Origin of the sequence: Thiocapsa imhoffii, from assembly GCF_016583985.1 — a bacterium.
Lineage (GTDB): Bacteria > Pseudomonadota > Gammaproteobacteria > Chromatiales > Chromatiaceae > Thiocapsa > Thiocapsa imhoffii.
On sequence record NZ_NRSD01000020.1, the window covers coordinates 1 to 57671 of the forward strand.

At 61.8% G+C, this 57671-nt stretch carries 44 protein-coding genes and 2 pseudogenes (1 of these 46 running past the window's edge); 26 read left to right on the forward strand and 20 right to left on the reverse strand.

Going from position 1 to position 57671, the window contains the following annotated elements:
- Window positions 1-780, reverse strand: a 780-nt coding sequence (locus CKO25_RS15875) for an ISAs1 family transposase (protein ID WP_242467661.1), incomplete at its 3' end; no start/stop codon positions are given.
- Between the two features lie 183 nt (window positions 781-963).
- On the opposite strand from CKO25_RS15875, the gene CKO25_RS21825 reads away from it, so the two are divergent.
- From CKO25_RS21825 to CKO25_RS15890, 4 genes are all read left to right on the forward strand, one after another.
- Window positions 964-1056: a helix-turn-helix domain-containing protein gene (locus CKO25_RS21825; protein WP_338115149.1), complete on the forward strand. Its 93-nt coding sequence runs from the start codon at window positions 964-966 to the stop codon at window positions 1054-1056.
- 314 nt (window positions 1057-1370) lie between these two features.
- Window positions 1371-1637: a type II toxin-antitoxin system RelB/DinJ family antitoxin gene (locus CKO25_RS15880; protein WP_200388933.1), complete on the forward strand. Its 267-nt coding sequence runs from the start codon at window positions 1371-1373 to the stop codon at window positions 1635-1637.
- A complete protein-coding gene (locus CKO25_RS15885) occupies window positions 1624-1905 on the forward strand; it encodes a type II toxin-antitoxin system YafQ family toxin (RefSeq protein ID WP_093038193.1) in 282 nt (93 codons plus the stop codon). The genes CKO25_RS15880 and CKO25_RS15885 overlap by 14 nt, the downstream gene beginning before the upstream one ends.
- Window positions 1906-2471: 566 nt before the next feature.
- Window positions 2472-3428 carry an IS1595 family transposase gene (locus CKO25_RS15890; protein WP_200388934.1) on the forward strand — a complete coding sequence of 319 codons (957 nt, stop codon included), beginning with the start codon at window positions 2472-2474 and terminating at the stop codon, window positions 3426-3428.
- A 436-nt stretch (window positions 3429-3864) separates the two neighbouring features.
- Here CKO25_RS15890 and CKO25_RS15895 read toward each other — a convergent pair whose 3' ends face one another.
- A complete protein-coding gene (locus CKO25_RS15895; protein WP_200388935.1) occupies window positions 3865-4905 on the reverse strand; it encodes a PLP-dependent cysteine synthase family protein in 1041 nt (346 codons plus the stop codon).
- A gap of 7 nt (window positions 4906-4912) precedes the next feature.
- On the reverse strand, window positions 4913-5596 hold the full coding sequence (locus CKO25_RS15900) for a hypothetical protein (protein WP_200388936.1): 684 nt from the start codon (window positions 5594-5596) through the stop codon (window positions 4913-4915).
- A 9-nt stretch (window positions 5597-5605) separates the two neighbouring features.
- Between CKO25_RS15900 and CKO25_RS15905 the strand changes: the two genes are divergently transcribed.
- Window positions 5606-6853: an ISAzo13 family transposase gene (locus tag CKO25_RS15905; RefSeq protein WP_200388974.1), complete on the forward strand. Its 1248-nt coding sequence runs from the start codon at window positions 5606-5608 to the stop codon at window positions 6851-6853.
- On the opposite strand, the gene CKO25_RS15910 is transcribed toward CKO25_RS15905, so the two are convergent.
- Together CKO25_RS15910 and CKO25_RS15915 are read right to left on the reverse strand one after the other, a co-directional pair.
- Complete coding sequence (locus CKO25_RS15910; protein ID WP_200388937.1) at window positions 6850-7218, reverse strand: hypothetical protein; 369 nt, start codon at window positions 7216-7218, stop codon at window positions 6850-6852. The genes CKO25_RS15905 and CKO25_RS15910 overlap by 4 nt on opposite strands.
- The gene (locus tag CKO25_RS15915; protein ID WP_200388938.1) at window positions 7190-8089 is read right to left on the reverse strand and encodes a DMT family transporter; all 900 of its coding nucleotides are present in this window, start codon (window positions 8087-8089) and stop codon (window positions 7190-7192) included. The genes CKO25_RS15910 and CKO25_RS15915 overlap by 29 nt, the downstream gene beginning before the upstream one ends.
- A 145-nt stretch (window positions 8090-8234) precedes the next feature.
- On the opposite strand from CKO25_RS15915, the gene CKO25_RS15920 reads away from it, so the two are divergent.
- Window positions 8235-9161 (forward strand): LysR family transcriptional regulator, encoded by a 927-nt coding sequence (locus CKO25_RS15920; RefSeq protein ID WP_200388939.1) that lies wholly within the window; start codon window positions 8235-8237, stop codon window positions 9159-9161.
- Between the two features lie 742 nt (window positions 9162-9903).
- Here the strand turns inward: CKO25_RS15920 and CKO25_RS15925 are convergent.
- Window positions 9904-11715, reverse strand: coding sequence for a hypothetical protein (locus CKO25_RS15925; protein ID WP_200388940.1), 1812 nt, complete (start codon window positions 11713-11715; stop codon window positions 9904-9906).
- A gap of 230 nt (window positions 11716-11945) precedes the next feature.
- On the opposite strand from CKO25_RS15925, the pseudogene CKO25_RS15930 reads away from it, so the two are divergent.
- Both CKO25_RS15930 and CKO25_RS15935 read left to right on the forward strand, forming a co-directional pair.
- Window positions 11946-12077: pseudogene (locus tag CKO25_RS15930) on the forward strand (IS200/IS605 family transposase); the annotation flags it as partial.
- A gap of 17 nt (window positions 12078-12094) precedes the next feature.
- Complete coding sequence (locus CKO25_RS15935) at window positions 12095-12457, forward strand: transposase (RefSeq protein WP_200388975.1); 363 nt, start codon at window positions 12095-12097, stop codon at window positions 12455-12457.
- A 70-nt stretch (window positions 12458-12527) separates the two neighbouring features.
- Here the strand turns inward: CKO25_RS15935 and CKO25_RS15940 are convergent, their stop codons facing one another.
- The 5 genes from CKO25_RS15940 to CKO25_RS15955 form a co-directional block, all read right to left on the reverse strand.
- On the reverse strand, window positions 12528-13238 hold the full coding sequence (locus CKO25_RS15940; RefSeq protein ID WP_200388941.1) for an autoinducer binding domain-containing protein: 711 nt from the start codon (window positions 13236-13238) through the stop codon (window positions 12528-12530).
- A gap of 492 nt (window positions 13239-13730) precedes the next feature.
- Window positions 13731-13868 (reverse strand): hypothetical protein, encoded by a 138-nt coding sequence (locus CKO25_RS21990; RefSeq protein ID WP_200388942.1) that lies wholly within the window; start codon window positions 13866-13868, stop codon window positions 13731-13733.
- Window positions 13843-14004 carry a hypothetical protein gene (locus tag CKO25_RS21280; RefSeq protein WP_242467670.1) on the reverse strand — a complete coding sequence of 54 codons (162 nt, stop codon included), beginning with the start codon at window positions 14002-14004 and terminating at the stop codon, window positions 13843-13845. Before CKO25_RS21280 ends, CKO25_RS21990 begins: the two co-directional genes overlap by 26 nt.
- Window positions 14005-14285: 281 nt before the next feature.
- On the reverse strand, window positions 14286-14546 hold the full coding sequence (locus CKO25_RS21290) for a hypothetical protein (RefSeq protein WP_242467662.1): 261 nt from the start codon (window positions 14544-14546) through the stop codon (window positions 14286-14288).
- A gap of 164 nt (window positions 14547-14710) precedes the next feature.
- The gene (locus CKO25_RS15955) at window positions 14711-15457 is read right to left on the reverse strand and encodes a helix-turn-helix domain-containing protein (RefSeq protein ID WP_200388943.1); all 747 of its coding nucleotides are present in this window, start codon (window positions 15455-15457) and stop codon (window positions 14711-14713) included.
- A gap of 279 nt (window positions 15458-15736) precedes the next feature.
- Here CKO25_RS15955 and CKO25_RS15960 point away from each other — a divergent pair, with 279 nt between their 5' ends.
- From CKO25_RS15960 to CKO25_RS15980, 5 genes are all read left to right on the forward strand, one after another.
- On the forward strand, window positions 15737-16396 hold the full coding sequence (locus CKO25_RS15960) for a TnsA endonuclease N-terminal domain-containing protein (RefSeq protein ID WP_200388944.1): 660 nt from the start codon (window positions 15737-15739) through the stop codon (window positions 16394-16396).
- Between the two features lie 25 nt (window positions 16397-16421).
- Entirely contained in the window at window positions 16422-18446 is a 2025-nt protein-coding gene (locus CKO25_RS15965) for a TnsB C-terminal domain-containing protein (RefSeq protein ID WP_200388945.1), read from the forward strand.
- Window positions 18443-19549, forward strand: coding sequence for a TniB family NTP-binding protein (locus CKO25_RS15970; RefSeq protein ID WP_200388946.1), 1107 nt, complete (start codon window positions 18443-18445; stop codon window positions 19547-19549). Before CKO25_RS15965 ends, CKO25_RS15970 begins: the two co-directional genes overlap by 4 nt.
- 4 nt (window positions 19550-19553) lie before the next feature.
- On the forward strand, window positions 19554-21593 hold the full coding sequence (locus tag CKO25_RS15975; protein WP_200388947.1) for a TniQ family protein: 2040 nt from the start codon (window positions 19554-19556) through the stop codon (window positions 21591-21593).
- A 522-nt stretch (window positions 21594-22115) separates the two neighbouring features.
- Window positions 22116-22382 (forward strand): hypothetical protein, encoded by a 267-nt coding sequence (locus CKO25_RS15980; protein ID WP_200388948.1) that lies wholly within the window; start codon window positions 22116-22118, stop codon window positions 22380-22382.
- A 175-nt stretch (window positions 22383-22557) separates the two neighbouring features.
- On the opposite strand, the gene CKO25_RS15985 is transcribed toward CKO25_RS15980, so the two are convergent.
- Entirely contained in the window at window positions 22558-25725 is a 3168-nt protein-coding gene (locus tag CKO25_RS15985) for a chemotaxis protein CheB (protein WP_242467663.1), read from the reverse strand.
- A 312-nt stretch (window positions 25726-26037) separates the two neighbouring features.
- Here CKO25_RS15985 and CKO25_RS15990 point away from each other — a divergent pair, with 312 nt between their 5' ends.
- The 9 genes from CKO25_RS15990 (at window position 26038) to CKO25_RS16030 (ending at window position 35281) form a co-directional block, all read left to right on the forward strand.
- Window positions 26038-27912, forward strand: coding sequence for an EAL domain-containing protein (locus CKO25_RS15990; RefSeq protein WP_200388949.1), 1875 nt, complete (start codon window positions 26038-26040; stop codon window positions 27910-27912).
- A 132-nt stretch (window positions 27913-28044) separates the two neighbouring features.
- Window positions 28045-30282: a PAS domain S-box protein gene (locus tag CKO25_RS15995; protein ID WP_200388950.1), complete on the forward strand. Its 2238-nt coding sequence runs from the start codon at window positions 28045-28047 to the stop codon at window positions 30280-30282.
- The gene (locus tag CKO25_RS16000) at window positions 30279-30893 is read left to right on the forward strand and encodes a response regulator transcription factor (RefSeq protein ID WP_200388951.1); all 615 of its coding nucleotides are present in this window, start codon (window positions 30279-30281) and stop codon (window positions 30891-30893) included. Before CKO25_RS15995 ends, CKO25_RS16000 begins: the two co-directional genes overlap by 4 nt.
- A 459-nt stretch (window positions 30894-31352) precedes the next feature.
- Window positions 31353-31580, forward strand: a complete 228-nt coding sequence (locus tag CKO25_RS16005) for a CsbD family protein (RefSeq protein ID WP_200388952.1) — start codon at window positions 31353-31355, stop codon at window positions 31578-31580.
- 73 nt (window positions 31581-31653) lie between these two features.
- Window positions 31654-31812, forward strand: coding sequence for a DUF3309 family protein (locus CKO25_RS16010; protein WP_200388953.1), 159 nt, complete (start codon window positions 31654-31656; stop codon window positions 31810-31812).
- Between the two features lie 198 nt (window positions 31813-32010).
- Entirely contained in the window at window positions 32011-32505 is a 495-nt protein-coding gene (locus tag CKO25_RS16015) for a BON domain-containing protein (RefSeq protein ID WP_242467664.1), read from the forward strand.
- A 94-nt stretch (window positions 32506-32599) separates the two neighbouring features.
- Window positions 32600-33673, forward strand: a complete 1074-nt coding sequence (locus CKO25_RS16020) for a DUF2333 family protein (RefSeq protein WP_200388954.1) — start codon at window positions 32600-32602, stop codon at window positions 33671-33673.
- Between the two features lie 544 nt (window positions 33674-34217).
- A complete protein-coding gene (locus tag CKO25_RS16025) occupies window positions 34218-34325 on the forward strand; it encodes an entericidin A/B family lipoprotein (protein ID WP_242467668.1) in 108 nt (35 codons plus the stop codon).
- 233 nt (window positions 34326-34558) lie between these two features.
- On the forward strand, window positions 34559-35281 hold the full coding sequence (locus CKO25_RS16030) for a proteasome-type protease (RefSeq protein ID WP_200388956.1): 723 nt from the start codon (window positions 34559-34561) through the stop codon (window positions 35279-35281).
- Between the two features lie 141 nt (window positions 35282-35422).
- Here CKO25_RS16030 and CKO25_RS16035 read toward each other — a convergent pair.
- From CKO25_RS16035 to CKO25_RS16050, 4 genes and pseudogenes are all read right to left on the reverse strand, one after another.
- Window positions 35423-35794 (reverse strand): annotated as a pseudogene (locus CKO25_RS16035) (Crp/Fnr family transcriptional regulator); the annotation flags it as partial.
- 21 nt (window positions 35795-35815) lie between these two features.
- The gene (locus CKO25_RS21830; protein ID WP_200388957.1) at window positions 35816-44491 is read right to left on the reverse strand and encodes a GH36-type glycosyl hydrolase domain-containing protein; all 8676 of its coding nucleotides are present in this window, start codon (window positions 44489-44491) and stop codon (window positions 35816-35818) included.
- 53 nt (window positions 44492-44544) lie between these two features.
- Window positions 44545-44904, reverse strand: coding sequence for a peptidase associated/transthyretin-like domain-containing protein (locus tag CKO25_RS16045; protein WP_200388958.1), 360 nt, complete (start codon window positions 44902-44904; stop codon window positions 44545-44547).
- Window positions 44905-45215: 311 nt separating this feature from the next.
- Complete coding sequence (locus tag CKO25_RS16050; protein WP_200388959.1) at window positions 45216-45404, reverse strand: Thivi_2564 family membrane protein; 189 nt, start codon at window positions 45402-45404, stop codon at window positions 45216-45218.
- Between the two features lie 569 nt (window positions 45405-45973).
- Here CKO25_RS16050 and CKO25_RS16055 point away from each other — a divergent pair.
- On the forward strand, window positions 45974-47449 hold the full coding sequence (locus CKO25_RS16055) for an oligosaccharide flippase family protein (RefSeq protein WP_200388978.1): 1476 nt from the start codon (window positions 45974-45976) through the stop codon (window positions 47447-47449).
- 55 nt (window positions 47450-47504) lie between these two features.
- Here CKO25_RS16055 and CKO25_RS16060 read toward each other — a convergent pair whose 3' ends face one another.
- The gene (locus CKO25_RS16060) at window positions 47505-48143 is read right to left on the reverse strand and encodes a TetR family transcriptional regulator (protein ID WP_200388960.1); all 639 of its coding nucleotides are present in this window, start codon (window positions 48141-48143) and stop codon (window positions 47505-47507) included.
- 44 nt (window positions 48144-48187) lie between these two features.
- On the opposite strand from CKO25_RS16060, the gene CKO25_RS16065 reads away from it, so the two are divergent.
- The 3 genes from CKO25_RS16065 (at window position 48188) to CKO25_RS16075 (ending at window position 55390) form a co-directional block, all read left to right on the forward strand.
- Window positions 48188-49414: an efflux RND transporter periplasmic adaptor subunit gene (locus CKO25_RS16065; RefSeq protein WP_242467665.1), complete on the forward strand. Its 1227-nt coding sequence runs from the start codon at window positions 48188-48190 to the stop codon at window positions 49412-49414.
- On the forward strand, window positions 49414-52542 hold the full coding sequence (locus CKO25_RS16070) for an efflux RND transporter permease subunit (RefSeq protein ID WP_200388961.1): 3129 nt from the start codon (window positions 49414-49416) through the stop codon (window positions 52540-52542). Before CKO25_RS16065 ends, CKO25_RS16070 begins: the two co-directional genes overlap by 1 nt.
- A 307-nt stretch (window positions 52543-52849) precedes the next feature.
- On the forward strand, window positions 52850-55390 hold the full coding sequence (locus CKO25_RS16075) for a S8 family peptidase (protein ID WP_200388962.1): 2541 nt from the start codon (window positions 52850-52852) through the stop codon (window positions 55388-55390).
- Between the two features lie 51 nt (window positions 55391-55441).
- On the opposite strand, the gene CKO25_RS16080 is transcribed toward CKO25_RS16075, so the two are convergent.
- The 3 genes from CKO25_RS16080 to CKO25_RS16090 all read right to left on the reverse strand — a co-directional run.
- Window positions 55442-57016: an ATP-binding protein gene (locus tag CKO25_RS16080; RefSeq protein WP_200388963.1), complete on the reverse strand. Its 1575-nt coding sequence runs from the start codon at window positions 57014-57016 to the stop codon at window positions 55442-55444.
- A 257-nt stretch (window positions 57017-57273) separates the two neighbouring features.
- Window positions 57274-57561 (reverse strand): type II toxin-antitoxin system RelE/ParE family toxin, encoded by a 288-nt coding sequence (locus tag CKO25_RS16085; protein ID WP_200388964.1) that lies wholly within the window; start codon window positions 57559-57561, stop codon window positions 57274-57276.
- A gap of 7 nt (window positions 57562-57568) precedes the next feature.
- Window positions 57569-57671, reverse strand: partial view of a type II toxin-antitoxin system ParD family antitoxin gene (locus CKO25_RS16090; protein WP_200388965.1) — the final stretch only. 158 nt of this gene lie beyond the right edge of the window; the window shows 103 of its 261 coding nt (coding positions 159-261); the start codon falls outside the window, past its right edge; the stop codon is at window positions 57569-57571.

Here is a 57671-nt window from a genome sequence, read left to right on the forward strand (position 1 = left end):
CCACAGGGCGCTGCGCGGGACGCCCGAGAGGTCGCCGAGGGTGCGGTAGCGGCGGGTCTCACGCCGCCCATGCCCCTGCTCGGTCGTCTCCAGGACCTCGGAGGCGACATCGGTGTACTCCCGCGCAGCGGCTTGGATGAACGCCTCCTCGACCTCGGTGGCCAAGGTGCTCTGGTTGCCCTTGAGCGCCAGGACATAGCGTCCACCCTGCGCCACGATCTGCTCGGCGATCGCGGTCCGACAGCCCATGGCATCGATGGTGACAATGCATCCGTTCAGTTGCAGCAGGTCCAGGACCTGCGGGATGGCGGTGATCTCGTTGGACTTCGCCTCGGTGGCCACCTGCCCGAGCACCACCCGATTGGCCGTCGCCCAAGCGCTCACCAGGTGCAGCGCCGCCAGCCCCTTGCCGCGATCGTGCGAGCGGCGCAGCGTCTCGCCGTCGATGGCGATGACCTCGCCCGGGATGACCGCGCGGATCGCCTCGACCCAGTCGCGAAAACAGGCCTCGAACGCCTCGGGCTGCAGCAGGCTGAAGACACGCCCGAAGGTATCGTGCGACGGGATGCCATTGGGCAGCTCCAAAAATTGCTTCAGCCACGCCTGCTTGGAACGTCCAAACTCCTCGATCTGGACCCAGCCATCGGCCCCGCAGAGGGTGGCGGCGATCGCAATCACGATCATGTCGAGCAGGTTGTGATGCCGCTTGAGCGCGCAGCGCGGGTCTTCAAGCGTCGAAAAATGCCTTATCAGGGAGCGGTCCAGGGTCATTTCGGGCATCGGCGGCAGCACACCATCAGCAAACACGGGTGCCGAATGTTAACGACCCTATCGATATAGTCCAGCAGTAATCGCTAATATTTTGATGCGATTGCCCTGCCCGGCGGCCCTGGCGCAGGCACGCGGCATGACCGAGATCGCCAAGGCGATCGGGATCGCGCGCGAGGCGCTCTCTACAAGGCATTGCGCTCCGACGCCCAGCCGCGGTTTGACACGATCGACCGCGCCTGTCATTCGCTGGGTGTCAAATTGGTGGCTCAACCAATCAAGGCGTGAATTCGGCAGGTCTACAACTGGCTGATCCGGTCTGTCACCGCATCGTTTCCGACAGGCGCTGGCTTGCCGTTCGGATGATCAAGGGTGATGTCAAAAAACCGGATAGTCCGATTGATCCCTGAGGCTTAGCGAACCTTTCTCTGGAAGGTGATACGTGCTTGGATGGGGGTCTGTCTTGGGGGTGCATAGGGGTCCACTGCACGAAACGCCTGGAAAGGCTGGAATGACTCAGAAGTCCCATGCACGGTGCGGCTTGCCGTGTAGTCTCATTGTGACTACAATATGGCTATCTGAACCTTTCCCGGAGAATCACCATGAGCACCGCCGATACCTACGTTCGCGCTCGCATCGACACCAACACCAAGGAACGCGCCGCTGAGGCACTCGAAGCAATGGGGTTGACCATTTCGGACGCCATTCGCTTGCTGATGTTGCGCGTAGCCGATGAGCGCCGGTTGCCCTTCGACGTGAAGGTGCCCAGCGCCACCACGCGCAAGGCCATTGCCGAGCTGGAATCGGGCAAGGGGAAGAAGTTTGCCAGCGTGGACGATCTGATGGCGGATTTGCATGCGGACGATTGATCGATCCTCCGCGTTCAAGCGCGACTACAAGCGGAAAGCCAAAGGGCGTCATCGCGCCACGCTTGATGACGATCTCAAGCCGGTCCTGGTCGCGCTGGCGACGGATCAGCCATTGGAGGCGCGTTTCCGCGACCACGATCTTTCCGGAGATTGGGCGGGCTACCGGGAATGTCACATCAAGCCCGACCTGCTGCTGATCTACCGCAAATCCGACTCCGACACTCTCCGATTGGCGCGGCTCGGCTCGCACAGCGAGCTTTTCGGCTGATCGCACGCTTGTGCACCACATGCACGGTTTAGGAGGGAAAAGTAGTGGGAGGGGATCTCGCTCGGGATCGCCGGCTATGGCTCATCCGTCAAGACTGGGCCGATACGTCGCTGAGGTAGTCCAGCGAAGCTGAGTTCTTCGATTCGCTTCGCGCGCTTTTTGCTTCGTGGTCGGCTGCGATCGCCGCCGCAGCGTGACGAGCGCTGTTGTGGCGCAGAAACACCGGGGAGCGCTCGCAGCGATAAACACGTTCCGGGGCTTAGGATTGTGTGTTTTCTTCGACCCGGAGTAACGCTGGGAGGCACGGGGATGCATTCCGGCAGCGCTCGCAAAAGGCTCAATCATAGACGCACGTGGATTTTCACCGCGACATCCGGATCGGCCAGCGGCTATTTCCAGATTCGATCGCCAGGGACTGGCGTCACGCACGGTGATGAAAGCAGGACCATGCTCGTCACCCGGTGCCAAGATGCGACCTGATTAGAAAGAATCTTCCGCCAGGCTCACGGAATAAGCCACCGGTCGGCGCAGACTGCTCGCAGGTCCACCACCCGACGGAGCCTGCCATGGCCATGAATCGGATCCAGTTCCAACAAGGGATGTCGTTGTTCGAGCACTTCCAGCACTTCGGCACCGAGACGCAGTGCGCGGCGGCGTTGGAGCGCACGCGCTGGCCGGACGGGTTTCGCTGCCCGAGCTGCGGCGGAGCCGCGCACTGCGTGCTGCGCGGCAGCACCCGCAAGACTTTCCAGTGCAACGCCTGCCATCACCAGACCTCGCTGATCGCCGGGACACTATTCGAAGGCACCAAACTGGGACTGACTGTGTGGTTCCTGGCGATCTATCTGATCGGCGAAGCCAAGACCGGTCTCTCGGCCTTGGCGCTGAAGCGCGACCTCGGGGTCAGTTACCCCACCGCCTGGCTGATCCACCACAAGCTGATGCAGGCAATGGTCGAGCGCGAGGCCGCCACCGTGCTGTGTGGAACCGTGCAGGTCGACGACGCCTACCTCGGCGGCGAGCTCGTCGGCGGCACCGCGGGACGGGGCTCGGAGAACAAGGTGCCCTTTATCGGTGCGGTCTCGTTGACGGACGAAGGGCATCCGCTGCGCGCCAAGTTCACCCCCTTGTCCGGCTTCACCCGCGCCGCCGTCGCCGCGTGGGCAGGCGCGAACCTCGCCCCCACCAGCACCGTCATCTCCGATGGCCTGGCCTGCTTCGCCGGCGTCACCGACATCGGCTGCACCCACCAGCCGACCGTCGTCGGGACGCGCAAACCCAAGGAGTTGCCCATGTTCCAATGGATCAACACCGTTCTCGGCAATCTCAAGACCGGCTTCAGCGGGGCATACCACAGCTTCGATTTCGGAAAATACGCCGAGCGCTACCTCGGCACGATCGCCTATCGCTTCAATCGCCGCTTCGATCTGCGCGCCCTGCCGACCCGCCTGCTGGCGGCGGCGACCGCTTGCGGCCCCCGCCCCGAGCCGTGGATCCGGCGCGTGGCTGAAGCTCCTTTCTAATCAGGAGGTGCGAAGCAAATCCAGGCATAACCGCGCAATTCGGCAACACATCCGGAAATAACCCTCGGAACCGTACAGATCTACGTGTGGTTTTGATTGCCTATCGCTGTTTGTGCTAGCCTCTCAATCCATGCGCCGGTGTGGAACTACGGCCGGCTATTGCTGGTCGTGTCGCGCCGGGTCGAGCGCCAGGCCAGCCGCAACGCAGGGCCGGCACCAGCGCCGAGCAGCTCGCCACCACTCCAGCTTGGGCACGACGATCCGGCACCACATCCAGGCATGGCGCTCACGCCAGTCCGAAAAAGGCTGGCGGGATTGTTCGCAACGTCATGGGTATCGCTCCACATGGAATCTGCCTCAAGGTGGCGGTTCGCGCGTCAGTGCACACCAGCACAGTTTCATACTGGTGTATAAATATTGGCCCGATTGTTTTTGTCTACACCCTCTTAGACTGAAGCGACCCGACACTCGGACACCGGCTTATCAGCCCCGGAGTCGTCGGTTCCCCGAACCCGTTGGCGATGAGCCAGTCGTCATTGTAGATCTTCGACATGTACTTCACGCCGCTGTCCGGCAGCACGGTCACGATGGTGGCCGGCGCACGCAGGGTCTTGGCGACCTGCAGGCAGCCCCAGACATTGGCGCCCGAGCTACCGCCACACAGGAGTCCCTCCTTGCGGGCCAAGTCGCGGCAGGTGGCGAAAGCATCGCCATCCTCGACTTGGATCACGTCGGTGAGGGCGGAAAAGTCCATGCACTCGGCCAGATGATCCTCGCCGATGCCTTCGACGTGATACGTCCCGATCATAGACGGATCGACCACGCCGCGATGAAAGTAGGAATGGTAGATCGACCCGATAGGGTCGACCAGCACCGTCCGGATCTCCGACTTCTGAGACCGCAGGTAACGGCCGGTTCCCGAGATAGTGCCCCCAGTGCTGCCGGCCGCCACGAACGCGGCGATTTGGTTCTTCAGAACCCTCCAGATCTCCGGACCGGTGGTGCGGAAATGCGCTTCGGCGTTGAGAGGATTGTCGTATTGGTTCAGCATGAACGAGCCGGGGCGCTCGGCGTGCAGACGACGGGCTGTGTCGACGTAATGGTCCGGCGAGCCCGGTGAGGCCGCGGTCGGGCAGACGATGATCTCGGCGCCTAACGCCCGCAGGGTGTCCTGCTTCTCCCGGCTCACTTTGTCCGGCATGGTGAGGATCGCGCGGTAGCCGCGCGTCGCCGCCAGCATCGCGATCGCGGCACCGGTGTTCCCGGACGTGTTCTCGACGATGGTGCCGCCTGCCCGCAAAGCGCCGCGTTGCTCAGCGTCGTCGATAATGTAGCGGACGATGCGATCCTTGATGCTGCCGCCCGGGTTCAGGTACTCAAGCTTGGCGAACAGCCGCACCCGTTCGGGAAGATCAAGCCGTGTCAGTTCCACGATCGGCGTCTGGCCGATAGCGTCTTGCAAATGCTTGGTCATCATCGTGCCTTCAGGACTTGAGCGATTCGAGAACCACGACCGTATGGCCAACGGCGGTTCCGCCGTGCAGCGCTTCGAGGGCCGCAGTGGCGCTGAGCACGTGCGGTCGGAGCGCGAGCTCGATCTGCTCGGCTTGGGCACCCGCCGCCACCGGCGAGAGGGTGCGAAACGTGTCCTCCAATACCGTTACCGGATAGAAATGGAACGGGCCGAGGCCGCGCTGCTCCCATGCCGCGTAGCCGCCGATCACCTCCTCGGGCTCCGACTGCACCTTCCAGGTGTAAATCAGGATGTCGCCGGCATAGCCGGTCTCCCGGGCGAGGCGGAGGATGATGGCGATCGGAATGCGGCCCCCAATCGAGGAGAGCACCCGGCCGCCAGGCTTGAGCATCGGGGCGGCCTGCTGCAGGGCTAGGTAATGCAGCGCGACGAGGTATTGCGAGACGAAGCCGGGTATGACCTCGCGCCGCTCGGCGATGAAGGTCGAGCTGGTCTGTCCGACTCCCAGATCGTCGCCGGTGTCGAGCGGGATGTTGGGCAGATTTTCGTAGATCAGATCGAATGCGAGGTTCTTGTCGGCGATCGGCGTCAGCAGGTCGCCGGCTGCGGAGAACAGCGTCACCTGCGAATGCATGACGATGTTGTCCTGGGAGGCGTAAATAAATAACTGGCCGATTTGGTCATGTTGTGCCATGTTTTCCGCATGGTCGAATCGGCACTGATTGAGCGCGTAAGGCGGAAGTTCCAGCGCTTGCAAAGCGTGCTGGACGAGCGTGGGCGTCGGCACTGGGCGGCCTGTGAAGCACTGGAGCTCGGTCACGGTGGGATCCGCGCCGTGGCTCAAGCCACCGGTTTAGGCGAGCGTACGATTCAACGTGGTTGCGAGGAAGTGCGCGGTGAAGAGGCGTCGGATCCATCGCCTGCGATGCGGACCCGGCGCTCCGGAGGAGGCCGGCATACGGTGACCGCACAGGATCCGAAACTGCTGGAGGCACTGGAAGCCTTGGTGGAGCCGAGCGCGCGGGGCGATCCCATGTCCCCCTTGCGCTGGACCTGCAAGAGCACACGCAAGCTCGCTGAAGCATTGGCGCGACAAGGTCATGGGGTCAGTCACAGCAAGGTGGCGCAGTTGCTCAAGCAACTGAATTATCGCCTGCAAGGGACGCGCAAATGTCTCGAGGGGAACTCGCATCCTGATCGGGACGCGCAGTTTCGCTATATCAATCGGTGTGTGAGAGTGTTTCAACGGGCCGGTCAGCCGGTGATCTCCGTGGACGCCAAGAGAAAGGAACTGGTCGGTCCCTTTGCCAATCGGGGCCGGGAATATCGCCCGAAGGGACAGCCCGAACCCGTCCGGACGCACGATTTCCCCGACAAAGTGCTGGGCAAGGTGTGCCCCTACGGGATCTATGATCTAACCGACAATCGCGGCTGGGTGAGCGTCGGCGTGGATCATGATACCGCCCAATTCGCCGTGGCCTCGATTCGGCGCTGGTGGGCTCGGATGGGACGCCAGTGCTACCCGCACGCGCAGTCGCTGTTGATCACCGCCGATGGGGGCGGCAGCAATGCCAGCCGCAACCGGCTCTGGAAAGTGGAGTTGCAGAAGCTGGCCGATGAACTCGGACTCGCCATCTACGTGCGCCACTTTCCGCCCGGCACCAGCAAGTGGAACAAAATCGAGCATCGCATGTTCTGTCACATCACCGAGAACTGGCGCGGCCGACCGCTCATCAATCACGAAGTCATCGTCAACCTCATCGCAAACACCACGACGACGCAGGGATTGGAGATCCGAGCCGAGCTTGACGAGGCCGGCTATCCGACCGGTATTGCCGTGAGCGACGAAGAGTTTCGCGCCGTGAATCTTGTTCCTGCCAGATTTCATGGCAGGGATTGGAACTACCTCATCAAGCCGCGCTCAGATCACGAGAAATCGGCCAGTTATTAATTTACAGCTCCCTGGATGTTCCGGCGGGCCTGGCGCGCAACGTCCTCGTGCAGATCGAGGACGACGACATTGTGGGCCTTCAGAATCTCGATCGCCGCGAGGGCGTCGAGGCCAGACCCCGTACCGATCGTGCAGAAGTCACGCGCCTCGACCCCGGTTTGCGCCAGCGCCAGAAACGCCGGAACCGCCACCGATGCGACCCAGTCGCTGCGCGGGTCGAGTGCCTTGGGTAGATAGGATCGGTCTGTCAGACCGAGCCGCGCCCGACGGCGGATGCAGGAGACGGAGTCGAGTCCGAAGAACGACGCCGTGTCAATGCTCAGGCCACACGGGTCTTCATTCGGCAGGCTTGCAATTTGTTCCATGACCATCTCCTCGGGTTGTCGAAAGAATTGTGAGCGCAAGCCCGGCCGCGATGATCGCGGCCCCCAGAAAGTCCGTCGGCTGCAGGACCGTGTTCAGCACCAAGTGGGATAGCACGACGCCGAAGAAGGGATTGAGCAGATGGTAGGACGATGCGGTTCCGGCACCGCTGGTACGGATCAGCACCAGCCACAGGGCCATGCCGCCGATCGTCACCACGACAGACAGATAGGCGATCGCCAGCGCGACTGGCAATGTGGGCGGCGACAGCGGCTCGCCGAACGTCAGCGCCACCGGTAGGAGTGCGACCGCCCCGACGGTCGACTGCCAGAAATTGAGGTGGAGGACCGGCAGCGTGGTCGCCTTGCCGCGGAACAGCACCGTACCGGCCGAGAACGCCGCCGTGCCGCCCACCGCCAGCGCCAGGCCAAACGGACTAGGAGGTGCCGTTGACGCGATCCCGGAAATCACCACGACCCCGAAGAAGCCAAACGCGATGCCGACCACCTTGAGCGGCACGAGCCGCTCCAGTCCGAGCGCGGCTGCCATCAGCGTGGTCATGAAGGGTGCACAACTCACCACCACGACCACCAACTCCGGTCGGACGGACTGCAGCGCCCAAAAGGTCGCGCCGAGATAAATCGCGTTGTTGAGTACACCGAGCAACCCGCCGAACACCATCGTCCTCTTGTCGGTGAGAAGCGACATCTGCGCTAAGACGAACGGTGCCATCAAGATTGAGCTCAAGAAAAAGCGAAGTGTCAGAGTGGTGAAAGGGTCGTATTGGTCGAGCGCGATCTTTCCGACCACGAAGGCGGAACTCCACACAGCGCTGAAAACCGCCACGATGGCGTAAAATGCCAACCTATTCATCAAGCGCACCTTCGCTCATTGATCGCACCTTCATTGACGCGGCCATGATCACAAGCGGAGTTTTTGCAGTAAAATTAATTATTGATCGGCGATTATTAATAAATATAATAGCGCTAAGTTGGACACGAATCGGTTTGGGTGCGTCATGGAGATTCGATCGCGATCACATCCGGAAGCGCGGCGCGTCACGCTGGAGCACTTGCGCGCCTTCATCGGTGTCGTCGAGGGCGGGGGATTTCAGAGCGCCAGCCGCGAGCTGTGCCGCACCCAGTCGGCGGTCACCCAAAGCCTGCAGAAGCTTGAGGAAATCCTCGATTGCCGGCTGTTGGAGCGGCGTCAGGGGCATGTCGTTGGTCTCACCGCCGCAGGCGAGCGCCTGCTGCCGTCGGCGCGCGAGATTCTTGCCCGTCTGTCAAACGCCGTCGCGACGCTGCAGAAGCCGGAACTGTCGGGACGGATTGCCCTCGGGGTTCCGGACGATTTCAAGGTCGCCGACATAAATGGAGCGATCTCGCGCTGCCTCGGATTAAACCGCCGGCTACGCATCGAGGTGACGTCGGCGCTGTCGTCACAGGTCGCGCGTCTACTCAACGAGGGGCTGCTCGACGTCGGACTCCTAAAGTCGACGGTCAAGCCAGGGCAGCTGGCCGCCAGCGTCCCGGACGACCGCATCCTGCGGGTCGAACCGCTCCACTGGGTCGGTAACAGCCTCGTCCATGCGAGCGCCTTCGACGAGCTGCCGATCGTCACTTTTCCGGACGGGTGCGCGTATCGGCGAGCCGGACTCGATGCGCTCGGCGGGGCTGGTCGCCCGACCTATTTCTCTTATGTCAGCGCCTCCTACGAAAACATCCGTAGCGCTGTGTCGGCCGGTCTCGGAATCGGCATCCTACCGCATGGTGCGATCGCCCGGGATCACGTTGTGCTCGGACCCACTGAGGGCTTTCCCGACCTTCCGTCGGTCCAGCTGCGCCTGATCGTGAGATCCCGCGGCATCCTGTTCGAGCGGTTCGCCGATTTTCTCCAGGGTTTACCGACCTTCGAGCCGGTGGCGTGGTGCGAATCCGTCTGAGGCGGCGCAGTGGCCTGCGCCTCGAAGCCACCGACCGGGGACGCGCTCACTCCACCACGGCGCGAGGCCGAGCATCTCGATGATCACCCGCCATCAACTCGATGATCACCCGCCATCAAACAGAGGTCGTGTCCAGTGTGATTTTATTTCGACTGCGACGGAGAAGGGAATCGATTGCACAACGAACTCGGCTGCCGCTTGACTTGCGGTGAAGCGGCTGTCGCGGATTGGCGAGGAGCCTCAATGGCTTGGTAGCCGTTGCATCGTCCGCTGATGATGCGTTTATCGAAACGCTTCGCAGCAACTGATGGCACCCTCGCGACCTTTAATGTGACTTCGTCGCCGTTGCGGATCGCCGGTCCGACGAGACGCTCGATACCGTGGGTATGCTCCCGTCGGGCTTGACGCGTCGGGTCGACGACTGGCCCGGAAACAGTTGCGGGTTGCTTTAGGTGATCTTCCGCCGACCCCTTACCGTTACAGTGACGCGTGGGACGTCGTGCACCGACTCCGGTGGCCTGTCGGGGATTCCATCGTGTTCCTTCTCCAGGTCGCACGGCGTGGCCTTCTTTTCCGGACGCCCGAGGCGGTGCGTAAAGCCACACGCAGGGCACTCCGAAAGGTCATGCTTTCGTGCTCCGCACTCCGGACATGGTGCATACGCCATCAACATCTCCTGATCATCGTTGTGCGACACGACGTCGCTTTTGCATCTCCAAAGGCCCTCATGCCCGCTCTGCCGTCAAGGGCCATCACGCGCATCGCTCTGACCATTGGCCGGGCGCCGGCTCACCCCTGGTTGAACGCCGAGTTTGCGCAATGCATTGAGGAGTGCGGTGCGGCCGGCATCGGTCTCCTTCGGGCTGCGGGAATGGACGAACGGGCGCGCCATTCCCGGGCATCGGGCGCAAAGACTCCCGAACACCCCTTTCGTGTAGCGCAGGGCGGACAGCACGTCGCGCAACCAAGCGTCGAGATCCGCTCCAGGCGCAAGGGTGAAGGCCAGGCCCTTGAAATGTTCCTCGAGCTCGACCCATTCGCCGTTCTCGCTGAGGTCGCATCGCGTCCGTCGTTGGATCTCGAGGACGAAGTGAGCACGGTGATCGATCACGATGCGGGTGACCAAGATGCCTCGCGGCTGCAATCCGGCGACATTGAAATAGAGCCAGCGCTTCTGGTCGGGTGCGAGCGATTCCTCCTCCTCGGGGTTGAACCGTCGCAACCCGATGAGTTTGAAATCAGCATCGTCACGAAACCCGTCTGCGAAGGTGTACCAGTGCACCGACTGAACGCTGGTCGGATACTCCGCGTGGAGGGCCTGCATCGCATTCCACATCTCCTGCACGACCCCAGCCGACGGGACGACGGTGCGAGCATAGACCTGCGCCATGCCGACGCGTTTACCACCGCCGCAGGGATCGCCGGTCGCGAAGGCGGTTGGATCGTTTGCGAGCACCGCACCTCCTCCGTTCCGGCTCCGCGGTCTTTCGGCCTTGACGGTTTCGATTGGTCTAGGGGGGCCGATCACTTTAACATCCGACTCGCGAATCTCTGTGGTTTCGGCGTCGTGGTCGGGCTCCAGCGCGGTGGTGAGATCGGGCAGGTCCACGCCCTCCAAAGTTCGGCGCACCGGTGCACCTTCGATCGACTCCACCCCGAAGGGCGTGTCTACCGTGCTGCCGGCGACGGGGCGGATCACGACCACCTTCGGTCCGCGCGGGTCGGAGCATCCGTTGATGCCGAGGGCGAGAAAGGCCGTGCCCCCGTTGATCCACTTGCCTGTGACGCGAAGCGCCGCGCGATCATGGAACCATGGCCCGATCTTCAAGAATGCGTAGGAACCGCGCCCGTAGGCGCTTTCCGCTTGGCTGTAAATCGCTTTGCTCGCAAGGCGCGCCGCGTCCTCGCGTTGCAGATGAGCGAGGAAGACCGTGTCCGTGATTCGCAGCCTCGGCGGCACTATTTGAAACCAGGCTACATCGGTGTCAGGTTCGTCGCAGGGACCGAGCATTCTGCTCTCGACCTCGGGCCAGGGGTAGGTGGCCAGAATGCGCCGGACTTCTGCTGACCGTCCGTAGCAGCGGGTAAAGTACTCCAGGCAGGGAATCAGAAGGTCATGGTCGCGCAGGCGAAATCGGAGTAGCCAGTTGCGGTCCCTCGGGTACCTGAGTAGGTAGTCCGAGGCGTCGATCGTGCAGGTATTCGAGTCGCTCGGAGATACGAAGTCCCAGTGCCCCGGCGTGAAATCCACCTCGAACGTGTGCTCGTGAAAGAGGATCTGCGACCGGGCGATACCTTCCGACCAGATCGAACCGATTCTAAGCAGCCCGAGGTGGGTGAGGGCAGCGGACAACTGGACCCAGCTACCGGGTGTTCCGTCCTCCAAAACACGTCGTAGAAACACGGCGACCCGCGGTACCGAATCGGCCGCCGGGTTGCGCTGTATGCCTCCGTACCACCAGACCACCAGAGGCTGGCGAGCCGTGGCGGGCAGCATGACGTCGAGAACGCGAACTGTGCCGGTAACGGGACACGTCCGAATCGGGTCCGTCATGTGGCTCGCCATGCGAATCCGGAGCGCGGGGGGGCATGGGCAGAAGATCTGTCGCGTCCGTCTCGATGGTCCTGGACTGAGGCACCGGTGGCCTTTGCAGATTTGCCCTCGCGGAAAGGTCCCGTATCGTGTATTGGGCCGCTCGGGGCGGCTGAGGTGGCGTCGCACTCATTCCTGAAATGTCGCAGCCATTTCTGAAACTGACAGCCAGGTGGTCAGCTTCATCAAGCAAAAGCGCGATCCATCCGGCACGCGTCTACGGCGAGCGCCAGCGCAACTCTACGGGACAGCACTTTTGGGCTCGGGGAGGCTTTGTCTCAACCGTCGGTCGGGATGAAGCGATGATCCGAGCGTACATCCAGGGCGACACGCTGCGCGCCTGGGTGCGCAAGGCGCTGGACCCGACGCACACCTCGTCACCGACGCCTTCGCGAGCCTCGGCTGCGCCGGGGCGCAAGTCGCCGCCTTCGGGGCGATCGTGGTCAGCCCCCGCAAATCCAGCGAGATCGATGCGTTCCGCTGGGTCAATACCATCATCTCCAACTTCAAGACCGCGATCCGGGGCACCTATCACCACGTCAACGTCCACAAGTACTTGGCGCGCTACCTCGCCGAGGCGCAGTATCGCCTGAACCGCCGCTTCGATCTGCTCTCGCTGGTCTGGCGCCTCCTCCATGCCAGCGTCCGCACCCCGCCCAGCCCCGAGAAATGGCTGCGCACGGGCGCAGTCCGCTCGGCGTGAAATGATCTGGCTGAGGCACGGCGCTAATCACCAAGCAATGAGTGGCAAGGAGCCAAAGCCCGACAGGCTGCTAGAGCATCCCTAGCACAGCCGCCTTGACCGCCGCGGCCAGCTTGTTGACGGTTCCGAGCTTCCCCACCGCGTTGTTGATATGAAAGTTGACGGTGCGCTCGGAAATGCCAAGGATGATTGAAATGTCCCCGGAGGTTTTGCCGTCCGCGGTCCATCGCAACACCGTCAGCTCCCGTTCCGTAAGATGGCTTTCGGTATCGGGAAGCAGCTGGGACCCGAGGCAACGCGACATGCCGATGTGGGCGATTTGCGTGAGCCAGCTCATCTTCGCGGCCTTGTCGCGCAACTCCGCGTCGGAGAGCGGTTCATCGGAGCGCGCCAGTGTCAACAAGCCCCCCATACCCCGGGCATCTCGGCTGGATTGAGCCCAACCGACGTGCAGGCCGAAGGAGCGGGCCTCCTCCCACAGCTCACGGGCCGAGGCAAAGATTGCGTCGCTCCAGAGCAGCGGCAGCGAGGAGTGCGTGCCGTGTTTTACCGTCGGGTCGATGGCTAGATACCCTCTCTTCTGGTAACGGGCCTGCCAGCCGAGTGGATAGTTGTTGAGCATGAGGATCCGCGGCCGAGAAATCGGCACTGGCGTGCGCAGGCCGTAGGCGCAGTAGTCGAAACCAAGGCCCCGGGCGACCAAGGAGAGCCTGTCGAACAGCTCCCGTTCGTCGTCGATTGTCAGCAGTAAATGCAGCTGATCCTCCTGCCAGCCAGCCATCGAGTCGCTCCTTGGAGATCCGGCTTGGCCGCTTCGGGAGCGGTGCCGGGACCCTGACAGATGCGACAGTACCTGGGATGATCGCCCCTGGGAAACGTCATATCGTGTCTGGCCGAAAGCTGTTTCGTTCTGCAAGACAGTAACTCCCAGCAGGTAAGCCGTCGCCTTTGGCGGTGGACTCCTTGAGGCTCCACCGTTTCGGCGTACGAAGAGAGGTTCGAAAGGATCGCCCACCCGTTAGCCAAACTGGAGAATGATCATCATGGGAGATTAGCAAGGCCGGGCGCGCATGGGATGATACTGCAAGTACCGCGTCGTGTTCGCGCCGAAGCGCTGTCAGCGGCGTCGGATCGGGCCAGAGGGGCCAAAGGCAACGTCTGTCCACAGAACCGTGCGTACGGGTCGGTACACGGATCCTCACGCAAGGCGTATCCACCGACTCACGTCAAACGCTTCCGAGATCCCGGCCGCCAGGGCGATTTCCGCGAACTTTCATACCGAGACTGCCGGTTGGATCAGGATGTCCCATTTTGGGAGTTCCGGATTTCGCTGCAGGCGCGCCTCGATGTCCTTCATGGCCGCTTTGGACAGTGAGATCCCTTTGTCATAGACCTGACGACTCACCTCCACGACCGGATTCAGTCCCGTTGTCGCAGATCACATAAATGCACGCGGCGTAGGCATATGCCAACAGCAGCTGATCGAACAGCGCGATGGTGGTCGAGTCGGCGTTGATGGTGTCGTCGTAGCGCACCACCAGCTCCATCGACTCCAAGTCGATAGCGCCGTTAATGTTGAGGCGCTGACGCCCGCTGTTGGACCGCACCTCATGATCTTTGCCGCGCTTGATCCAGCCGCAGCCGAGGACCGGATTGTGCTGCGGATGCGCGGCATCCTCAGCTCTTCGTACTTGGCGAGAAAGGCGCGCTGGGCCTCCGGGTCGGCTTTGCCGGGAACCAGCTTGGGCTTCTTGTAGCCGAACCCGAGGCGATGCAGCAAGGCCGTCATGCCGCCGGGGGTGTAGCTGACCTTGAACTCGGCTTCGACCTACGCCGCGATGTCCTTCGCCGAAAGGTACAGGTGTTCTTGGAGATGCAGATCGAGCCGATCGAGTTGCGCGTCGCTCAACAGTACATCGCTGCCGCGATACTCGACCCTGAGCAACTCGTCCAGTCTACCGGCGCGATAGCGCTTGAAGTGAGTGCGCACCGCATTGGGGTCGACCAGCAGGGCCTCGGCAATGTCCGGCCCGCCAGCCAGAGACGAGCATGATGACGGCCTTGATGCGATCGGCCTCGCGCTGATCACGCTTGCGTCGGTGCGCCGCCCGCAACTGCGTCAGTTCGTTCGATGTGGGCGTGTAGTCGACCATGGCGACGATGATAGCCAATTTTCAGCAATTTGCGCTAGACTCCTGAGATGAAGACTCCGATGAAACCGGTATAACTTCGGGGCTCGTCGATCAGGTAGCGTCACGTATAGGGCGCCGGCGCCTTCCCAAAGGGATCAAACCCAAGGGCTTCAAACCGAGATTCGGGATCCACCTCGCTCTCGATAAGCGCCCGCAGCTGCCTGTGATCCGGACCTTCCCCTTTCAGGAGCGTGAGGTCAATCAGCATCGCGACCGCCCACGCGAGGGCCCAAGCCTCGGGCCAGTCGACGCTTCTGATTCCCGCAGCCGGCACCGAGAATACAATCGCGGTTTGTATGAATTTCCGCACTTCCGGATCCGGGAGGTTGGGACATCCGGACAGTGTCTTTCTGCCGACAAAGCGATTGAAATGACCGAATTCCACGTGCCTTGACACGATCGGATTCGGGTGGTGCTGAACCCAACGCTGAATCGCGGGGTCAGCGGGTTTTTGAAGGACAGCACAGAACTCATACACAAACTCCGCGGATGGGTACTTCGCGCCCATTTCGTATTCGTGTACGGTGTTCTTGCTGATACCGAGCGCGGCCGCCACCTCTCTGAGCGACTTGGTTCTTACCCCGAGACGGCGAGCCAGTTGCTGCTTGGCACGAAACGAGTCGGGTATCCGATCGTCAATCCCCTTCTGAAAGCAACGGTCCTTTCGTTCCACGCGTGGTTTGCGGTTCTCTCGGACCGCGTCCTCAAGCTCTTCTTCGCTTGCCGCCCGGAGTCTCTGCAGATACCGGCCGAATTCCCGCATCCCCTCGGTCGGGGCGGTTCCCGCCTCTGTAAACGCTTTTTTCATCGTCTGCTCAGTCGGATAGGCGATTCTTAACGGCAGTGTACCTGATTACAGGGACAGTCAGGAATCCGTGGCAACTTGGAAGTGTGCCGCAGCGACGACACCGCGCCCCGCCGGGGACGACGCGGTCGGGTCACAGGGCGGCACGTCAACCTGAACGAGGAAAGCCACGTGACACAGACACACCCAACCGTACCGCCGAACGCAGGGCTGCGACGACAACTCGACGCTGCGTTCGATAAGCCGCCGGACTCCGCCGGCATCCTCCAAGGCGTGCGCCCCATGCGCAGCGGCCTCGCCCACGTGCGCATCGTGCATGTCCCGTCGCGCAAGAACGGCAACCACATGATCGCCTGTGAAGGCAGTCTCGAAGAGAAGGCCGTGCTCTGCCTCGAGCTCGACCCGACCGTCGACGCCTATCGCTGCCAACCGTTCGCCATGAAGGGCCCCGAGGGAGGCAGGATGGTCCCCGATTTCGCGATCCGGCGCGGCCACAGCTACGCGGTGATCGACATCAAGCCCGAGGGGCAACTGCGGAGGCAAACAGTCGCCACGCGCATTCGGTGGGCGCGCCAGCAGCTCGCCGAAGCCGGTATCCCGCATTTCCTGTTCACCGAGCGGATCCTTGAACGTCAGCCCGCTCTGCAGATTCGCTCGCAGCTCAAAGCGGGATTGCTCGTGCCTTTGACGGCGCATCAGCGCCAACAACTCCTCGCGTGTTTTCAAGACACTCCGTTGACCGTGCGCCAATTGCGGGCCGAAGCCATCGACCGCGGCATTTCACCGTTCGCGGTTGAGCGTTTGGCGCTCCTCGAGGATCTGCGCTTCTCACTTCACACACACTGGTCCGAAATCACCCCTTTGGGAGTGCACACCCATGAATACACCTCATGCCATTTTTCAGGTTGGGGCACAGTTCGACATGCATGCTTGCCTCTATGAAGTCGCTTACGTCGGTCGCGACTCCTTGCGCCTCAACCCCGTCAAGGGCGGAATGGTGCGCTCCATGTCATTTGCGGCCGCCACGGAGGCACTCGATAGCGACGCCATCAAGATCACCTATCAGCCTTTCAATGGAAGCAGCCTATCCCGGGCCGGGCTGACCGATCCGCAAATCGCCGCACTGAATCGCAAGCTTCACTATGTCGAAGCGGTGGCCAGGCGCGCCACGCATCTTGGTTCCCAGCGTGCTATCGCACCCGTCATCAAGGAAGTCGCCACCGAGATCGGCGACGACGCGCCGCCGAAACCGTCGACGGTTGCCGCCTGGGTTCAAACATGGCGCAAGAACGGGTCCGCCGAATCGGCCTTGATGCCCAAGCCGAAACCATCTCGATGTCGATTCGAAGAGTCTTCGGCGCTCGCCACAATCATCGCCGGGTCGATCAAACGCGTCTACCTCAGCGACCAGCGCAACTCCATCAGCGCGGTCCATGCCGACGTCGCGCTTTCCGTATACGAGTTCAACGCCAACAAGCCGACCGAACGCCTCACCGTCCCCTCGGCCGAGACCGTGCGTCGACATATCAAGCGAATCGATGCCTATCAGCTTGATGCCGAGCGTTTTGGCAAGCCCTACGCCAAGCGTGTCCATCGCGCGGCGGGAATCGGATTCCACGCCACCGAGCCGTTGGAACTGACGATGGCCGACGGGCAGATGATGGACATCGTCATCGTCGAAGAAGCCCGGGACGGCCAGTTGGCCAGGGATATCGGACGGCCGTATCTAACGGTCATCCTGGACGTCTTCTCCAGGTGCATTCTGGGAGTTCACATCTCCCTGGCCCCGTTCTGCGGCGCGACATTGCTGAGAACGCTCCGGCATGCCGTGGTGCCTTATGCCGACCAGCCGCGTGGCATCCCCGACAAACTCATCGTCGACAACGGCTCGGATTATCTCGACAGCGGGTTCATCCGGGCCTGCACGCAACTCGGCATCACGCTCGAACACAGCCCTCCGTACATGCCGAACCGCAAGGCCAACGTGGAGCGCTTCTATCTCACGCTGAACGAACAACTGATCCACAAGCTGCCGGGCACAACCTTCTCGAACCCGACCGATCGCGGTGACTACCAGTCGCAAGACAAGGCGCGCATGACGCTGTCGGAGCTGCGCGCCGAGGTCGAAACGTGGATTCGCGACCACTACCACGTCACCGAGCATCGTGCACTGGTACGAACTCCGCAGGCCGTATGGGCCGAGGCGGTCGCGAACAAACCGGTGCGAACCGTCTTCGAGGACGAAGCCGAACACCTTACCCGTAGCTCCTGCGAACGCATCGTGGTCAAGGGATGTGTCCAAGTCCACGACCTGCGGTGGGGTTCGGATGCGTTGGCGACCTGGGAGAGGCGGGAGCGCGAGGAAGGGCGCAAGCCCGCCGTGGAGGTGCGACTGGACGAGCTCGATCTGTCGTTTGCCATCGTGATCCCGCCCGGGCACAAACAGCAATTCAAGGCGACGGCGCGCCGCCCCCAATACATGGAGCAATTGTCGCTCTACGAACACAATCTGCTGAAAAAGGCGCTGAAGCAGAAGGCGGCGTACGAGCGATTGATGATGCAATCCGACGCGGAACTTTATCGCCTGCGCGTCGAGTACTTTGCCGCCTTGGGTCACGCCGAAGACAAGGTCGCCGCCGCGCGCCGCGAGCGGTTGCTCGACACCCATCGGGAACGCGACACCGCGCTTCTGCAGCGCCAACTCGACAACGCCGGCCCTAAACCCGAAGAACCGGCCACCACGGCTTCGGCTGGCCCCGACGCCACGGCGGATCGCCCACCGCGTAAGCGCCCACAGCGCAAGCGCCCGGATCCGTCCCCGCAAACGCTGCCCGAGACACCGCCGAATCCGGCAGCGGGTGACGCGACCGAGCGGGAGCAGTCTCCCGATGGTCCAGCGGAACCATCGTGCCCGGACGCCCCGCCCGATGCAGTGCGCAAAACCCGCAAACCGCTCCCGCCCCGCATTGTCGCTACGAGAGAACTACGATGAATCACCAGTGCCATGTCACCCCGGAACCCACCGCGACCGAGAACGGCAGCCTGACGAAGGCGGCGACTCCCATCCTTACGCCGCAAGAAGCGGAGATCTCACGCTATCTCAGCGAAACGATCATCCGCCACAGGCTGCTCGATGAGGCATACAAAGGCGCACAGCGCGTGATCGAACGCAATAGCGTCCTCTCCGAGTTCGATCATGCGGTGATCGTCGGCGATTCGGGATGCGGCAAGACCACCCTATGCGACATCATCCAGAAGGAGTACGGCTTTCAGGAAACCGAATTCCGTCTCGGCTACCAGTTCACGAAGCCGGTCCTCATCACCTCGATCAAGAGCCCGGTTACGAATCGCTCGTTGGCGCGGAACCTCTTACGCGCCATGGGCGACGAGACGGCCCTGAACGGCACGTCGCACGTTTTGACTGAGCGGTTGATCTTCCAGATGGAACAGATCCAAACGAAGGCCATTATCCTTGATGAGAGTCATGATCTCTCTACGCTGGGCGCTAGCGGAAGAAACGGCGTCAGCAAAGAACTCGGCGCCGCATTGAACTGGATCAAGGCGTTGATCAATCGTACTAAGATCACCGTGATCCTGATGGGGTTACCGCGGACAATCGATATCATCAACTCCGACGAGCAGCTTGCGCGCCGATTCAAGTCAACATTTCATCTCAAGCCCTTTTCGCCACCCCCTGATGGCGATGATGGATTGGCGGATTTTGTCGATTTTCTGCTGAGCCATCTCATGACTGACATGGCGAAACACTTCGACCGCTTCATCGAGTTCAATGGGAATCTCGATTATGCGAACCGGCTCTATCTGGCGACCGGAGGATCGCCGGCGCGTGTCAAGACACTCGTCATGGACGCCGCCTGTCTCGCAGCGAACCTCAAGGCCCGTATCATCACCGCGGCACATTTCGAAAAAGGGTTCCGATCGAGGGCAGAGACCAACGCACGGATCAAAATGGCAGCCACGCACATCCGGGAGCAGGACGACGCGATGGATCAGGTGCGTGCAGGTAAAGCGATCAATCCATTTGCTCTCGAAACGGCGGAAGTCAATGCACTCATCGGCGCTGCGAGGGTGTGATGCCATGACCCATCGCCACCCCTTCGTTCCGCGGATTCAGCCCGGCGAGGCGCCGCTCAGCCTGCTGCGGCGGGCGGCACTCGGCAACGGTTATACATCGACGATCAGTTTCGTTCGCGACCTCGAACCATCCGTCGATGACGCCGTCACGGCCTTAGGCACCATCGCACGGCACCCCGCCCTGTTCGTCGAGATCTGTGTCCGTACCGGCATCGGCCGGGACGAGGCGGCTCGATGCGCCTATCGGCGCAGCGGCGGGGCGCGAGAAGACGACCTAATCTGGCACAACCTGCACGTCGGCGTCGGGGATCTGCAGTTCCGACATTCCAAACTGTGCCTGTCCTGCTATCTGGAAGAGGGCTTCGCGCGAGCCGAGTGGGACCATATCGCAGCCCACGCCTGCGCCCGGCACAGGGTGCTGCTCGGGACAGCGTGTCCGGTGTGTTCGACCCCTTGGAGTCCCGCCGGGGATCCGCTGGGTTGCGGATGCGCGCCGTCGGGAATGGTCTCCCGCCAGAGCACCTGCACCACTGAGGAGGCATCACTCATGGCGCATCTCATCACGCATGCTGACCAGGCAGGGCTCGATCTGCTGACCGCCCTGCACCGCACGGTCATCGGCTGGCGCGATCTGGGTGTCGTGGTGTCGCATCGGATGGTCGTCGCCATCCTGACGCGGCTCTTCGCCGGTGCGGGTTTTGCCGCCGGGTATCTGGATCAACCTGACCGGGGGGTAGCTCTGCATCCTCGGATCGCGCTCGCACCCCTGCTCGCCGGTGCGTCAGATAGAGCCCGGCAGCACGCACAGAACCTGCTTGCTGTTGGGATGCCGGCGATCCGCGCATGCATCAGCGCCGATCTGACGTGGCCGGCCGCGCTGGCGATGGCCGGTCTCGGGATCGGCCGGATGGCCTTCGGCACATTGGTGCGCGACGGCCACCTCAGCATCACGGATGACAACCGCGTGCCGGTCGTTCAGGTGAATGCGTTACTCAATCGCGTGACGGACCAGCTGCCGTCCCATCCGCACCACCCGCTTCAAGCCCTGCGCGAAGGGCCCATCGGAACATCACTGGCTGGTGCACTTGCCGGGCAGCCCGCCATGGCCAAGGCGTCGAACGAACCGGGTTCCGATTCGCCACCCGGTCCGGCGGCGTACACGATATCGACGGCGGCCCGGCACCTCGGCACCAATAGCGAATCGTTACGGGGCCTTATTCATGCAGGACTGCTTCCCGCCAGCCAGGGTGCATCAGGCAGCGCGGTCACCTGGGTCATCACTGCTGAGCAGCTGTTCGCGTTCGAGCGTGAATTTGTGTTCGGTTCAGCCCTCGCCGCCGCGATCGGCGCGTCCGCCACGACCTTCTCCAGTCGCCTGCGCTCTCACGGAGTCAGACCCGCCAGTGGGCCTGGAATCGATTCCGGCGTGACGTTCGTCTTCCATCGGGGCGATGTTGAAGGGATCGACTTAGTCGAGGTCGCCACGACCCCATACCGCTCGCCTGCTGGACGCAAGCGCTTGGCCGATCTGCCTTCTGCGGAAGCGATCCTGTCGACACGCGACTGCGCCCGAGCACTCGGCATCCCGGTCCGGCTGGTGCGCAGCGTCGTCGACGAGGGCTGGTTGTCACCACGCGATTCGGATGCCCGCTACCTGACATTCAACGCCGATGCTGTCTACACGCTCGCCGATCGGATCCGTGGGCACTTTCGCACCGCCGCCACCATGGCACGATCCCTCGGCCAATCCGATCGAGAGTTCCGGGCGACTTGGCTCGATACCGGTCATGTCTGCGCACAGCGTTACGCAGGGTCGGTCATCGTGACGGTAGAGGATGCGAAGAAGATCGAGTCCCTGTGGGCCACATCGTGCACGAGCAGCACGATCGGTCGCGCCATCGGACGTGAGCGTTGGCTGTGCGCCAACTTGCGCAAACTGGATCTGCTCACGCCCCATCTCACGCTCGGCTCGGGTGCCGGCAAGGTCCACCTCTACCGTCGCGACGACCCGGCCTTTGCCGCGTTCCGGCTTCTCCGAACCTGATTCGATCGACTCTTCCGTAAGACGTCGGGGCGCCAGCCTCCTTTCGACCGGCCCCGACCTCCGTTCGCCCTCCGACAGTCCGTCCCCTCCAACGCGTCTCTGCGTGACGCGCACCCCACGTGTCGTGACTCGACACCACTGCTCGTCCGAGTGATCCGATCTGCGCGCACCGGCGGCTTCGCGCCGCCTGCACAAATCCAGGAATAACCGACTGCCGTCGCCTGACCAATCCAGGAATAACTCCCTGCCGTCGTCTGACAAATCTGGAAATAGCTGACTGCCGCTGCCCGACAAATCTGCGGATAGCAGACAGGTCGGTGTCAGCATCAACCGGGCAGCAAATCCAGGTATAGCCCCCTGATTTGGCGTCAAATCTTGGCATAGGTCGCGAACGAGTCTGAATCTCCGTGTGCAGTTTTCTGTTATCCTATTGTTTTTGATAACAACACAATCTGGCGATTCCAGTGTGCCTACGATGGATGGGAGAGTGAATTCCGTTCATTCGCCGACATCATGCGGCCAATGTTCGACGAACTCCGGGCGCTCAACGCGCACAAGCCGATCGTCGTGTTCGAGATGTCCAGCGCCGTGGAGGGCGGGGACAAGGACGCGTGGATCAGGGCGGCCGTTGGCGACATGATGGCGTGGGGGATTGCTGGGTTTGCTTGGTTTGAGGTTGATAAAGAAACCGATTGGCGACTTGCGACTGGTGTTGATGTGGATTTGACTGAGTGGTTGCGTGGACGGCTGCAGGGGCACGCTCAAACCCTGATTGAATCAGTCGACTGAGACGATGTGCAGAATAAGCATGACGTTCTAGTGAGATCCATACCCGTGTCCAAGATCACCCACAAACCAAGGCCTATTCATCGCTTCCCCAGACTCTAATGAACCTCGAACCGTTCGAGTCTGCCTTCCTCCGGTTTGTCTTCGCACCATGGGGACAAGCATCGCGTTACGCGCATCAATTTTTACTCGACTCGGTGAGGATTCGTTCGGTCGTTGCTAGGGCATAGGGCTGAAGGTTGGCATCGAGGAGTGCGGTCGGATGGATCAAGACGCGTAGATGCCGCCCGTCGGCTGTCAGGCGTTTGGTCATGAATGGCTCCACGCGTTCGTGGTTGCGCATCCGCGCGATCATGGCGCGATGGACGGCTAGGGCATCCTCGGGCATCAAGTCTTCACTGCGGCTCGCCAGGGCCGCGGGCTCCAGATAGCCATAGCTGCGCTCCGCAGCCGGATTCCAGGCCAGGATGCGCCCGTCGAACCCGTGGACCGTCATGGCATCGTCGGCGTCCCTCACGAGCGCCGCCAGCCGCTGCTCTTGTTCAAGGGCCTTGGAGAGTCGTTGTGAATCCTTAAGCACATCCACGTCGATGAAGGCGATCACCACGCCGTCGATCCGGTTCTCCAACGATTTGTAGGGACGGATTCGCACCGAATACCAGTGCCCCTCGCGATCCTGGAGCTCGAATTCCTGCACCGAGACCTGATCGATGACGGCATGGACCCGTTCCTCCAGATCCGGAATCTCAAGGTTGGGTTTGATGTTGCCGATCGGGCGACCAAGATCGCCGGCGATCAGGTTCAAGAGCCGTTGCGCCTGAGGCGTAAACTGGCGAATACACAGATCTGGACCCAAGATGAGGATCGGCAGATTGACACTCGCCAAGAGGTTAGTCAGGTCACTGTTGGCCTCGCCGAGATCCTGATTTCGATTCTCCAACTCGTCGTTGACGGTCGCGAGCTCCTCGTTGGTGGACTGGAGTTCTTCCTTGGCCGTTTCCAGCTCCTCGTTGGTGCTTTGCAACTCCTCGTTAGCCGATTGGATCTCCTCGTTGGCCGCCTTGAGTTCCTCGTTGATCCGTTCCTGCTCGCCGATGATTGACTGGAGATACTCACGCGTCGAGGTCAGCTCCCGATTCAGGGCGCTGATCCGCGCATCCGCCGCGGTATCACCGGTCTCCCCGATGCCCGCCGCTGCGTGATCGACCTCGCCAACGGGCTGCTCCTCGAAGAGGATCAACATCCGCCCCGACGTGCTCGCATCTGGATCCATCGGCAGGACCCGAATCCCGACCCAGGTCTCCTCCCCATCGTGCCGGAGCCAGACACGCTCTTGACGGACTGCCTCGCCGGTGGCTAGCGTTTTTTGGATGCCGACCCGCAACTCGAATGCCAACTCAGGGCGGGCTAGCTTGAGTAGATTCAGGGTCGCCGCACCTGGTAGCGGATTGAGATAGGGACCGGTTTCACCGCGAAAATGCAGCACCTCCAGGTCGCTCGAGATCACGACACCCGCCGGGCTGTAGTGTTTGAGGATCAAGCGATCAGTGGCCTCACCGAGATCGGCGGGCCCTCGTGTCGCGCGGGTACGGCGGACCATCGAATCCTCGTCCGCCGCGGCGAAGACGGGTGGCATGAAACCATGATCGAGTCTGGGGGCGTTGGACTTCTTGAGATAGATCTTGCCCTTTGCATCGACCAGCGCAAACAGCTCGGCTTGGGCGCCGATCGACTCCGAGGCACCGAGCATCAGGAATCGATTGGCATCCAGAGCATAGTGAAAGGTCTGCAAAGCGCGCTTCTGTAGGGGCAGGCCCAGATAGATCATCAGATTGCGACAGGAGACCAAATCCAGTCTGGAGAACGGGGGATCCTTGACGAGATTCTGGACCGCAAACACGCACAGATCCCGGATGCCTTTGGTGATCTGATAACCGCCCGCAACCTTGACGAAGAAGCGTCGCAGCCGTGCTGGGGAGAGTTGTGTGACAATCTCGTCGCCGAACAGGCCGGTGCGGGCCTTATCGATCGCATGAACGTCGATATCGGTGCCAAAGATCTGGATGGTAGTCCCGTGAGCACGTTCACCCAGATATTCAATGATCAGGATGGCTAAGGAATACGCCTCCTCGCCACTCGCGCAACCCGGCACCCAAACACGCACCCTTCGCCTAGCGCTGAACTCTCCGCCCGAATCCGAACTCAGGCGATCGAAGATGATGGGAAAGACCTGTTCGCGCAAGGTCTCGAAGGCGTCCGGCTCGCGAAAAAAACCGGTGACATTGATCAGCAGGTCATCGAACAGGCGACTGACCTCCGTCGGCTGTGTTTGCAGGTAATGCACATAATCCGAGACGCGATCGAGCTTGTGCACCGCCATGCGGCGTTTGATGCGGCGCAAAATGGTAGTACGCTTGTACAAGGTGAAGTCGTTGCCGGTGCGCGCCCGCAAGATCATGAAGATCTTGCTCAGCTCACTCTCGTTGGCGAACAGCTCATCCGCGCTGTCGTACCCCGGTTGATGTAGATAAGGGTGATGTACGATCCGCACGAGTTCGGTCGCGATCTCGCCGGGGGACAAGACGAAATCCACACAGCCCGCGGCGATCGCGCTGCCGGGCATGCCGAAGTGCTCGGCGCTCGCCTCGTCCTGCGCGAAGGTGATCCCCCCGGCGGCCTTGATCGCCGCGAGCCCCTGCGTGCCATCGGACGCGGTTCCCGATAAGACGACGCCGATCGCTTGTGCCCCGACGTCCTTCGCCAAGGCCTTGAAGAAATAGTCCACCGGAAGGTGCAGGCCGCGCTCCTCCTGACGTTCGAGCAGGAGCAGGCGGCGGTGATGCACGCCGAGGGTGCAATTCGGCGGAATCACATAGACATGGTCGCGTTCGACGGTGAGACCGTCCACGACATCGAGCACCGGCATGCGGGTCGCGCCCGCAAGCAGGGTCGCCAACAGGCTCGTGTGATCGGGGTCGAGATGCTGCACGAGGACATAGGCCAAACCAGCATCTGGGGGGAGGCGGCCGAGCAGACGACGGAAGGCATCGAGGCCCCCAGCCGAGGCGCCGATGCCAACGATCGGGCATCCGGGGTCGGCGACCGTGATCGGGGAGTCTTCTGTCACCCCGAGTAGGGCACATGTCTCTGACGCCTTCGACTCGGCCTCGCGCGCGGACTCAGACGCGCACTGAGGCGCGGATCGCTCCTGCTTCGGCGCGGTCGAGCTCATGGGCGGATCCGCGACGGGGCGACGCGACCCCAGCGCATCCGGACCGCTGTCTTGCCCCAATGGTCCATTGATCCGAATCGCCTCATCATCCAATCCACGCGGATCAGTATTCATCACCAGCTCCCCAAGCCCTGATCGATGATCAACGCATTGTCCGGGCCACCCTGTCAAGGCCCAGAACCAGCAGCCTTCGCCCATGTCACTCTGCGTAGCAATACGGAGAGGGTCGAGGGCTTTCGCGAATCACAAAATGTCGCGAATGATTCTATTGTGAGGGTATGAATCGCTTTGGCTGGGGCACGTTAAATCCGCGTGATCTCTTCTGCGCTCCGCGGGGTTGATCCGAATATTCGTCGCCGCGGCTGATCGCGACCATCATTCGAGACTTCTCCAAGTCAGAGCACGCTCGGACAACGGAGGTTTGCAGTGCCACGAAGATCCGACATCGACGTCGACAACGCTGTTCCAAGCGATGAGAAAGGGCCGCCGGGACCCTCCCATCTGTGCGGGGACGATGAGGTGCGTCGGATCATGCAGGATCTGCGTATTCATCAGATCGAGCTGGACCAGCAAAACCGCGAGCTGCGCGAGGCTCAACACGCGCTGGAGATCTCGCGTGACCGCTATGCCCATCTCTATGACTGGGCGCCGGTCGGTTACTGCACCCTCGATCATAGTGGCCTCATCCGCGAGATCAATCTCACCGCGGCATCGCTGTTTGGCGTGGAGCGCACGCGCCTCCTAGGCAGCCCACTGCGGAGCCATCTCGACCGCGGCCAGGGACCCGCGCTGCGCAAGCACCTCGAGCGCGTTCGTCGCACCGGCCAGCGCCAGACCCTGATCGCACACCTGACGAGCGCACAGGATGGTCAAACGTTCGAGCTGCGCCTGGACAGCGAACCGGCCGTCGCCGACGACGGCACGCCGGTTTGTCTCACCGTTTTGCTGGATACGACTGAGCAGCGGCGTCTGCTCGATCAACTCAAAGCGCGTGAGCAGGAGCTTTCATTCCTGGCGCTGCATGATTCACTTACGGGGTTGCCGAATCGATCACTCTTCGAGGATCGGCTCAAGCAGGCCATCGCGGATGCCCGACGGGACCAGCATCGGGTCGCGGTCTTCTTTGTCGACCTGGATCGGTTCAAGTCCCTGAATGACCGTTTCGGTCATGCCTTCGGCGACCGTATTCTCAAGTTAGTGGCCAAACGATTGTGCGAGCGTGTTCGTCAACGCGACAGTGTCGCCCGTATTGGCGGCGACGAGTTCCTGATGCTGTTTGCTCCACTGCAGACGATGGATGCCGCCGGTCTGATTGGCCAGAAACTGATCGATGCCATGTCGCAGCCTTTCACCGGGTTACATGGCGCGGTCCAGCTTTCAGTGAGTATCGGCATCAGTATGTATCCTGATGACGGTGTCGATGCGGTGGATCTGATCCGCCATGCTGATGCCGCCATGTATATCGCTAAAGGAGAGGGCCGGAGCACCTTCAGATTCTACCGCAACGAGATGACCAAGCTGGCGTACGAGCGGGTGCGTCTGCTGGCCTGCCTGCACAAGGCGGTGGTCAACGGCGAATTGGTGCTGTTGTTCCAACCGCAGCTCGCTTTGGATTCTCGGCGAATTCTTGGGGTCGAGGCCTTGGTCCGGTGGGAGCATCCTCTGTTAGGGCTTCTGCCCCCGGAGCGCTTTCTTCCACTTGCGGAGGAGACCGGACTGATCGGAGACATTGATCGCTGGGTCCTCCGTGCCGCCTGTACCCAACGCAAGCGTTGGCAGGCGGCAGGGCTCGACGAAATGGTTGTCTTGAAGGTCAATCTGTCCCAACGGCAGCTGGAGCAGCCGGGTTTCGTCGAGAGCCTCGATGCCTTGCTCCGCGAACTGGACCTCGATCCCCAACTCTTATGCCTAGAGTTGAAGGAACAAGTCTTCATGGCTGCCTCGTCTGCGACCATGGCGACCTTGCATCGGCTCAAAGCACTCGATGTTGGGCTGTCAATCGATCAATTCGGGGGAGTGTCATCCGCGTTTGGCGAGGTTCGTCGTCTGCCGATCAGTGAACTCAAGATCGATAAATCCGTGATCGACGGTCTCGTTGAAGGCGGTGATGATGCTGCGATCGCCAAGGCCATTTTGGCCTTCGGCATGAGTCTGGGGATGCGTGTGGTAGCGTTAGGGGTTGAGACCGAGGGCCAAGCGCAATTGCTGCGGCAAGCCGGGTTCACGAGCGCTCAAGGCGATCTCTATGCAGCACCGGTCGATACGGAGCAACTGATGGCGTTCGTGAAATCCTGGACCTGAGATGCTGAGCTGTCATCAGAACCTTGGATTGATGTCGAGTGACCGAGGCTATCTTCCCGGATGGCTCCACCGACGCCTCATCGCCATCCGCAAGCGAATGAGGGTGACCCTGACATCCGCTTGGGTGGCAAGATGACGACATTTGAAGAGGACAGCAACGAGCGGCTGGGGCATCTGATGGAGCGACTCGGCGAAGAGGGCAACGGTTCCGACGAGCTCGCGCAACTCGTGCATGATCTGCTGGTGCATCAAATCGAGCTGGAGCAGCAGAATCGCGAGCTGGTGGCGTTGCACACTGTGCTCGAAGAGTCTCGCGAGCGTTACGCGGATCTCTATGATTTTGCCCCCGTCGGCTATCTGACACTGGATCATAAAGGGGGCATTCTCGGCATCAATTTGACTGGTGCCGCGCTGCTCGGCATCCCACGGGAACGGATCATCGGCCATGCGCTCGAGCGGTTCGTGGCGCGAGGAGATCGCAGGACGGTCGCGGCACAACTGGCTCAAACCCTGGACACGCAGCAGCGCCAAGTCGGGGAGTTGTGCCCGGTGCCGGGTCGACTGACACCGACCGCGGTGGATCGCGTCCTGATGCTGGAGAGCGTCGCCGAGAGCCGCGCGGGGGCAGTGCAGATCCGCGCGATCCTGACCGATATCACCGAACGCAAGATCATCGAGCGCGAGCGCATCCAACGTGCCGTCGACGCGGCTGCCGCACGGTCCCGGGAGCGACTGGTCTCCGGCCTGGAGCGTCTCTCGGCGGTCACGTCGTCAGCCTTCAGTGCGGAGAGCGTCATGGATGAGATGCTGCGGATCGTCCGGGAACAACTACAGACGGAACGTGCCTGGCTTCTTCACCCATGCGAACCGAGCGCGCTCGGAGTCGCGATCATCGCCGCGGTTACTGTTCCTGATTGGCCCGGTCTCCCGTTGCGCAATCGAACGATCCCCTGGGATCCGCCTCTAAAGGCGCTGCTTCGCGCTGCCCGTGACGCGCCCGAAAGCGTGATCGAACAGCAGGTCATCGCACCGACCGCGCTGCACGGGGGAATCGCACCCTGCTGGAGTATGGTCGCCCCCCTGCGAGCAGGGGAGCGCGACACCTATCTCCTTGGTGTGGACCAGAGGCACGTGGAGCACGGCTGGAACGATGATGACCGTGCTCTGCTGCGGTCCTTTGCCGAACGCATCGGCCAGATCATCGAGACGCTCGGCGTGCGGAGGGCGCTGTCCGAGAGTGAGGAGCGATTCCGCGCCACCTTCGAGCAGGCAGCAGTTGGTCTGGCCCATATTGACGCACAGGGAGTCTTTCTGAGGGTCAATCACAAGCTCTGCGGCATCATGGGGTACCGGGAGCACGAACTGCTCGCGCTCAGCTACGACGCGCTGACCCATCCGGAGGACCGCGCCGCCGTGTCGCGCTTCGTTGAGAAGATTCGTTCAGGGCTCGGTACCAAACCCCACATCGAGCACCGGGTCCTCACGAAACAGGGGAAGACGATTTGGTGCAATCTCACCACGGCGGCGCTCCGAGACGGTGACGGCCGCTTCAAATACGACATCTCAGTGATCGAAGACATTAGTGCACGCAAGTCCCTTGAGGAACGCGAGCACACCCACCGCGCCGCACTGGCGCGTGTCGGGCGCCTCACGACCCTGGGTGCGATGGCCAGCGGGATCGCTCATGAGGTCAGTCAGCCGCTGATGGCGATCGGCACCTATGCCGGCGGAGCGATCGAGCGGCTCAACGCTGCTGCGTCGGACCAAGGTGACATCCGCACCGCGCTATACGCGATCGCCAGAATCGCCGAGCGGGCCGGCGGGGTCATTGAACGGATGCGCGCTTTTTCCCGGAAGACCTCCTCGACGTCCGCGTCGCTCGATCTGTGTGAGGTTGTTCAGGGGGCCGTCCAGATGGTTGCAGCCGAGACCAAACTGCAAGGGGCCAGAATCGAGGCATCCTGTCCGCCCCACCTGCCGCGGGTCCAGGGTGATCTCGTGCAGTTGGAGCAGGTCCTGATCAACTTACTCCTCAATGGTTTAGAATCCATGGAGCAGGTTCCCACAGCCCAACGTTGTCTGTCGGTCGATGTTGATGTCGAGGTTGGCATCGAAAGGAGCGACGGCGAAGTGGATGATCAGATCAGGCTTATTGTCGGTGACCGTGGCCAGGGTCTGCTTACCGCCAACCAGAGTAAACTGTTCGATCCTTTCTACACCACCAAGGATGACGGTACCGGGCTCGGACTCTCCATCAGCCGAACCATCATCGAGGCGCACGGCGGAACCATCTGGGCTCAACCGCGTCCAGGCGGCGGCGCCCTGTTCGGTTTTCGTCTCCCCATCCAGCGCGACGGTGGATCCACATGAATAAGAACCCCACGATCTTCGTCATCGACGACGACGACGATGTTCGCCAATCACTGCGCTGGCTCTTCGAGTCGGTCAAACTCCGGGTCGAGGATTTCTCATCGGCCGGGGATTTTCTCGCGCACGTTGAGGTTGACCGACCCGGCTGCGTCATCCTGGATGTGCGCATGCCCGAGATGGACGGTCTGGAGCTGCTGCAAGCGCTTCAGGCCCGGCTCATCGGTTTGCCGGTCATCATGATCAGTGGGCACGGTGACGTGCCGATGGCCGTGCGGGCGATGCAAATGGGTGCGATCGATTTTCTTCAGAAGCCGGTCAATCACCAGCATCTCCTTGAGCGGACGCGCTTCGCACTTGCGGAGGATCGGCGTTTCCGCGAAGAATTCGGAGACCCGTTGGAGATGTCCGCTCGCTTCGAGTTATTAACGCCTAAGGAGCGCACCGTCCTGGATAAGATGGTGCACGGTCATGCCAATAAGGTGATCGCGCGAGACCTGGGTGTAAGTATTCGCACGATCGAAACACATCGCGCCAACCTGCTGCGGAAACTCGGCGTTCAATCGGTGGCGGATCTGGTGCGTTTGACCATCCCACTCAGACAACAGCGATAGCTCCCTTGCGTGAGTGGACCGCCATTCACGATCCCACGGTGTTTCGCTCGGACGTTTGAGCATTGCGTGCCAGACTGACGCTGGCACAACGCCTACGCGCAGTCCGAAAGAGAACCGGCCGTCCTGTCTCGATACCTTCACTCATTTCCGTCATTCATTCTGGGGATGTCCGGAAGTCGTTCCGTGATTGTACGTCATCATCGCGAATGTTCACGCAGGAATCTGCGGTGCCGACCTCGTTCTGACTGAGTCAATATCGAGTCCAACGCAGTCGCTTCCGTAGGATGACCCTCTATACAACACGCCGATAAAGAACCAGACTCAATCTATCGGTGCGATCGGGTGCGATCGGCATCGTACCCGCTAAGACGCTGGCCTTGACTCGTCACGTCACACATGACTTGTCGATGACATGACCACTCCGAAGCAATGAAATCGGTTCGAAAAGAGGTGAAGACGATGAACTGGAATCAAATTGAAGGCAACTGGAAAAAGTTTACCGGTAAAGTCCGTGAGAAATGGGGCGACATTACCGACGATGACCTCGATCGTATCGCTGGAAAACGTGACATGCTGGTTGGGCATATTCAGGAGAAATATGGCATTGCCCAAGAAGAAGCCGAGAATCAGGTCAAAGATTGGGAAAAGAGCAGCAAGATCGAAGATTGGATGAAGTCGAATCCTTGAGTGTTGTCACTCATGCGTAGCGGCCACTGAGTCGCGAATGGATTTCGATTGCCCGAACTAGAGGAGCAAGCAGATGTCACTCGGCACCATTCTCATCATCGTTTTGGTTCTCATCCTAGTCGGTGTCATCCCGACCTGGCCGCATAGTCGGTCCTGGGGTTACGCGCCGACGAGCGTGATCGGTGTAATCCTGGTCATTCTGCTGATCCTGCTCTTGTTGGGCCGACTCTGAGCCGGATAATTCCGCCGGTCGATTCAAAACAATATGAACCGACCGGCGAATCTGTCGTTGATTGCCATGATCGAGGGGAACTGTTACCGATGAATCTATCTAAGTCAGCGCTTTTGATGTCGTTACTCCTTCTGGGGTTGGCGTTTGGATCGACCGGTTGTGAGAAGGAAGGTCCTGCTGAGCAGGCTGGGCAAACGATTGATCGCACTGTTGAAAAAACCGGGGACAGGATGGAGAACATCAAAGATGCAGCGACAGAATAAGGAGGACATTGACCAGTTGAAGCGATTCGATTGGATCGGCCTGAACTCCTGCTTGCTCATCGTGCTCGCACTGGGATTAGGCGGTTATCAGAACGATGTCTTGGCTGATCAGGCCGGACAAGCTAACGGCCAAATCGTCGAAAAGTCAGAGGTCAAAATGGGCGAGGCCAAGGAGTGGGTTTCGACCAAATTTCAGGAGGTGGGCGTCTATATCGACGACGCAGCGATAACTGCCACCATCAAGGCGGACATCATTGCTGATCCCATGCTCAAGGTGTTTCAAGTTAGTGTCACGACAACGGCCGGGGTTGTGACACTCAGAGGTGAAGTCGACTCGCAGGCGAGTCTCGACAGACTCCAAGCCATCGCCAGTGGCGTCGAGAACGTCTCATCGGTGCAGAACGAGCTTCTCGTGAAGGCCGCCGAATAGAGTTAAGACTCCATCTGAAGATCTGAAGGAACGAATCGCCCCTCGGAAAACTGACGGTTTCCGAGGAGCCTGGCACAGACACGAGGAGACGCAGATGGACGCCCAAGTCAAAACGAGAGTTCCCCATCTCAAACATCAGGTCGTTACGGTCGCCAAGTATTATCACCCAAGCACTTGGAAAGAAAAGGGCCTTTGGTGGACGGCAGGTCTGTTTCTCGTGACCTACCTGCTGATCGTGATGGTCTTGGGTCTCATTTGGTCACGTTCCCCTGGGCCAGTCGATGTCCAGAAAAACGCGATGCAACTGGTCGGACAAGATGCGACCAAACTGATCCCTGGAACCATGACCACCGCTGCTGCCATCGCGATTGGTACGACGCTTTTGAATAAGCCCGGAGGATATCTGACGAACGATATCATGCCTCCGGGAATCTACCTAGATAACATCCCGAATTGGGAGTTTGGCGCCTTAACCGAGCTTCGAGATCTATCCCGAGCGCTGCGTAATGACTTTAGCCGGGCGCAGACGCAATCGGTGGAAGACGTGGATCTTCAGATGGCGGAGCCCAAGTTTAACTACGATTCCAAGTCCTGGATCTTTCCGTCCTCCGAGTCAGAATATCGCGACGGTATCGCCGCGCTGAAACGCTATATGGCGCGTCTCTCCGACGAGCAGAGTGGCGACGGTGAATTTTTCGCCCGTGCTGACAACTTGGCGGCCTATCTGCAGATCGTTGCGAACCGACTCGGAAGTCTGGCGCAGCGACTGTCTTACGCCGTCGGTCAGGCTCCGCTCGACACAGCATTGGCCGGCGAGGCGAGTGCCACGCAGGCGACATCCTCTGCTGGAGAAACCTGGAACAAGACACCCTGGTTCGAGATCGACGATGTTTTCTTCGAGGCTCGCGGCTATACCTGGGCGCTCCTCCAGACGCTGACCGCCATGGAAACGGACTTTGCCCAAGTGCTTGAGAAAAAGAACGCACTGGTCTCCCTGAAACAGATCGTGCGAGAGTTGGAAAATACCCAGGACTTGATCTGGAGTCCGATGATTCTCAACGGAACGGGATTTGGACCAATGGCGAATCATTCACTGGTAATGGCCTCCTACATCTCGCGCGCCAACGCAGCCATCATTGACTTACGTCGACTGTTGATCGAGGGTTAGCCGCACACTCAGTCACGGCCGTCCTCGTCCAGCGGATGGTTGGCGCGAAGAGCGTGATAGATGCCAACAACCTTCATTTAAATATGACAAGGGAGTAACCTGACATGATTCCATATCATGAGAATGCTGCTCCAAAGCAGACCCGTGGTCTGACAGGATTACAGTTGGAAAAGGAATTAGCATCACATCTATCACCACTGCTGGGTGTCTTTGAGGAGTACCAAAGTAGTGCAATCGCGTTGGTCCATCTGCGAAATGCTGTTGTTCGTGAACCACATCTGGCGTCAGTATTGCGGCCATCCTTGACTGACATGCGTAGGGCTAATCAGGCACTCAGAAAAGAGTTCATGCAATTGCAGCATGAGATAGCCACACAGATGGACACATCACCTGTGTCCTAGTGTCGGCACCAGTAAAAGACAGGTCAGTAGGCCTCGTGATTCACTCGGCGCCGAGCATCAATCCTACTGATGACCGGATTGTTCAGTCTATAAAATAGGTGATCAGAATGAAACATTCTATAGCATTCTTGATGCTGTTATCGATGGTTTACTTAGTCGGTTGCAATACGATACACGGAGCAGGACAGGATATCGAACGCGGTGGCGAGGCGGTGAGTGACACCGCCAAAGAAGTTCAGAAAAGCATGTGATCGCTGGTGCTTCAAGGATTTCAATGAATGGACGAAGGGCCAGTCAGGCTGTGGTCGAGTTCCTGCCGGAATCGACCCTGTTCTACCTGTTGGGGAGCCGCTATTCTGAGACAGAACACGCCGCGCGTCGGCCGAGTGCTCGTCGCTCGCGGCAGCGACGTCGCCCTCGCGAGCACTTTCGGGCCAAACACCTTGGAGCGCTTCAGGGTCTGGACCGACGAGGTCGTTGAGCGATGACATACTGTGTCGGCGTTAAGCTTGAAGAAGGTCTGATCTTCGCCAGCGACTCACGAACCCATGCGGGTGTCGACAACTACTCCAAGTTCTGCAAGATGACGGTGTTCGATCGCCCGGGCGATCGGGTGCTCGTCCTGTTGAGCTCAGGCGGTTTGGCCGCCACGCAAACGGTGATCAACCTGCTGCGCCGGCGTGCGACCGGCGAGGCGCCACACATCTGGAGCGTCAACTCGCTGTTCGACGTAGCCAATCTTGTGTCGGATGCGATGCGCGACATCGAGCGTCGCGATGGACCTTTCCTCGAGACTGGCGGCATGAAGTTCAACGCGTCCTTCATTCTCGGCGGTCAGGTCGCAGGTGAGGAGATGCGGCTCTTTCGGATCTATGCGGAGGGTAACTTCATCGAGGCCGGAACGGACACTCCCTTCCTGCAAACCGGGGAGGCAAAGTATGGCAAGCCGATCCTCGACCTGGGGGTGAGCTCCAAGGCAACACTGGAGGACGCCACGAAGTGCGTGCTGGTGTCATTCGATTCGACGATGCTCAGCAACCTCTCGGTGGGCATGCCGATCGACTTGCTGTGCTACGCCCGGGACAGCCTGCGGGTCACGATGAAGCGCCGTTTTGCTGAGGGAGATGTCTACTTCGATGTACTGACCCGGCAGTGGCTCAAGGGGACCCGCAAGGTTTTTCGTGAACTGCCGCCGCTTGAGTGGTAGAGGACTACCGCTGTCGCATGAGGTCATCTGGCCCTGATTGGTTTTTGTTCGGTCTGGCCAGAAGACACATCATCTCTGCATTGACAATCTTGCAGTAACCGCTCTTGACCGGGGATCAACGACCGAGTGGGTCGGGACGAATCATTGGGCGATCGCGTTGGGCAGCAGGCGTGCGAATTCCTTCCTGACAACGTCGTAACATTCGCAGACCCGTGCCTCTAGGCCCGGCCGGTCGAGCACCCTGATGTGACCCCGGCTGTAGTGAATCAATCCGGCACTTTGCAATTTTCCTGCGGCCTCGGTCATACCCTCACGGCGCACCCCGAGCATATTTGCAATCAGTTCCTGGGTCATGCTCAGCTCGTCCGAGGGCAATCGGTCAAGGCTGAGCAGCAGCCAGCGACAGAGTTGCTGGTCCACCGTGTGGTGCCGATTACAGACAGCGGTCTGCGCCATCTGCGTCAACAGCGCATGCGTGTAGCGCATCAGCAGGCGCTGCAGCGGCCCGGATCGTTCACAGAGCACACACCCGGTCTACCCGGCGTCTTCCATCTCACCGAGCCTGCCCAGCTCAACCCGCACCTGGTGGACCTGGCCGTCGTCGACCAGCTCGATACCCTCGCCAGTGGGTTGATTGGTGCCGTCCAGATCGAGGGCGACGACACCTCGCTCGACGCCCGCCGGATTTGTCACCACAATCTCGTAACGGGACTGACCATGGCGATAGCTGATGCCGTAGCTGGCCCAGTTGGCGGACACGCACGGGTCGATGTGCAGCCGGCCCGCGCGCACGGTCAACCCGAGCACCCATTCCAGGGCGGCACGATGGAACCAGCCGGAGGCACCCGTATACCAAGTCCAGCCGCCACGGCGCGCATGTGGAGGTTCGGAATAGATGTCCGCCGAGATGACATAGGGCTCGACCTGATAGGCGTGGGTGCCAGTGCGGCTGGCGGTGCGATTGATCGGATTCAGGATTCGCAGCAACTCGGTCGCCTGGTCGCCTTGCCCGAGCATGGCATAGGCGATGACGGACCAGATCGCCGCATGGGTATATTGCCCACCATTCTCCCGCACCCCAGGGAGATAGCCCTTGATGTACCCTGGGTCCAGCGGGGTCTTGTCGAAGGGTGGCGTGAACAACAAGACCAGGTCGTCGCCATGGCGAATTAGATCCTCGTGGACCGAGTGCATGGCGCGGCGCGCGCGCTGTGGATCCGCCGCGCCGGAGATGACCCCCCAGCTCTGGGCGATCGAATCGATACGGCACTCCGTGTCGATCGCGGTGCCGAGCGGTGTGCCGTCATCGAAATAGGCTCGGCGATACCAGGCGCCGTCCCAGCCTTGCGCTTCCACCGCGATCTTGAGTGCGGCCGCATGCTCGCGCCAACGCGTGGTTCGCTCCCGTTCGCCGGGGGTCGCCGACCCGCTCTCGATCAGCTCGGCAAACTCCGTGAGGGTCGCGATCAGGAACCAGGCGAGCCAGAGGCTTTCACCTTGCCCCTGATGTCCGACCCGGTTCATCCCATCGTTCCAGTCACCGCCGCCGATGAGCGGTAGACCATGCACACCGACCCCTAGGCTTAGATCCAGTGCCCGGGCGCAGTGCTCGCGCAGAGGCGCTTGCTCGCTCGAGATGGCCGGTTCGAAATACGCATCTTCCATGCCCGGAGGCACTGCGGGACCCTCAAGGAAGGGGACAGGCTCATCGAGCAGACTGAACTCGCCACTGACCCGAATGTAATGAGCCACGACAAAGGGCAGCCAGACGCGATCGTCCGAGAAGTGAGTGCGGACGCCACGCCCGGTCGGCGGATGCCACCAATGCTGGACGTCGCCTTCGATGAACTGTCGGGCCGCGGCCCGCAGGATGTGAGCGCGGGCGATCTCGGGCCGCGTCATGACCAGCGCCATTACATCCTGCAATTGATCCCGGAAGCCAAAGGCCCCGCCGGCTTGGTAGAAGGCCGCGCGTGCCCACACGCGGCAACTCAGCGTTTGGTAGAGCAGCCAGCGGTTCATGAGCAGATCGAGTCCAGGGTCCGGCGTCGTGATCTGAATCTTGCCCAAGACGGCGTCCCACTGATGCCGCACCTCGGCCAGCAGTGTTTCGACATCGGCGTCGCGATAACGCTCGACCAGCTCGCCCGCATGGGCACGATCATCGCCCTGACCGAGGAGGAAGACCAGATCGATCGTCTCGCCAGGATCAAGACTCACCGTCGTTTCCAGCGCTGCGCAGGGATCGAGGCCAGCCCCGGTGCGATTTCTCAGCCGCCGTGGGCGAGATCGTCCGAATGCCCCCATCACCTGTGCCGGCTCGGCGCTGCCCAGTGCCGCGGGAGCGGCGAGGTCCCCATTGCGCCCGATGAATTCGCCCCGGCTTCCGGTCCAGCTGGTTTGCCGCCCAGCGAGATCGGCGAAGGCGATGCGCGTCCCGAAATCCTGGCTCCAGGGATTGGAGGCAAAAAGAGCGCCGGTGCCAGGATCCATTTCGGTCACCACATAGGGCGCGGTGACGTTTCGTGTGGTCCCCAACACCCACTCGACATAGGCCACAACACTGAGTCGGCGCGTGTGTCCGGAATGGTTTTTGAGCCGAAGCCGGGAAATCTTGACTGGGTCGACCGGGGCAACGAACTGTAAGAGCTCGCTGTGGATCTCGTGAGAGGCATGCTCGAACCGGCTGTAGCCCTGACCATGTCGGGCGATGTAGGTCGCGCCATCGATGCGGATCGGTAACGCCGTCGGTGTCCAGACCTCCCCCGAATCCTCATCGCGCAGATACATGACCTCGCCGGGTGGATCACCGACCGGATCGTTCGACCAGGGGGTGAGCTGGTTCTCGTGGCTGTTACGGGACCAGGTGCAACCGCCGCCCGTCTCGGACACCATGAAGCCGAACTCAGGGTTGGCGATAACATTGATCCAGGGCGCGGGTGTCCACTGTCCCTTGTCGAGCAGAATGACGTACTCCCGGCCGTCCTCGGTAAAACCGCCCAATCCGTTGTAAAGACTCAGCCGTGGCGGTTTCAGCGCGGCGGATCGCGGCATGGTCACCGGACGCTCCGGCAGGGGTCCCGGTGCAAGTGCCGAACGTGGCACGAAATCGTGCGCGGGTCGCCGATTGCGAAGCAGTTGTTCAGCGAGGGTCCCCTGGCTCGTGACCAAGATCGCGCGCGCGGCGGTGCGCAGAAGCAACTGGTCCTCGTCGCTTAAGCGATCAGCCCGCAGCACAAAAATGGCGCCGCGCCCCGCGGACCCCAGGTGAACATTGCAAGCACGCCAGTTTCGAACCAGGCCCTCAAGAAGGTCTTGCAGTTCCTGCGCGTAGGTGACGCCCTTCTCATTCAGGAGGACGAGATCGACCGCCAGGCGCTTCAGCCCCCAATACTCGTGGGCGCGCAACAGTTGATCGACGAGGGTCCGGTGCTCGGGCTCAGTGACGCGGACCAGCAGAATCGGACGGTCACCGGAGATGCCGTGACGCCAGAGGCCGACGACGCTCAGCCGATTGATCTCCATGACCTTACCGGGCGGGCGCAGCGCCGGATCGGAATAGACCAGATGGTTCGCCAGGTTCTGAAACAACTGGGCCTCATCCAGAGTGATGCGCAGGTGGTGCAACTGAACCTGGGCATGGGTCCAGGCCAGGGCGGAGACGCGCTCGAAGACGGCGGAGTGATGGTACTTGTCCGTCAGCACGTCCAGCGCCTCGCGTGAGTCGGCCGCCAGGGTCGTGAAGGTCACCAGCGCGGTCGCGCCTGGTTCGATCCGCACCAGCGTGCGCAGGCTAAAAATGGGATCCAGGACGGAGCCGACTCGGTTACCCAACGGATGGCCGTCCATCACCGCGACCGGGGCCCTGAGGGTTTGGCCACGCCCGATGAAGCGGGCCCGGTCGGTCTCGTACTGCAGGCCATTGATGGTATCGAAGCGCGAGAGCAGATGGGCCGCCCAAACGCGCGGATCCTCGGCCGAGCGCGGACGCCTGCGGGCGATCAACCCATGGATCGTGGGCACGAACTCGGTTTCGACGAACAGATTCGAGAAGGCAGGATGAGCGATGTCGGCACGCGGCGGTGCCAGGACGATCTCCGCATAGGAGGTCAGCTCGATTTCAAGGACGCGATCACCTTGATTGGCGAGGTTGAGATGTCGAATCTCCGCGTCGTCCTCGGGTGAGACGAGGATCTCTAGCGAGCTTTCGACCGGACCATCAGTCCGGGTAATGCGGACCCGGTCTTCATGAAAGACGACCTCATAGCGGTCTGGAACCGCCGCGGTTGGTTGATAGCCAGCGGACCAGACCCGGCCAGTTGCGGTATCGCGCAGATAGATGAAGCTGCCGCGGTCATCGCGGGTCGGGTCCTCGCGCCAGCGCGTCACCGCTAAATTGTCCCAGGTACTGTATCCCGATCCCGCGCCGGTCACCATGACCGCATAACGGCCATTGGACAGCAGATGGGATGAGGGGACGGCCGATGTTGGCGAGGGGACGCGGCGGCTCGGGGGCTGGATGATGGCCTTGCTCTCGGCCCGGGCCTCAAGGATGCGTGTCGCACGGGTATCCGCTCCCGGCGGACTGCGCTCCTGGAGCAGGAGATCGGTCGAGCGAATCAGGGGGATGCGATGAAAACGATGGCGCATCACCCCGTCGTGGACGACATTGTCCAGCGCCACCAGGGCCATGCCCTGATGATGAGCCATGTGGCAGCGCACGATGGCGACCGCTTCTCCTTCAGCGCGCCGCGCTGGAGTGAAATCCAGTGCCTCGTAGAAGCCGTAACGGCCCAGACCGCCCAACTGCTCCAAGTGAATGTAGTTGCGCGCGGCGGCATGGGGCCGGTACATCGCGGCCAGTGCGGTCGCATAGGGGGCGATGACCAAGTCATCCGCGAGTCCGCGCTTGAGACCAAGGCCAGGAACGCCGAACGCTGAATATTGGTAGGTCAGCTCGAGGTCGCGTTGGTTGAAGGCCGACTCCGAGATCCCCCAGGGCACGCCCTGTTCCTCGCCGTACTGGATCTGGCGGTCTACCGCGCGACGACACGACTGGTCGAGCAAACTGTAGCGCGGGGTGAAGTTCACCAGAGAGGGCATCAGGTATTCGAACATCGAGCCCGACCAAGAGACCAAAAGGTTCCCACCCGCGGCGCGCGTCATGCGCCGGCCGAGGTGGAACCAATGGGTATCCTTCACGTCCCGCTTGGCGATGGCAACCAGACTCGTGAGTCGGGCCTCGGAGGCAAGCAGGTCGTAATAGCTGTCGTCGAGGAGCGCCTCGGTAACCCGATAGCCGAGCGCAAAGAGATGTCGCTCCTGATCGTACAGAAAGCCGAAATCCATCTCACGGAAGAGTCGTTCAGCCTCCTCGGCGATGACGTCGAGACGTGCGGCGAGCACCGCGAACCCGGCTTCGGTGGGCGCCCCCGCTGGCGTCTCGGGCATCTTGCGCAGCTCAGCGGTGTCTCGGGCGTGTGAGCACACATCGTCGCGCAGCAGCTCGCACCATTCCAACATCGATTGACAGACGGGATCGTCACCGCACTCGGCCGCGTAGGCGCGTGCAAGGTCTAGTAGGATCGCAGCGGCCTTGACCAACGGCTCCCCAACGTGTCGATCATCACCCGCTTCGGCGAGAAGCGTTTCGAACCGGTGGGCCTCGGCATGGAGTTCGTCCAATGAGACGCTCAAGGTGCGCCGCGCGTCACCGATGGCCTGGAGTGCGGCGGACCAGAGCCGATGAGTATCGGTCAGTCCGGTCCACGCGACAGCGGGATCCGGCGCGTGACGTGCCGCCTCACGGCATCCTTCGGCTAAGGTCAGGAGATGACTTGCCAGATTGCCGCTGTCGACGGTGGACAGATAACGGGGCTCAAGCGCGCGCAGGTCTTGGGTGTCATACCAATTGTAGAAGTGGCCATGCAGACGGGGCATCCGTGTGAGGGTCCCCAGCGTGGCCTCGAGACGGTCGACAGCATCCATCAGACCGATCCAGCCAAAATCGCGCGCGGCGAGGATCGACAGCAGGTAGAGCCCGAAGTTGGTCGGCGAGCTGCGGTGCGCGATGACCGGATGTGGGTCTTCCTGGAAGTTGTCGGGTGGCAGATGGTGATCTTCCACCGTGACGAAGGTGGTGAAGAAACGCCAAGTCCGCCGCCCTACGAGACGCAACTGCAGGGTGTCCTCAGGGGTCAAGGCCTCCCGGCGGTGCAGCCGTGCCGGCAGACTCAACGCATGGGAGACTAGGGGTGCCGACAACCAGAGCAGAAAGAAGGGCGCGGCACTGAGAAGGTTGGTTGGGTTGAACAGGAGGATCACGGTACCGGCCGCGACCATGACCCCAGTTGAACTGCCTAAAGCGCCAACGAGGTTTTGCAAGCCCAGGCGCGAGGCCGACTTGGCTTGCAGCGCAGTGACCCACCGCAAGAGGTGGCGCCGGGTGATCAGGACCCGGATCAAGGTGCTGCCAATGGCGTGGATCATGAGCCAAGCGTGATGTGCGAGTTGCACCAGATCCACGAACCCCTGGACCAGCCCCAACATCACATTCTGACCCGCTAAGCGCAGATGGGTCGAGAGTTGGGATCCTCGCGCGGGTGGCACGAGCAGATTGCCCAGGGCCAACCAGGCCCGCATCCCCAGTGCCATGAGCACGAACCCGACCAGCATACCCTGCGGTGCTCCCGGGATCGCCCAGGCGGCGATGAGCGTGAAGAAGGCCCCCGGCGCCGAGAGTGAACGACGCAGGTTGTCCAACATTTTCCAACGCCCCAGGAAGGGCATGTCACGACCCGCCCCGAGTCTCCGAACCCCGATGATCCACGGCAGCAACTGCCAATCGCCGCGGGTCCAGCGATGCGAGCGGGAGTCGGCAACGGCGGTATGGGACGGAAACTCTTCGAAGAACTCGAGGTCACTGACCAGTCCGCAACGGGCGAAGACGCTCTCGAAAAGGTCATGGCTGAGCTGTGTGTTCTCGGGGACACGACCGGCCAGGGAGGCCTCGAAGACATCGACGTCGTAGAGTCCCTTGCCCGTGTAGGTGCCCAGTCCGAAGAGATCCTGGTAGACCTCCGAAACCATGCTCGAATAGGCATCCACGCCACAGGCGCCAGAGAAGATCCGGTGGAACCTCGAGCATTCACCGCGCAAGGGTAGGGTCGGTGTCACGCGGGGTTGGAGAATGCCGTAGCCCGCGACCACCCGTCTGCGGACCGGATCGAACACCGGACGATTGAGTGGATGGGCCGCGGTGCCGACCAGTTGCGCGACGGCGCCGATCGGCAGGCGGGTGTCCGCATCCAGGGTGATGACATAACGAACACCCGCAGGGGCGAGGAGGGGGCGCTCAGCCGTCGGCAGAAAACTCGTATCGGTCGCACCGCGCAGCAACCGATTGAACTCGTGAATTTTTCCGCGCTTGCGCTCCCAGCCCATCCACTTTCCTTCGCTCGGGTTCCAGCGGCGTCTCCGGTGGAAGACGAAGAACCGCTCTTGTGCATACTTGGCATTCAGAGCGGCTACACCAGCGACCGCGCGCTCCAGCAGAGCCGCATCGCCAGGCATGTGTTCCTGATCCGCGTCCGCCCAATCGGAGAGCAACGCGAAGGTGACCGCACCGTCCGGATTGGCCAGATAGCGCACCTCCATCTGTTCAACCTGCTGCTCCACCCCTCGTTCTGACGTGAACATGGTGGGGACGACCACGCAGGTGCGCAGTGACTCTGGAACACCCGCTGCGAGCGCGAGGCGCGGCAGATGACGGGGTGGCAGGAGCGCAACCACGGCCCGGTTCACCAGATCCGTGGCGATATCGGAGGCAGGAAAGACTGCGCAGAAACCGATGATGAGCAGCGGGAACCAGCCGAGTCCGGCGGCAACGCCGGCGCCCAATGGCAGAGCGAGCAGCAACAGCGTCGTCAGCACCTCGATTCCGCCCGGATAGGCCGTCCCGGCGTGGGCCATCGCGGCACGCAAAAGTCGCTGGCGGAATAGTGGACGAAATCCGATCTCCTCCTCGAACGCGGCGCGTCCATCGCCGATCAAGTAGTGGCCAGGGTCAGGAACTGAAATCTCAGGGGCACCTTCCGAAGCACTCGCTCGGAATTTCGCAATCGCCAACTGCGCGATGGCGAGCTCCGAATAGGACGAGCGCCGTGCCAGATCCTCGATCGCATGGCGATAACGATCCCGGGTGAGAAAATCCATCATTCCATAGCCAGGATGGCCGCGTAAGCAGGCGTCGACCAGGCTGACTCGCTCGATGAAATCACGCCAGTCGAAGGCGGAGATGGCGCGCATGCTGGTGATGATGTTGCGAACCGTGGTGTTCGCGGCGATCTGGTCGGCGTGCTCCAGACGCACGATTTCGTCGAGTGTCGCGCCCTGTTCGCTCAGCCAGTCGTTGAGGAAGTCAAGGGGCGGCGCGACTCCGGGGTGGGGGTCGTGGAGGCGCTGAGAGATCTGGACGGCATAGGACTGGCGCAAGACCGGTGAGGGTAGGCTACCCGGCACGGGTTCCGAGAGTGGTCGGACAGTCTGGTCGACAGCGTATTCGAGTTCGTCAACAAAGGCATCGGCGAGGCGTCGCCCGGCCTGCGAGTTGCGCACCAGGACCGCCAATCGACGAAGGTTCTCTAGCAATAAGACACGCAGCGTGACAGGGATCGCCCAGAGTTCGCCCAAGGTCAGCGGCTGGACGGTTTGATAGGTCTTGACGAACAGAGTCAGCAGCTCGGGGTCGAAACGACTGTCGGTATGCGCCACCAGCGCCCAGGCGATTCCGTAGACACGCGGAAAACCCGCGAGAAAGCCGTCGGCGAGCTTCGGCAGTCCGCGGTAATAGCTTTCAGGCAAGTTCACGCCGATATCGTGCACTTGCTCTTCAATCACATGGAAGTTGTCGAGTAGCCACTCTGCTGCCGGGGTGATCGCCCGCTGTTCGGCAGTGGCACGGCTGATCTGCGCATGCACCGAAACCAGCACCCGTGTGTTCTCGCGAACCCGCGGGAGCAGCTTGCGGCCGCGGGAGTGAATGTCGACGTTTTGTGCTTGCGCCAGACTCAGGGCATGCTGCTCGAGACGTTGCGTGCTGAACAGCTCCTTGCGGATCGCGCGATCATCGCCACCAGGTGCCTCGAGTCGCGCGCCCTGTCTGCGGTTTCCCTTGCTCCTTAATGGCAGATGCAGACCAGTCTTCGCCACAATCATGCTCCAGCCCCTGGCGCCAGACGGCGCGCCTTCCACCCGTGAGGGACTCACTTCCAGTAGAAGTTGAGCCGAGATTGACCCGTGCCCGTGAGACGCACGGTTTTACTCTGAGGGATCCGATCGGGCATCCCGGACGGAGTCGCCTCAACCCGATAATGCCCTGGCGGGAGTTGCGCGAAGAACAAAGGCCCTTCCGATCGAGCGTCCAAGGTCATGTGACCTTCAACCTCCCTGATACTGACCTGGACGTCGGCCAGATATTGACCGCCATCCTGCAGGGCGAACATCAGGCGGAGGCTGAACTGGTTCGCGAGCGCTTCGATGGCTTGTCGTTCGTCCGTACCGACGCCGCCCGAAACGTATTGAATCCCTTGATCCTCGTGGATCCGCCGCGCGCGATCCGGCATTGAAACCTGCGGATCCGCAACAAAGTCACCCGGTTGTGACGGGGTCGTGACCGCTGAAGGTCTCTGATCTAACAGCGGTTCTGGCTCGGCTGGTAAAGGCTCCTGCGCAAAAGGCGTCCCCATGGCGGGACCGAAGGGAGATGGGTCCTGATCCGTTTGCTGTGCGCCCGCGAGTTGAAGAAGACTTCCATTCAGAACCAGCACTGCTGTTGTTGCTGCAAACTTACGCACTGTCGTCATATTGAGGGGCTCATTGGACTGAAGTGGGTCGCGAGCAGGATGCTCGCGAGGGATCCTGAATCGAATGATGCTTACCCAATTTGAACGGAAGACAGTGAACCCAAGACCCCAAAGACGGACAGCAACCAAAGAATCACGACGATGACAACGACAACGTTCAAGATCGTTTTGATTTTACGATCCATGGGGATATAGTTATTGATCAGCCAGAGAATGAGGCCGACAACAACCAAGGTGATGATCAATGTGATCAAAGGCATGATGACTCTCCTGATGATGAAAGCAAACGGGATGACCGATTCATTTCAAGCAACCGATCACCTGGAACGTTCTCGGCTCCATCAAGGCACGGCCTAGGCTGTTCGAATGGGCCGCTTGAGAATGAGCGGTGCGTACAGCCGATGAAATTACCAGGGCCGACGCTCGGTCGGAGGAACCGAGCACTCGACATTCAGATTAGGCGGATCAGAGGGATTTGAGTATTGTGGTCATCCGGGTCGTATCTCCGTACAACTACGAAGCATGCGAATCGAAACCCGATGACCGACCGATTGATGTGTTGGGCCATTCAGAAGAAGCGCGAGCGCTCTAGTGACTGGTGTGCAGCCCCCGGGGCGTCCGACTTGAGCTGGTAAACAGCCGGCTGAGTGCGATGCGGAGGTCACGCCGATCGATGGGCTGGCAGGCGTGCGCCCTGATCTGTCGGGAGCCGTCCGCCTGGCCGCCACTGCGAGGCATCCCCTGCCACCGTCGCGGATCTCGATTCCACCTTCGGTGCCAACAGGGCACAATGAGCAGCCCCCTGGTCCAGAATGCCGTCCCTGTCAGGATGAATCCCCTCAAACGCCTTGCCTCTCAGACCGCCGTCTACGGCCTTAGCAGCATCATCGGTCGGTTCCTGAACTACCTGCTGGTGCCCCTCTACACCTACACCTTTGCCCCAGCCGACTACGGCGTGGTCGCCGAGTTTTATGCTTACATGGGCTTTTTCGCGGTGCTGCTGGTGTTTGGGCTGGAGACGGGGTTTTTCCGCTTTCGCGCTGGGGGCGAGTATGCACCGGATGTCGTCTTCGCGACCGTCTTGCGCTTCCTCGTTCTCATGAATGCGGCTTTTCTGCTCGCGGCCTATCTGCTGCAACAGCCGCTCGCCGACCTGCTGCGTCATGCCGCAAACCCGCAGTACATCTGGTGGACCGCCGCCATCATTGCGATGGACTCGATCGGCGCCGCTGCCTTTGCGCGGCTGCGGGCCGAGGAGAAGGCGCTGCAGTTCGCCGGGATTAAGCTGATCGAGATCGGTGCCAACATTGGTCTCAATCTCTTTTTCATCGTCTTGTGCCGGCAGTCGTTCGAGGCCGATCCCCACTCGTTGCTCGGACAGTTCTGGGATCCCGAGATCGGCATCGGTTATGTCTTTCTGGCCAACCTGGCGGCGAGTGCCCTAAAGCTGCTGTTGCTCACGCCCCAGTTCCGGGCGGGCTTGGCCGGTTTCGATGGCGCGCTCTTTCGGCGCATGATCCGTTATTCACTGCCGATGGTCGTCATTGGGCTCGCCGGGGTCATCAACGAGATGCTCGATCGCGCCGCGCTGAAATATCTCCTGCCCGGGGACGATGCCACCAACATGGCTCAGCTCGGGATTTACAGCGCCTCCTATAAGCTCTCGATGCTCATGACCCTCTTCATCCAGGCCTTTCGCTATGCCGGTGAGCCCTTCTTCTTTTCCTATGCCAAGGAGCAGGATGCCAAACGCGTCTATGCGCTGGTCCTGACCTGGTTCGTGATCTTCTGTGTCTTCATCTTCCTGCTGGTGACACTTTATCTCGACGTTTTCCAATATTTTGTTGGTGCCGACTATCGCGAAGGACTTCAGGTGGTGCCGATCCTGCTGCTCGCGAACCTGTTGTTGGGTATCTACGTGAATCTCTCGATCTGGTACAAGCTCACGGACCGCACCCTATTGGGTGCCGGTGTGGCCCTGATCGGCGCGCTCATCACCATTGTCGCCCTCTGGTTCCTGATTCCGCTCTACGGCTACGAAGGGGCGGCCTGGGCGCACCTGCTCTGCTACGCGGCGATGGTGCTCATCTCCTATCTGCTCGGTCGGCACTTCTATCCAGTGCCCTATGATCTCCTGCGCGTCATCGGCTACATCCTGCTGGGACTCGGACTCTATGTCGGTCATCAGGAATTGATCGCGCAGCTCGACTGGAATCGCTGGCTGATTGCCACCCTGTTGATGGTGAGCTTCCTTCTCGTGGTGCTGATGCTCGATGGCCGACGGCTGCGCCGGGCCTTGGTGTGAGTGTGCATTCACGGTCAGGGTGCGGTGAGCGCCGCGAGTCGCCTGCCTCGGGTGCTTAGTGCCCCCCCGCAGCGTCCCCATCCTCGTTCAGAAAACCACGCATGAACAAGCGGATGAGTTCCGGTGCCTCGGTCGCGAGGTCAATGCGTTGCGGCTCGAGCAGCCACACATAGACGAGTCCGGTGAAATAGGACTCCAGCGCCGCGACCGCTAACTCCGGTGTCAGGCTCGGGCGCAGCCGCCCCCGGCGCGCGGCTTCATGAAAACAATCCAGAAAGACCCGTGCGGCTTGGCGCCGTCCGGCGAGTTCGGCATCACGCCAATCTGGATTGCCCATATCACGCTCGCAGCGGTGCAGGACGATCGTGTAGACACGCCGCAGCTGAGCGTCTTGGACCACCCGGTCGAGCGCGGCCAGACACATCTGCTCGATCACGTTGATCGGATCGCTGTTCGGCTGCGCGCGCACCTCCTCGAGCACCCGCTCCAGCGGGAGCCGGACGCGCTCAAGCATCGCCGCATACAGCTCGGTCTTGTCCCGAAAGTGCCAATAAATGGCGCCCCGGGTCAGCCCCGCCGCGCGTGCAATGGCCTCTAGGGTCGCTTGCGAGACACCCCGCTCGAGAAACACAACCTCGGCCGCGTCGAGTAATGCCTGGCGGGTTTGTTCCGCCTCTTGTTTCGTTCGTCTCATGTTCCCGTAGTTGACAATAGTGGGCTTGGATCTATCATACATACATGTCTGTATCTAAAATCCAGGGTTCACACGGATCCATCCGGCAGGCCTCGTCAGCGCTCGGCAACCTCTGCCGCGGATCGCGTCGATCACGTCTGCGGCGAACCGGGCTGCTGCTGCTCATGGGCATGGGTCTCATGGTGACGGGCTGCGACCACGACAGTGGTCCAGATGCGGCCAGTCCGGGAGCCCGCCCCCCACCCGTGGTGACCGTCACCCCCGTGGCGAGTGAGACTGTGCGCGTGTTCGGTGATTATGCCGGCCGTGTGCGCGGATCACGCGAGGTCCAGGTGCGCGCGCGTGTCTCCGGCATCCTGGAGGAGCGTCTCTATGTTGAAGGGCAGGGGGTCGCGGATGGCGCGCCGCTGTTTCGCATCGACCCGGAACCTTACCAGATCGCCCTGCGGATGGCGGAGGCCGAGTTGGCCAATGTCCAAGCCGGTCTAAACCAAGCCGAGCGCGAGTGGACACGGGTGTCCGATCTCTACCAGCGCAACGCGGTGAGTGGGCGAGAACGGGACCAAGCCCTCTCGGAGTTGGAACTGTCGCGGGCACGGCTCGACCTGGCCAAGGCCGCGGTCGCCGATGCGGAACGCAACCTGCGCTACACCACCGTGGTAGCCCCGCTCGCAGGCACCACCGATCTGGAGAGTCTGCCCGAGGGCAGCCTGATCGAACGCGGCACCCTCCTGACGTCACTCATCCAGCACGACCCGGTGCATGTGCGCTTCTCTCTGCCCGAGCAGGATGCCGCGATCCAACGCGCCGCGCACCTGGCTATGACAGGACATCGGAACATGCGTCCGCACGCGGCCGAGTTACGGTTGCCCGACGGGCGCCTCTATGCGCACCAGGGTGAGGTGGATTTCACCGACAGCAGCATTGACCCCCGGACCGGCTCCGTCTCGGCGCGCGCGGTCTTTCCCAATCCCGACCGCGAGGTGGTTCCGGGACAATTCGTGCGCGTGCGCATCCTGATCCAGGAACTCCCCGACGTGATCCCGATCGAGCCGACCGCGGTCAGTCAGGATCGCGACGGATCACGGGTGTTTATCATCGACGACGAGGGGGTCGCTCACGCCCGTCCGGTGACGCTCGGTCCGCTCGTCGAGGGTCGCCAACTGGTCCTTGAGGGTCTGCGCGATGGCGAGCGGCTGGTGATCAATGGCCATGTCGGGCTGGGTGACGGGATGGCGGTCGCCATCATCGACGCCGATCGGGAGCCCTGATGCTGCGTTTTTTCATCGATCGTCCAATCTTCTCCGCGGTCATCTCGATCATCATCGTGCTCGCCGGGCTGGCCGCGTTGCGGGTCCTGCCGATTGAGCAATATCCCGATGTGGTGCCCCCGCAGATCGTCGTCCAGGCCTATTATCCGGGTGCCAGCGCTCAGGTGCTGTCCGAGGCCGTCGCGGCTCCGCTTGAGCAGGAGATCAATGGCGTCGACAACATGATCTACCTGGAGTCATCGAGTACCGACTCCGGCTCGATCCAGATCACCGTGACCTTCGAAATGGGCACGGATCCGGACCAGGCGGCCATCGACGTCAACAACCGTGTCCAGGCCGCGCTGCCACGTCTGCCCCAAGCGGTGCGCGATCAGGGGGTGCGCGTCCAAGCGCGCTCGACCAATATCCTCATGGTGGTGGTCCTGAGTTCGCCGGATGGGCGCTACGATCCGATCTTCCTCAGCAACTACGCCTTGCTCAACGTTCTCGATGAATTGGTGCGGCTCCCGGGGGTGGGGGAGGCATCGCTCTTCGGCGCCCAGGATTACGCGATGCGGATCTGGCTGCGCCCGGATCAACTCGCCCAGTTCGAGCTGACCCCGTCCGATGTGGCCACGGCGATCCGCCAGCAGAATGCCCAGTTCGTTGCCGGGCGCATCGGCGCCGAGCCGGTTCCGTCTGACCAGCCCCTCACCTTTACGGTCACGACCCGCGGGCAGTTGGTCGACCCGGCCGAATTCGAGCGCATCATCCTGCGCGCGGAACCCGATGGACGCATCCTACGCCTCGGCGATGTCGCGCGGGCCGAACTCGGTGCCCAAGACTATGGTTTCTCCGCGACCCACAATGGCCGTCCGACGGTTCCGCTGGGCATCTATCTGCAACCTGGTGCCAATGCCCTAGAGACCGCGCGGGCGGTGCGCGCGGCGTTGCGCGAGACCGCCGAGCGTTTCCCGGACGGGATCGTCCATCACATCCCCTACGACACGACGCAGTTCGTCGAGATCTCGATTCGCGAGGTATTCATCACGCTCCTGATCGCCGTCGGCCTCGTGGTCGTCGTGACCTTTCTCTTCCTGCAGCATCTGCGCGCGACCTTGATTCCGATTGTGGCGATCCCCGTCTCGCTGATCGGGACCTTCGCCGGCATGCAGGTGCTGGGCTTCTCGGTCAATCTGCTGACGCTGTTTGGGCTGGTGCTCGCAATCGGGATCGTCGTCGATAACGCCATCATCGTGATGGAGAACGTCGAGCGCCTGATGACCGAGCAGTCGTTGCGGGCGCGCGAGGCCTCGATTCAGACCATGCAGCAAGTCGCCGGTGCGGTGGTTGCCTCGACCCTGGTCCTGGTCGCCGTGTTCGCGCCCGTGGCCTTCCTCGGCGGCTTGACCGGCGAGCTGTACCGACAGTTTGCGGTGACCATCGCCGTTTCCGTCGTGGTCTCCGGCGTTGTGGCGCTGACCCTGACCCCGGCGATGTGCGCACTCTTGCTCGATCAGCAATCGCATGCGCCGAGCGCCCCCTTCCGCCTCTTCAACCGTTCCTTTGATGCCGTGACCGAGGCCTATGTGGCGACGGTATCCTGGGTGCTGCGCCACTGGGTGCTGGGTCTCATGCTGTTCGCCGGCTTTTCTGCCACCGCCCTCGTGTTACTCGAACGCATGCCCTCGGGGTTGGTGCCGCAAGAGGATCAGGGTGTGGCCCTGGTGGTCATGCAACTTCCCGCGGTTTCCGCGCTGGGCCGAACCGAGCAGGTTCGCGACACCCTATCGGAGCGGATCACGGGCTTCGAGGAGATCGAGGATTTCACCTCCTTCGCCGGCTTCGACATCCTCGCCGGCTCGCTGCGCACCAATGCCGCCGTCGGTTTTGCCAATCTGGCCGACTGGAGTGAGCGACCCGCCGCCGCGCAGAGCGCCGCCGCCCTAGCCGGGCGCATCATGGGCGTTGGACTCGGTATCCAGGAGGCCAACGTCTTCGCCTTCACACTGCCGCCCATCATGGGGCTCTCCTTGACCGGCGGGGTCGAAGGCTATCTGCAGGTTCGGGGCGACACCACGCCGGAACAGATCGAGGACCTCGCCCAGGAACTGGTCGCCAAGGGCAACGCTCGCCCAGAGCTGACCAACGTTCAGACCACCTTAACCACCGCGATTCCCCGCTATCACGCCGAGGTCGATCGCGAAAAGGCCATGGCCGCCGGTGTTCCCATCGCCGAGATTTTCGATGCCATGCGCAGCACCTTCGGATCTCTCTATGTCAACGATTTCACCTACGCCGGGCGTTTGTGGCAGGTGATCCTGCAATCGGACGGGGCCTTCCGCAACCAACCCGACGACCTGCGGCTGGTATTCGTGCGCTCGAGCAATGGTGACATGATCCCGCTGAGTTCGTTGGTGACCTTGGAGCGCACCAGCGGGGCCGATCTCATCAACCGCTTCAATCTCTACCCGGCGGCCAAGATCCTCGCCGATCCGGCGCCTGGCTACACCAGCGGAGAGGCCAAGGCGGCGCTCGAGGCGCTCGCGACCACTTTGGAACAACCCGGCGACAGTCTGCTTGGTTGGATCGGCGAGGCCTATCAACTCGAGGTGGGTGCTGGGGCTGGCGTGCTCGCCTTCGGTCTCGGGATGTTAATGGTCTTCCTGATCCTCGCGGCGCAATACGAGCGACTCGTCCTACCCCTAGCGGTCGCCTCGGCGGTCCCCTTCGGTGTCCTGGGCGCGGCCATCGCCTCGTTCGGCCGCGGTTATCCCAATGACATCTATTTTCAGGTGGGGCTGTTGGTCCTGATCGGACTGGCGGCGAAGAATGCGATCCTGATCGTCGAGTTCGCCGCCCAGAACCGTCGTGCCGGGATGAGCTCGACGGAGGCCGCCACGGCCGCGGCGCGACAACGATTCCGCGCGATTCTGATGACCGCGCTGACTTTTATCATCGGCAGTCTACCCCTGGTCTTCGCAACCGGAGCCGGGGCGGCCAGTCGCCAGGAGATCGGCACTGTCGTGGTCGGCGGCATGCTCGCGGCCAGCACCCTCGCACTGGTGTTCGTTCCCCTGTTCTATCGGCTGCTCGAAGACCTCGCATCCTGGGGAAGGCGTGGCGGTGCGGGTACGAAGCCAACCTGAAAGACGCGTCCGAGGGAGTCGCGGAGATTGACGGGACGCCTCCGCTCCAATCATACTTGGTGTGTACAGCGTTTGCGGTCGATGCGGTGTGTCCCGCCCAAACACCTCGCGCACACCTCGCCCACCTGAGAGGATCACGCCACGCTCCGATCAACTGTCGCGATCGGGTGACCCGCGCTCCGAACATTGTGGTGCTCCCGTGGTCCGAATCGGCTCGATGACTCTTCCAGCACACTCACACCCAATCCATGTCTCCAATCGACACCGCACCTGATCTGGTCCTCTGGCCATGACAGCAGGAGAGGCCATGATCAAGAAGCACAACTGTGTGACCACCCGGTCTGATTCGATCAACCCCGCGTGGCGATCGCGCGCGCGCTGCGCCCTGCTCTTGGCGGTCTTCGCGTTGGTCCTCGCGCCCGCACTGGCGGCGGATCAGCGCGGCAGCGACCCGCACCCCTGGTCGGCGCGCTTCCCTGGTTCGGTGGAGGATCTGCTCCATGAGATCGCCTTTCCAGAGCCGGCCGTGGCTGCCGCTGAGCGCCACGCCCAGCTCCTGGACACCGCTGCTCGGCAGGGCTCGATTCCGGTCATCGTGCGTCTCCGAACGACCTTGGCGCCGGAGGCGATCCTCAATGCCGCGGCAGCTCGTTTGCAACGCGACCAGCTTGCGGCCACTGAACAGCGCGTGTTGGACTGGTTGACGGCGACCACGGCGAAGACCGAGGCGCAATTGGGCGTGAAACGCTTCAACCTGATTCCCGCAATGGCCATTCATGCCGACGAACACATGCTGCAACAGTTGCTCGCCGACCCGGAGGTGCTGGAGGTCGTGGAGGATACCCTATACGAGCCAACCCTCCAGCAGAGCACCTCTTTGATCGGGGCTGACTGGGAGGGTGCATTCGCTGGTCGCACCGGGCAGGGCTGGGTGGTCGCGGTTCTCGATAGCGGAGTTGACCAGACCCATCCATTCCTCAGCGGCAAAGTGGTTGCCGAGGCCTGTTATTCGACGACAAATCGTTCTTGGGCATCGACCTCGTTGTGTCCTGGCGGCGTGTCCTCCTCGACCGCCAGAGGCTCGGGCGCGGATTGTCCCTCTAGTATCTCGGGTTGTGGTCATGGCACGCACGTGGCCGGGATCGCAGCCGGCAAGGGCAGCGGGTTCTCAGGGGTGGCACCGGACGCCCAGATCATTGCGATCAATGTCTTCAGCCGCTTCGACAGTTCGAGCCAATGCAGTCAATGGACTCCATGCTTGCGCGCCTACAACTCGGATATCATTCGCGGCCTCGAGCGGGTTTTCGAGCTCAGGGAAACGCATCGCATCGCGGCGGTGAATCTAAGCCTCGGTGGTGGGCGTTCGTTCAGCTCCTGTGATGAAGACGGCACGAAACCACTCATCGATCAGTTGCGTGCCGTTGGGATCGCCACCGTGATCGCCAGCGGCAATGATCGTCACACTGACAGCCTGAGCGCGCCCGCCTGTGTCTCGACCGCCGTCAGTGTCGGCAGCACGACCAAGAGCGACGGGGTGTCGGATTTCTCCAATACCGCGAATTTCCTTGACCTGCTCGCGCCAGGGAGCGGGATCAGGTCGTCGGTGCCCAGCGGTGGGTTTGAATCGAAATCCGGCACCTCAATGGCGGCCCCACACGTGGCCGGAGCCTGGGCGGTGCTCAAGCAAGCAAAACCCGATGCCAGCGTGTCCGAGATCCTCCGTGCGCTCAAGGACACGGGTGAGTTGATCACCGAGACACGGTCCGGAGCGGGAAACCGGATCAAGCCCAGAGTGCAAGTCGATCTGGCACTGACAAATCTGATCGGTGCGCCGCTGTCCACCAACAGACTGACGGTCGATGCCAATGGCGCATCCAGCGTGGCGATCAGCGCCAGCCCTAGTTCCTTTGCCGGCTCCACCAACTACACCCGCACGGGCATCGCAGCAGGGACAGCGATCACGCTGACGGCGCCGAGCATGGCGGACGGCAGCCGCTTCAGCTCCTGGAGCGGCTGCGACAGCACTGAAGAGACCCGTTGCTCGGTGTCGATGAGCAGCAACAGGACCGTCACGGTGGCCTACCGTCGCGACGCCACCACCCGTCTTAACGCCGCGGTCTTACCCGGTGCGCGGGCGGTAGCGGTGAATCAGCCGGCGACGGCCTTTGCGAGTGTGATCAACGCGGGTGGCGAGACGGCGCGGAGCTGTTCGTTGGTGTTGCCGGGCGGGGTGAACGCGGGATTCTTGTATCAGACTACCAACGCGGCGAATGAGTTGGTGGGACGGGCGAATACGCCGGTCGATATCGCCCCAGGGGCCACGCAGGGGTTCTACTTCGCGGTGACCCCACGCGCGGCGTTTTCAGGCCGCGATCTGGCCTTGGTCTTTGAGTGTACCAACACCGCGTCGGCACCGTCGCAGCGGGGTCTGAATACCTTTTTGCTGACGGCGACGACCGCGGCGCCAGTGGACATGTTGGCGATTGGGGTGACGCCGAGTGGTGATGGCGTGGTGCGTCTGCCCAGTCAGAGCGGCACCGGTGCCTTTGCGGCGGCGGCGATCAACATCGGGCGAGCAGGTACGGTGCGGGTCTCGGCGGATGACGGGGGCGCTGGGTTGCCGCTGCAGATGCAGGTCTGCGAGACCGACGCGAGCGGGCGCTTCGTGGACTGTGGCGCGGCCCTGACGCGTTCGGTGGCGTCCGGTCAGGCGTTGACCTTCACGGTGGTGGTGACGGGGACGGGTCGTGCGGTGCCCTTTGATCCGGCGCGCAATCGGCTGTTCCTACGTTTCGCTGCCGGCGGGGCGACAGTCGGGGCGACCAGCGTGGCGGTGCGCACGCCTTGACATGAGCGCCTCTGCTGCACGGGCGACGGGATCGGCTTGACCCCAAGCGGTTTAGGCCCTGATTACCTCAATGCACCGCCCGTGCAGACTCTTCGCCGCGCTGACCCCGGTGCGCTCGCGGATCGGCGGTTGAGCGGCGCGCCGGTCGAAGATCACCAGCCAGCCGGTCTCCAACCCCAAGCCGGCCAGATACGCATCCAGTTGTTCCAGTCCCTCACCGAGCGGATCGGGCGCCCCCTCGCGCCACACCTTCAGCTCCATGCCCAGGGTGACCATCCCGTAGCGTAGGCACAGATCCATCCGCCCCATGCCGATGGCATATTCGCGCTCCAGGGTGCCGCCGCCATTGATGACCCGATGCAGAAAGGCCATCAACACCAGATGCGGGGCGATCTCGTGATAGGGCGCGCTGCGCAGCAGTGGCTCGCCGTGCTGGCGCCAAAAGGCGAGGAAGGCATCGAGCAAGCGATCGGTGTTGAGGCTGCCATCGCTGTTCAACCAGGTCGGGGCGATGCGGGGCAGCGAATCCTGCGGCCCGCTCGCCAACGCCCGCGGCAGCACTTCGCGGTAGATGGGATTGGCGATCACCAGCCCGCCCTCGACGTCGCGCCGCAGCAGGCCTAGGTCCACCAGATACTGGCGATCATCCTCCGTCACCTCACCGAGAGCGGTCCCCGCCAGCATCGGCTCGATCACCCGGCGCACCCGCGGCTCGCGCAGCTTGTCGGCCAACTGGTCGAGATGCGTGACGCGCTCTAGGATCATCCCCTCCTGGGCCTGATCGATCAGCGCCCGGGTGATGGGCTGCGTCCGGTCACGGCCCGCGGGCATCTCGAAGCAGGCGCGGTAGGCCAGCGCGTTGACCAGCCAGGGCTGACCCAGGGTGAGTTCCCAGACCCGCGCCAGTGCTTCGGGGGTGAAGACCTGACCGGTCTCGGCGGTGTGCTCGAGCAGCAGCGTCTGGACCTCGGCGGCGGTGAAGTCACCGAGCCGCAATGACTTGGCCTTGATGTTGAAGGCACTGCCGCCAGTGATGATCGCCGCCTCGGCGCTGGAGTGGATTCGGTAGTCGCGGAGATCGCGCACGCCGCACAGGATGACCGTCTGCGGAAAATCCGTCGGGCGTTGCGGATAGCCGGCACGCAACTGGCGCAGCAGGCTGATCAGGGTATCGCCCACCAGGGCGTCGACCTCGTCGAGCAAGAGGATCGCCGGGCGTGCATCGAGACTGGCCCAGAACGCCAGCAACCGGGTGAGACGGTCTTCGGGGGCCAGAGTACCACCCTCGCCCTGTTGCCAGACGTCGACCCGGGTGTCGCCCAGATCATGCGTGATGGAACGCCCCAACACGCTACAGATCGCCGCCATGCCGCGCGCGACGTCCTCGCGCGTTGTCTGAGCCGCCTCGATGTTGGCATAGACGGCGCGATAGCGTCCGTCCCGGTTCAGATGCTCCATTAGAGCCAGCAGGCAAGTGGTCTTGCCGGTTTGGCGCGGGGCGTGGAGCAGGAAATACTTCTTTTGTTGGATCAGCATCGGGACCTCGTCCAGATCCCAACGTTCCAGCGGCGGAAGGCAGTAGTGATCCTCCGGTCGAACTGGGCCTTCGGTGGTGAAAAAGCGCATCGGACACCTCGTGGGTGAAGGCATGGCCCGAGCATAGCACGCGGGTTTCGCCCGCATCGCTGACCAGAACGATGCCGTAGGCGCAGTCTTGCCGGCGCTGGCATGGCGGAGAGGTTCAAGCGCGGCCAAGGGACGCCCCACGAGATGCTTCGGTCGTGATGGTGCGATTTACAATCGCAGCCGATAAGGCGGAGTCGTCACGGGGCGTGCCGCAGATCAGCGCACTAGGAACCCTGAGGTTCAAGTGGTCTTATTGACTATAGAAGGCGTTCCAAATCACGGGATCCGCAAAGGACTCGGACGAGTTCGATGCCGTCGTCGAGCGGAAAATAGAAGATCAAATAGTTTCCTTCGGGATGGCTTCGCAAGCCCGGCCGAAGCTCGTCGCGGGGAGCCCCTGTGTTCGGAAAGTCAGCGAGAGCGAGGCATCGCTCCTCGATCCGATCAAGAAATCGATCCGCATTATGCGGACTATCCTGGGCGATGTACCACCAAATATCGTCGAGGTCGCTTTCCGCTTCCGGTCGTTTCAGTAACCGCGGCATTGGAATGTCATCCTGAGCCTTGTTGCGCAGCAAGCCGCTTGCGGCCTCGCGCCTTGATGTCTTGGACATCCAACGGGGTTGCCTCGCCACTGTCGATCCCTTTCTGGATG

What these genes read in the sequence shown, in the direction of transcription:
- CKO25_RS15880 (WP_200388933.1), top strand. Translation starts at nt 1,371, where the DNA reads ATGAGCACCGCCGATACCTACGTTCGCGCTCGCATCGACACCAACACC.
- CKO25_RS15885 (WP_093038193.1), top strand. Translation starts at nt 1,624, where the DNA reads ATGCGGACGATTGATCGATCCTCCGCGTTCAAGCGCGACTACAAGCGG.
- CKO25_RS15890 (WP_200388934.1), top strand. Translation starts at nt 2,472, where the DNA reads ATGGCCATGAATCGGATCCAGTTCCAACAAGGGATGTCGTTGTTCGAG.
- CKO25_RS15895 (WP_200388935.1), bottom strand. Translation starts at nt 4,905, where the DNA reads ATGATGACCAAGCATTTGCAAGACGCTATCGGCCAGACGCCGATCGTG.
- CKO25_RS15900 (WP_200388936.1), bottom strand. Translation starts at nt 5,596, where the DNA reads ATGGCACAACATGACCAAATCGGCCAGTTATTTATTTACGCCTCCCAG.
- CKO25_RS15905 (WP_200388974.1), top strand. Translation starts at nt 5,606, where the DNA reads ATGGTCGAATCGGCACTGATTGAGCGCGTAAGGCGGAAGTTCCAGCGC.
- CKO25_RS15910 (WP_200388937.1), bottom strand. Translation starts at nt 7,218, where the DNA reads ATGGAACAAATTGCAAGCCTGCCGAATGAAGACCCGTGTGGCCTGAGC.
- CKO25_RS15915 (WP_200388938.1), bottom strand. Translation starts at nt 8,089, where the DNA reads ATGAATAGGTTGGCATTTTACGCCATCGTGGCGGTTTTCAGCGCTGTG.
- CKO25_RS15920 (WP_200388939.1), top strand. Translation starts at nt 8,235, where the DNA reads ATGGAGATTCGATCGCGATCACATCCGGAAGCGCGGCGCGTCACGCTG.
- CKO25_RS15925 (WP_200388940.1), bottom strand. Translation starts at nt 11,715, where the DNA reads ATGACGGACCCGATTCGGACGTGTCCCGTTACCGGCACAGTTCGCGTT.
- CKO25_RS15940 (WP_200388941.1), bottom strand. Translation starts at nt 13,238, where the DNA reads ATGGCTGGCTGGCAGGAGGATCAGCTGCATTTACTGCTGACAATCGAC.
- CKO25_RS21280 (WP_242467670.1), bottom strand. Translation starts at nt 14,004, where the DNA reads ATGGAGCTGGTGGTGCGCTACGACGACACCATCAACGCCGACTCGACC.
- CKO25_RS15955 (WP_200388943.1), bottom strand. Translation starts at nt 15,457, where the DNA reads ATGAAAAAAGCGTTTACAGAGGCGGGAACCGCCCCGACCGAGGGGATG.
- CKO25_RS15960 (WP_200388944.1), top strand. Translation starts at nt 15,737, where the DNA reads ATGCGCAGCGGCCTCGCCCACGTGCGCATCGTGCATGTCCCGTCGCGC.
- CKO25_RS15970 (WP_200388946.1), top strand. Translation starts at nt 18,443, where the DNA reads ATGAATCACCAGTGCCATGTCACCCCGGAACCCACCGCGACCGAGAAC.
- CKO25_RS15975 (WP_200388947.1), top strand. Translation starts at nt 19,554, where the DNA reads ATGACCCATCGCCACCCCTTCGTTCCGCGGATTCAGCCCGGCGAGGCG.
- CKO25_RS15980 (WP_200388948.1), top strand. Translation starts at nt 22,116, where the DNA reads ATGTTCGACGAACTCCGGGCGCTCAACGCGCACAAGCCGATCGTCGTG.
- CKO25_RS15985 (WP_242467663.1), bottom strand. Translation starts at nt 25,725, where the DNA reads ATGAATACTGATCCGCGTGGATTGGATGATGAGGCGATTCGGATCAAT.
- CKO25_RS15995 (WP_200388950.1), top strand. Translation starts at nt 28,045, where the DNA reads ATGACGACATTTGAAGAGGACAGCAACGAGCGGCTGGGGCATCTGATG.
- CKO25_RS16000 (WP_200388951.1), top strand. Translation starts at nt 30,279, where the DNA reads ATGAATAAGAACCCCACGATCTTCGTCATCGACGACGACGACGATGTT.
- CKO25_RS16005 (WP_200388952.1), top strand. Translation starts at nt 31,353, where the DNA reads ATGAACTGGAATCAAATTGAAGGCAACTGGAAAAAGTTTACCGGTAAA.
- CKO25_RS16010 (WP_200388953.1), top strand. Translation starts at nt 31,654, where the DNA reads ATGTCACTCGGCACCATTCTCATCATCGTTTTGGTTCTCATCCTAGTC.
- CKO25_RS16020 (WP_200388954.1), top strand. Translation starts at nt 32,600, where the DNA reads ATGGACGCCCAAGTCAAAACGAGAGTTCCCCATCTCAAACATCAGGTC.
- CKO25_RS16025 (WP_242467668.1), top strand. Translation starts at nt 34,218, where the DNA reads ATGGTTTACTTAGTCGGTTGCAATACGATACACGGAGCAGGACAGGAT.
- CKO25_RS16030 (WP_200388956.1), top strand. Translation starts at nt 34,559, where the DNA reads ATGACATACTGTGTCGGCGTTAAGCTTGAAGAAGGTCTGATCTTCGCC.
- CKO25_RS16045 (WP_200388958.1), bottom strand. Translation starts at nt 44,904, where the DNA reads ATGCCGGATCGCGCGCGGCGGATCCACGAGGATCAAGGGATTCAATAC.
- CKO25_RS16050 (WP_200388959.1), bottom strand. Translation starts at nt 45,404, where the DNA reads ATGCCTTTGATCACATTGATCATCACCTTGGTTGTTGTCGGCCTCATT.
- CKO25_RS16055 (WP_200388978.1), top strand. Translation starts at nt 45,974, where the DNA reads ATGAATCCCCTCAAACGCCTTGCCTCTCAGACCGCCGTCTACGGCCTT.
- CKO25_RS16060 (WP_200388960.1), bottom strand. Translation starts at nt 48,143, where the DNA reads ATGAGACGAACGAAACAAGAGGCGGAACAAACCCGCCAGGCATTACTC.
- CKO25_RS16065 (WP_242467665.1), top strand. Translation starts at nt 48,188, where the DNA reads ATGTCTGTATCTAAAATCCAGGGTTCACACGGATCCATCCGGCAGGCC.
- CKO25_RS16070 (WP_200388961.1), top strand. Translation starts at nt 49,414, where the DNA reads ATGCTGCGTTTTTTCATCGATCGTCCAATCTTCTCCGCGGTCATCTCG.
- CKO25_RS16075 (WP_200388962.1), top strand. Translation starts at nt 52,850, where the DNA reads ATGATCAAGAAGCACAACTGTGTGACCACCCGGTCTGATTCGATCAAC.
- CKO25_RS16080 (WP_200388963.1), bottom strand. Translation starts at nt 57,016, where the DNA reads ATGCGCTTTTTCACCACCGAAGGCCCAGTTCGACCGGAGGATCACTAC.
- CKO25_RS16085 (WP_200388964.1), bottom strand. Translation starts at nt 57,561, where the DNA reads ATGCCGCGGTTACTGAAACGACCGGAAGCGGAAAGCGACCTCGACGAT.